Annotated in this window: 55 protein-coding genes (1 of these 55 only partly in view); 31 read left to right on the top strand and 24 right to left on the bottom strand. The window is 64.6% G+C overall.

Annotation, left to right across the window (positions count from 1 at the left end):
* The first annotated feature begins 56 nt into the window (after positions 1-56).
* Genes ACQR2C_RS19280 through ACQR2C_RS19260 form a run of 5 tightly spaced genes read left to right on the top strand, consistent with a single transcriptional unit; the run spans position 57 to position 7,712 of the window.
* Entirely contained in the window at positions 57-1,901 is a 1,845-nt protein-coding gene (locus ACQR2C_RS19280) for an extracellular solute-binding protein (RefSeq protein WP_434881889.1), read from the top strand.
* Positions 1,898-3,775 (top strand): extracellular solute-binding protein, encoded by a 1,878-nt coding sequence (locus tag ACQR2C_RS19275; RefSeq protein ID WP_434881854.1) that lies wholly within the window; start codon positions 1,898-1,900, stop codon positions 3,773-3,775. The genes ACQR2C_RS19280 and ACQR2C_RS19275 overlap by 4 nt, the downstream gene beginning before the upstream one ends.
* Positions 3,776-3,778: 3 nt before the next feature.
* The gene (locus ACQR2C_RS19270; protein ID WP_315805766.1) at positions 3,779-4,891 is read left to right on the top strand and encodes a microcin C ABC transporter permease YejB; all 1,113 of its coding nucleotides are present in this window, start codon (positions 3,779-3,781) and stop codon (positions 4,889-4,891) included.
* Positions 4,891-6,069 carry an ABC transporter permease gene (locus tag ACQR2C_RS19265; protein WP_434881853.1) on the top strand — a complete coding sequence of 393 codons (1,179 nt, stop codon included), beginning with the start codon at positions 4,891-4,893 and terminating at the stop codon, positions 6,067-6,069. Before ACQR2C_RS19270 ends, ACQR2C_RS19265 begins: the two co-directional genes overlap by 1 nt.
* 5 nt (positions 6,070-6,074) lie before the next feature.
* Positions 6,075-7,712 carry an ABC transporter ATP-binding protein gene (locus ACQR2C_RS19260; RefSeq protein WP_315805768.1) on the top strand — a complete coding sequence of 546 codons (1,638 nt, stop codon included), beginning with the start codon at positions 6,075-6,077 and terminating at the stop codon, positions 7,710-7,712.
* Between the two features lie 219 nt (positions 7,713-7,931).
* Here ACQR2C_RS19260 and ACQR2C_RS19255 read toward each other — a convergent pair whose 3' ends face one another.
* From ACQR2C_RS19255 to ACQR2C_RS19245, 3 genes are all read right to left on the bottom strand, one after another.
* Entirely contained in the window at positions 7,932-8,948 is a 1,017-nt protein-coding gene (locus ACQR2C_RS19255) for a DUF4268 domain-containing protein (RefSeq protein ID WP_316238183.1), read from the bottom strand.
* A gap of 1,109 nt (positions 8,949-10,057) precedes the next feature.
* Complete coding sequence (locus ACQR2C_RS19250) at positions 10,058-10,897, bottom strand: NlpC/P60 family protein (RefSeq protein ID WP_316216458.1); 840 nt, start codon at positions 10,895-10,897, stop codon at positions 10,058-10,060.
* Positions 10,890-12,272, bottom strand: coding sequence for a leucyl aminopeptidase family protein (locus ACQR2C_RS19245; RefSeq protein WP_434881852.1), 1,383 nt, complete (start codon positions 12,270-12,272; stop codon positions 10,890-10,892). The genes ACQR2C_RS19250 and ACQR2C_RS19245 overlap by 8 nt, the downstream gene beginning before the upstream one ends.
* A 193-nt stretch (positions 12,273-12,465) precedes the next feature.
* Here ACQR2C_RS19245 and ACQR2C_RS19240 point away from each other — a divergent pair, with 193 nt between their 5' ends.
* Positions 12,466-13,272: a tetratricopeptide repeat protein gene (locus ACQR2C_RS19240; RefSeq protein ID WP_315804691.1), complete on the top strand. Its 807-nt coding sequence runs from the start codon at positions 12,466-12,468 to the stop codon at positions 13,270-13,272.
* A gap of 25 nt (positions 13,273-13,297) precedes the next feature.
* Here the strand turns inward: ACQR2C_RS19240 and ACQR2C_RS19235 are convergent, their stop codons facing one another.
* The 10 genes from ACQR2C_RS19235 to ACQR2C_RS19190 form a co-directional block, all read right to left on the bottom strand.
* Positions 13,298-14,539, bottom strand: a complete 1,242-nt coding sequence (locus ACQR2C_RS19235) for a Zn-dependent hydrolase (protein WP_434881851.1) — start codon at positions 14,537-14,539, stop codon at positions 13,298-13,300.
* Positions 14,540-14,623: 84 nt separating this feature from the next.
* Positions 14,624-15,598, bottom strand: coding sequence for a type II secretion system F family protein (locus ACQR2C_RS19230; RefSeq protein WP_315753445.1), 975 nt, complete (start codon positions 15,596-15,598; stop codon positions 14,624-14,626).
* An 8-nt stretch (positions 15,599-15,606) separates the two neighbouring features.
* On the bottom strand, positions 15,607-16,581 hold the full coding sequence (locus ACQR2C_RS19225; RefSeq protein ID WP_316238179.1) for a type II secretion system F family protein: 975 nt from the start codon (positions 16,579-16,581) through the stop codon (positions 15,607-15,609).
* Positions 16,582-16,592: 11 nt separating this feature from the next.
* A complete protein-coding gene (locus tag ACQR2C_RS19220) occupies positions 16,593-18,056 on the bottom strand; it encodes a CpaF family protein (protein ID WP_316177231.1) in 1,464 nt (487 codons plus the stop codon).
* A gap of 21 nt (positions 18,057-18,077) precedes the next feature.
* Complete coding sequence (locus tag ACQR2C_RS19215; RefSeq protein WP_434881850.1) at positions 18,078-19,346, bottom strand: AAA family ATPase; 1,269 nt, start codon at positions 19,344-19,346, stop codon at positions 18,078-18,080.
* Complete coding sequence (locus tag ACQR2C_RS19210) at positions 19,343-20,083, bottom strand: CpaD family pilus assembly protein (protein WP_316177233.1); 741 nt, start codon at positions 20,081-20,083, stop codon at positions 19,343-19,345. The genes ACQR2C_RS19215 and ACQR2C_RS19210 overlap by 4 nt, the downstream gene beginning before the upstream one ends.
* A 22-nt stretch (positions 20,084-20,105) precedes the next feature.
* Entirely contained in the window at positions 20,106-21,581 is a 1,476-nt protein-coding gene (locus tag ACQR2C_RS19205; protein ID WP_434881849.1) for a type II and III secretion system protein family protein, read from the bottom strand.
* A 17-nt stretch (positions 21,582-21,598) separates the two neighbouring features.
* Positions 21,599-22,399 carry a Flp pilus assembly protein CpaB gene (gene cpaB, locus ACQR2C_RS19200; protein WP_315713815.1) on the bottom strand — a complete coding sequence of 267 codons (801 nt, stop codon included), beginning with the start codon at positions 22,397-22,399 and terminating at the stop codon, positions 21,599-21,601.
* 126 nt (positions 22,400-22,525) lie between these two features.
* A complete protein-coding gene (locus ACQR2C_RS19195; protein WP_315734617.1) occupies positions 22,526-23,050 on the bottom strand; it encodes an A24 family peptidase in 525 nt (174 codons plus the stop codon).
* A gap of 326 nt (positions 23,051-23,376) precedes the next feature.
* Positions 23,377-23,541, bottom strand: a complete 165-nt coding sequence (locus ACQR2C_RS19190; RefSeq protein WP_231317342.1) for a Flp family type IVb pilin — start codon at positions 23,539-23,541, stop codon at positions 23,377-23,379.
* A 451-nt stretch (positions 23,542-23,992) separates the two neighbouring features.
* Between ACQR2C_RS19190 and ACQR2C_RS19185 the strand changes: the two genes are divergently transcribed.
* The 4 genes from ACQR2C_RS19185 (at position 23,993) to ACQR2C_RS19170 (ending at position 27,163) form a co-directional block, all read left to right on the top strand.
* Positions 23,993-24,820 (top strand): sterol desaturase family protein, encoded by an 828-nt coding sequence (locus ACQR2C_RS19185; RefSeq protein WP_315804697.1) that lies wholly within the window; start codon positions 23,993-23,995, stop codon positions 24,818-24,820.
* A 134-nt stretch (positions 24,821-24,954) separates the two neighbouring features.
* The gene (locus tag ACQR2C_RS19180) at positions 24,955-25,455 is read left to right on the top strand and encodes a pilus assembly protein N-terminal domain-containing protein (protein WP_315804698.1); all 501 of its coding nucleotides are present in this window, start codon (positions 24,955-24,957) and stop codon (positions 25,453-25,455) included.
* A gap of 533 nt (positions 25,456-25,988) precedes the next feature.
* Positions 25,989-26,534: a TadE/TadG family type IV pilus assembly protein gene (locus ACQR2C_RS19175; RefSeq protein WP_315804699.1), complete on the top strand. Its 546-nt coding sequence runs from the start codon at positions 25,989-25,991 to the stop codon at positions 26,532-26,534.
* Between the two features lie 68 nt (positions 26,535-26,602).
* Positions 26,603-27,163 (top strand): TadE/TadG family type IV pilus assembly protein, encoded by a 561-nt coding sequence (locus ACQR2C_RS19170; protein ID WP_315804700.1) that lies wholly within the window; start codon positions 26,603-26,605, stop codon positions 27,161-27,163.
* Between the two features lie 171 nt (positions 27,164-27,334).
* On the opposite strand, the gene ACQR2C_RS19165 is transcribed toward ACQR2C_RS19170, so the two are convergent.
* The 3 genes from ACQR2C_RS19165 to ACQR2C_RS19155 all read right to left on the bottom strand — a co-directional run bounded on the left by ACQR2C_RS19165 (position 27,335) and on the right by ACQR2C_RS19155 (position 29,573).
* The gene (locus ACQR2C_RS19165) at positions 27,335-27,547 is read right to left on the bottom strand and encodes a cold-shock protein (RefSeq protein WP_006612155.1); all 213 of its coding nucleotides are present in this window, start codon (positions 27,545-27,547) and stop codon (positions 27,335-27,337) included.
* Between the two features lie 301 nt (positions 27,548-27,848).
* Complete coding sequence (gene infA / locus ACQR2C_RS19160) at positions 27,849-28,139, bottom strand: translation initiation factor IF-1 (protein WP_315804701.1); 291 nt, start codon at positions 28,137-28,139, stop codon at positions 27,849-27,851.
* A gap of 24 nt (positions 28,140-28,163) precedes the next feature.
* The gene (locus ACQR2C_RS19155; RefSeq protein WP_316238217.1) at positions 28,164-29,573 is read right to left on the bottom strand and encodes a DEAD/DEAH box helicase; all 1,410 of its coding nucleotides are present in this window, start codon (positions 29,571-29,573) and stop codon (positions 28,164-28,166) included.
* 508 nt (positions 29,574-30,081) lie between these two features.
* On the opposite strand from ACQR2C_RS19155, the gene urtA reads away from it, so the two are divergent.
* From urtA to ACQR2C_RS19075, 16 genes are all read left to right on the top strand, one after another.
* Positions 30,082-31,404 carry an urea ABC transporter substrate-binding protein gene (urtA, locus tag ACQR2C_RS19150; protein ID WP_315804702.1) on the top strand — a complete coding sequence of 441 codons (1,323 nt, stop codon included), beginning with the start codon at positions 30,082-30,084 and terminating at the stop codon, positions 31,402-31,404.
* A gap of 103 nt (positions 31,405-31,507) precedes the next feature.
* Positions 31,508-33,106, top strand: coding sequence for an urea ABC transporter permease subunit UrtB (gene urtB / locus ACQR2C_RS19145; RefSeq protein ID WP_410053161.1), 1,599 nt, complete (start codon positions 31,508-31,510; stop codon positions 33,104-33,106).
* Positions 33,103-34,266, top strand: coding sequence for an urea ABC transporter permease subunit UrtC (gene urtC, locus ACQR2C_RS19140; RefSeq protein ID WP_315804703.1), 1,164 nt, complete (start codon positions 33,103-33,105; stop codon positions 34,264-34,266). The genes urtB and urtC overlap by 4 nt, the downstream gene beginning before the upstream one ends.
* A 4-nt stretch (positions 34,267-34,270) precedes the next feature.
* Complete coding sequence (urtD, locus tag ACQR2C_RS19135) at positions 34,271-35,032, top strand: urea ABC transporter ATP-binding protein UrtD (RefSeq protein ID WP_315804704.1); 762 nt, start codon at positions 34,271-34,273, stop codon at positions 35,030-35,032.
* A 3-nt stretch (positions 35,033-35,035) separates the two neighbouring features.
* Positions 35,036-35,731 carry an urea ABC transporter ATP-binding subunit UrtE gene (urtE, locus tag ACQR2C_RS19130; RefSeq protein WP_315804705.1) on the top strand — a complete coding sequence of 232 codons (696 nt, stop codon included), beginning with the start codon at positions 35,036-35,038 and terminating at the stop codon, positions 35,729-35,731.
* A gap of 58 nt (positions 35,732-35,789) precedes the next feature.
* Entirely contained in the window at positions 35,790-36,626 is an 837-nt protein-coding gene (locus ACQR2C_RS19125; protein ID WP_434881848.1) for an urease accessory protein UreD, read from the top strand.
* A gap of 48 nt (positions 36,627-36,674) precedes the next feature.
* Complete coding sequence (locus ACQR2C_RS19120; RefSeq protein ID WP_015669637.1) at positions 36,675-36,977, top strand: urease subunit gamma; 303 nt, start codon at positions 36,675-36,677, stop codon at positions 36,975-36,977.
* A gap of 124 nt (positions 36,978-37,101) precedes the next feature.
* Complete coding sequence (locus ACQR2C_RS19115; protein WP_434881847.1) at positions 37,102-37,407, top strand: urease subunit beta; 306 nt, start codon at positions 37,102-37,104, stop codon at positions 37,405-37,407.
* 3 nt (positions 37,408-37,410) lie between these two features.
* Positions 37,411-37,950, top strand: a complete 540-nt coding sequence (locus tag ACQR2C_RS19110) for an HD domain-containing protein (protein ID WP_315804708.1) — start codon at positions 37,411-37,413, stop codon at positions 37,948-37,950.
* Positions 37,947-38,471 (top strand): hypothetical protein, encoded by a 525-nt coding sequence (locus ACQR2C_RS19105; protein ID WP_434881846.1) that lies wholly within the window; start codon positions 37,947-37,949, stop codon positions 38,469-38,471. Before ACQR2C_RS19110 ends, ACQR2C_RS19105 begins: the two co-directional genes overlap by 4 nt.
* A gap of 45 nt (positions 38,472-38,516) precedes the next feature.
* Positions 38,517-40,232 (top strand): urease subunit alpha, encoded by a 1,716-nt coding sequence (gene ureC / locus ACQR2C_RS19100; RefSeq protein WP_434881845.1) that lies wholly within the window; start codon positions 38,517-38,519, stop codon positions 40,230-40,232.
* 47 nt (positions 40,233-40,279) lie between these two features.
* Positions 40,280-40,579, top strand: a complete 300-nt coding sequence (locus tag ACQR2C_RS19095) for a putative quinol monooxygenase (RefSeq protein ID WP_172243535.1) — start codon at positions 40,280-40,282, stop codon at positions 40,577-40,579.
* 42 nt (positions 40,580-40,621) lie between these two features.
* A complete protein-coding gene (locus ACQR2C_RS19090) occupies positions 40,622-41,233 on the top strand; it encodes an urease accessory protein UreE (RefSeq protein WP_316216465.1) in 612 nt (203 codons plus the stop codon).
* The gene (locus tag ACQR2C_RS19085) at positions 41,220-41,942 is read left to right on the top strand and encodes an urease accessory protein UreF (RefSeq protein ID WP_434881888.1); all 723 of its coding nucleotides are present in this window, start codon (positions 41,220-41,222) and stop codon (positions 41,940-41,942) included. Before ACQR2C_RS19090 ends, ACQR2C_RS19085 begins: the two co-directional genes overlap by 14 nt.
* A gap of 69 nt (positions 41,943-42,011) precedes the next feature.
* A complete protein-coding gene (ureG, locus tag ACQR2C_RS19080; protein ID WP_315804711.1) occupies positions 42,012-42,635 on the top strand; it encodes an urease accessory protein UreG in 624 nt (207 codons plus the stop codon).
* Between the two features lie 293 nt (positions 42,636-42,928).
* A complete protein-coding gene (locus ACQR2C_RS19075; RefSeq protein ID WP_316177247.1) occupies positions 42,929-44,584 on the top strand; it encodes a CHASE domain-containing protein in 1,656 nt (551 codons plus the stop codon).
* 126 nt (positions 44,585-44,710) lie between these two features.
* On the opposite strand, the gene ACQR2C_RS19070 is transcribed toward ACQR2C_RS19075, so the two are convergent.
* Together ACQR2C_RS19070 and ACQR2C_RS19065 are read right to left on the bottom strand one after the other, a co-directional pair.
* Positions 44,711-45,259: a sigma-70 family RNA polymerase sigma factor gene (locus tag ACQR2C_RS19070; protein WP_006612137.1), complete on the bottom strand. Its 549-nt coding sequence runs from the start codon at positions 45,257-45,259 to the stop codon at positions 44,711-44,713.
* Positions 45,260-45,496, bottom strand: a complete 237-nt coding sequence (locus ACQR2C_RS19065) for a NepR family anti-sigma factor (RefSeq protein ID WP_315713837.1) — start codon at positions 45,494-45,496, stop codon at positions 45,260-45,262.
* A 195-nt stretch (positions 45,497-45,691) separates the two neighbouring features.
* On the opposite strand from ACQR2C_RS19065, the gene ACQR2C_RS19060 reads away from it, so the two are divergent.
* On the top strand, positions 45,692-46,495 hold the full coding sequence (locus tag ACQR2C_RS19060) for a response regulator (protein ID WP_315713838.1): 804 nt from the start codon (positions 45,692-45,694) through the stop codon (positions 46,493-46,495).
* Positions 46,496-46,576: 81 nt separating this feature from the next.
* On the opposite strand, the gene ACQR2C_RS19055 is transcribed toward ACQR2C_RS19060, so the two are convergent.
* Positions 46,577-47,032 carry an energy transducer TonB family protein gene (locus ACQR2C_RS19055; RefSeq protein ID WP_315804713.1) on the bottom strand — a complete coding sequence of 152 codons (456 nt, stop codon included), beginning with the start codon at positions 47,030-47,032 and terminating at the stop codon, positions 46,577-46,579.
* A 375-nt stretch (positions 47,033-47,407) separates the two neighbouring features.
* On the opposite strand from ACQR2C_RS19055, the gene ACQR2C_RS19050 reads away from it, so the two are divergent.
* On the top strand, positions 47,408-47,848 hold the full coding sequence (locus ACQR2C_RS19050) for a hypothetical protein (RefSeq protein ID WP_316177251.1): 441 nt from the start codon (positions 47,408-47,410) through the stop codon (positions 47,846-47,848).
* 57 nt (positions 47,849-47,905) lie between these two features.
* Here ACQR2C_RS19050 and ACQR2C_RS19045 read toward each other — a convergent pair whose 3' ends face one another.
* From ACQR2C_RS19045 to ACQR2C_RS19035, 3 genes are all read right to left on the bottom strand, one after another.
* Positions 47,906-48,349 carry a hypothetical protein gene (locus ACQR2C_RS19045; RefSeq protein WP_315804715.1) on the bottom strand — a complete coding sequence of 148 codons (444 nt, stop codon included), beginning with the start codon at positions 48,347-48,349 and terminating at the stop codon, positions 47,906-47,908.
* Between the two features lie 103 nt (positions 48,350-48,452).
* The gene (locus tag ACQR2C_RS19040) at positions 48,453-48,824 is read right to left on the bottom strand and encodes a DUF883 family protein (protein ID WP_316177254.1); all 372 of its coding nucleotides are present in this window, start codon (positions 48,822-48,824) and stop codon (positions 48,453-48,455) included.
* Between the two features lie 80 nt (positions 48,825-48,904).
* Positions 48,905-50,023, bottom strand: coding sequence for an AI-2E family transporter (locus tag ACQR2C_RS19035; protein ID WP_316216468.1), 1,119 nt, complete (start codon positions 50,021-50,023; stop codon positions 48,905-48,907).
* A 222-nt stretch (positions 50,024-50,245) separates the two neighbouring features.
* Here ACQR2C_RS19035 and ACQR2C_RS19030 point away from each other — a divergent pair, with 222 nt between their 5' ends.
* Together ACQR2C_RS19030 and ACQR2C_RS19025 are read left to right on the top strand one after the other, a co-directional pair.
* Positions 50,246-50,998 carry a L,D-transpeptidase gene (locus ACQR2C_RS19030; RefSeq protein ID WP_434881844.1) on the top strand — a complete coding sequence of 251 codons (753 nt, stop codon included), beginning with the start codon at positions 50,246-50,248 and terminating at the stop codon, positions 50,996-50,998.
* A 15-nt stretch (positions 50,999-51,013) separates the two neighbouring features.
* Positions 51,014-51,673 (top strand): DUF2865 domain-containing protein, encoded by a 660-nt coding sequence (locus ACQR2C_RS19025; RefSeq protein WP_434881843.1) that lies wholly within the window; start codon positions 51,014-51,016, stop codon positions 51,671-51,673.
* 13 nt (positions 51,674-51,686) lie between these two features.
* Here ACQR2C_RS19025 and ACQR2C_RS19020 read toward each other — a convergent pair whose 3' ends face one another.
* A complete protein-coding gene (locus tag ACQR2C_RS19020; RefSeq protein ID WP_434881842.1) occupies positions 51,687-53,780 on the bottom strand; it encodes a methyl-accepting chemotaxis protein in 2,094 nt (697 codons plus the stop codon).
* 175 nt (positions 53,781-53,955) lie between these two features.
* Here ACQR2C_RS19020 and ACQR2C_RS19015 point away from each other — a divergent pair, with 175 nt between their 5' ends.
* A complete protein-coding gene (locus tag ACQR2C_RS19015; RefSeq protein WP_315804721.1) occupies positions 53,956-54,111 on the top strand; it encodes a Thivi_2564 family membrane protein in 156 nt (51 codons plus the stop codon).
* Positions 54,112-54,175: 64 nt separating this feature from the next.
* Here ACQR2C_RS19015 and ACQR2C_RS19010 read toward each other — a convergent pair whose 3' ends face one another.
* Positions 54,176-55,169 carry the 3' end of a malate synthase G gene (locus ACQR2C_RS19010; RefSeq protein ID WP_434881841.1) on the bottom strand. Its footprint extends 1,169 nt past the window's final position, so the window shows 994 of its 2,163 coding nt (coding positions 1,170-2,163); the start codon falls outside the window, past its right edge; the stop codon is at positions 54,176-54,178.

Raw genomic sequence — 55,169 nt, 5'->3', positions numbered from 1 at the left:
AGTCTCATTTGACGATTACCCGACGACAGCTCCTGCAGAGCAGCGTCTTCGCTGCGATGACCCCGGCGCTCGGCACCGCCGCCAGCCTCGCCCCGCTCGACGCCGCACAGGCGCAGGCCGGCGAGCAACTGGTCTGGCGCCACGGCCTGTCGCTGTTCGGCGAGATCAAGTACCCGGCGGACTTCAAGCGCTTCGACTACGTCAATCCCGACGCACCCAAGGGCGGCACGGCCCGGATGATCTCGCTCGGCACCTTCGACAATTTCAACATCGTCGTGATGTATGTGAAGGGCAACATCGCCGCCGCGGCGGGGCTGGTCTACGAGACCTTGATGACGCGGTCGCAGGACGAGGTGTCGACCGAATACGGCCTGCTCGCCGAGTCGGCGGCCTATCCGGACGACTATTCCTGGGTCATCTACCGCCTGCGCAAGGAAGCGCGCTGGAACGACGGCAAGCCGGTGACGCCCGAGGACGTCATCTTCTCGCTGGACGTCCTGAAGAAGAACAGCCCGCACTATTCGTCCTATTATCGCCATGTCGTGAAGGCCGAGAAGACCGGCGATCTCGAGGTCAAGTTCACCTTCGACGGCCCGGGCAATCGCGAGCTGCCGCACATCGTCGGCGAGTTGCTGGTGCTGCCGAAGCACTGGTGGGAAGGCACCGACGCGCAGGGCCGCAAGCGCGACGTCACCGCGACGACCCTGGAGCCGCCACTCGGGTCGAGCCCGTATCGCGTCAAGGAGTTCGTGCCCGGCCGCTCGATCAAGATGGAGCGCGTCAAGGACTACTGGGGCGCCAGCCTGCCGGTCCAGATCGGCCAGAACAATTTCGACGAGCTGCAGTTCGAATATTTCCGCGACAACATCGTCGCCCTCGAGGCCTTCAAGGCCGACCAGGCCGACTGGATCAACGAGAACTCCGCCAAGCAATGGGCGACGGCCTACGACTTCCCGGCCATCAACGACAAGCGCGTGGTCAAGGACGAATTCCCGATCAGCGATTCCGGCCGCATGCAGGGCTTCGCCTTCAACCTGCGGCGTCCGCAATTCCAGGACGCGCGGCTGCGGCGCGCCTTCAACTACGCCTTCGATTTCGAGGAGATGAACAAGCAGCTGTTCTACGGCCAGTACAAACGGATCAACAGCTACTTCGAAGGCACCGATCTGGCCTGTTCCGGGCTGCCGCAGGGCCAGGAGCTGCAGATCCTCGAGGAGCTGCGCGACAAGGTGCCGCCGGACGTGTTCACTACGGTCTACCAGGCCCCGGTGGGCGGCAATCCCGAGAACGTTCGCGCCAATCTGCGAGAGGCCACCAGGCTGCTGAAGGACGCAGGCTTCGAGATCAAGGACCGCAAGCTCGTCGATCCCGCCGGCAAGCCGGTCACGGTCGAACTCCTGGTCCAGGACCCGTCGTCCGAGCGCATCGTGCTGTTCTACAAGCCGTCGCTGGAGCGCCTCGGCGTCGCGGTGACGGTCCGCCAGGTCGATAACGTCCAGTATGAGAACCGGGTGCGCACCTTCGACTACGACATGATCATCGACGTCTGGGGGCAGTCGCTGTCGCCCGGCAACGAGCAGCGCGATTTCTGGGGCTCCAAGGCCGCCGACGAGCCCGGCTCGAAGAACACGATCGGCATCAAGAATCCCGCCGTCGACGCGCTGATCGAGAAGATCATCTACGCCAAGGATCGCGCCTCGCTCGAAGCCGCGACGCACGCGCTGGATCGGGTGCTGCTGTGGAATTTCTACGTCGTCCCGCAGTTCACCTATCCGTTTTCGCGCAGCGCGCGCTGGGACCGCTTCAGCCATTTCACGCCATTCCCGAAATATGCGCGGTCCGGCTGGCCGAATCTGTGGTGGTACGATGCCGACAAGGCCGCCAAGGTGAAGCGCTCTTGAGCCGGCTTTCTCATTTGTCGCGGCGCGGCGTGCTCGGGCTTGGGCTCGGCGCGCTCACGGCGCCGTTGCTCACGCCGGCCAAGGCCGCGGAGTTCGGCGCCGAGGCCCACGGCATGTCGGCGTTCGGCGATTTGAAATATCCCGCCGACTTCCGGCAGTTCGACTACGTCAATCCCGACGCGCCGAAGGGCGGGCTGTTCTCGCTGATCCCCTCGGTGCGCGCCTACAACCAGTCCTACCAGACGTTCAACTCGTTCAATGCCTATGTCCTCAAGGGCGAGGGCGCCCAGGGCATGGATATGACGTTCGCGACCTTGATGGTGCGCGCGAGCGACGAGCCGGACGCGGTGTATGGGCTGGTCGCGAAGTCCGTCGCGATATCAGCGGACAAGCTGAGCTATCGTTTCACGCTCCGTCCCGAGGCGTGCTTCCACGACGGCACGAAGATCACGGCACATGACGTCGCCTTCTCGCTGAACACCTTGAAGGAAAAGGGCCACCCGCTGATCGTCGTGCAGCTGCGCGACTTCGTGAAGGCCGAGGCGCTCGACGATGCGACCGTCGTGGTGAGCTTCGTCGAGAAGCGCGCCCGCGACGTGCCGCTCTACGTCGTGACCCTGCCGATCTTCTCGAAGGCCTGGTACGCCAACCGCGCCTTCGACGAGAACCCGCTCGACGTGCCGCTCGGCTCCGGCCCGTACAAGGTCGGCAAATACGAGATCAACCGCTACGTCGAATTCGAGCGCGTCAAGGACTGGTGGGCCGCCGATCTGCCGGTCAGCCGCGGCATGTATAATTTCGACATCGTCCGCTACGAGTTCTATCGCGACCGCGACGTCGCCTTCGAGGGCTTCACCGCCAAGAGCTATCTGTTCCGCGAGGAGTTCACCTCGCGCATCTGGGCGACGCGCTACGATTTCCCGGCGATCAAGGACGGCCGCGTCAAGCGCGAGCTGCTGCCGGACGAGACGCCGTCCGGCGGACAGGGCTGGTTCATCAACACCCGCCGCGACATGTTCAAGGACCCGCGCGTCCGCCAGGCGCTGACCTACGCGTTCGACTTCGAATGGACCAACAAGACCATCATGTACGGCGCCTATGCGCGCACCGTGTCGCCGTTCCAGAACTCCGACACGGTCGCGGTCGGGCCGCCGTCGCCGGAGGAGCTGAAGCTCCTCGAGCCGTTCCGCGGCCAGGTGCCCGACGATGTGTTTGGCGAGCCCTTTGTCCCTCCCGTCTCCGATGGCTCGGGGCAGGATCGCACGCTGCTGCGCAAGGCCACGCAACTGCTGCAGCAGGCCGGCCTGCCGGTGAAGGACGGCAAGCGGATGCTGCCGAATGGCGAGGTGTTCGCGATCGAGTTCCTGATCGACGAGGTCTCGTTCAAGCCGCACCACGGCACCCTGATCAAGAATTTGCAGACGCTCGGCATCGACGCCGACCTGCGCATCGTCGATGCGGTGCAGTACCGCGCCCGGGTCGAGGATTTCGATTTCGACATCACGGTGCAGCGGCTGTCGATGTCGCCGACCCCCGGCGACAGCCTGCGGCCGTATTTCACCTCGGACGCGGCCAAGACCAAGGGCTCCTACAATCTCGGCGGCATCAGCAATCCCGCGATCGACGCGCTGGTCAACAAGGCGATTTCGGCGGAGACCCGCATCGAGCTGACCTTGGCCTGCCGGGCGCTTGATCGCGTGTTCCGCGCCGGCCACTACTGGATACCGCAATGGTATCGCCAGACCCACCCGATCGCCTATTGGGATCAGTTCAGCCACCCGCCGAAGCCGCCGAAATACGCCTCGGGCGTCGGCGCCCCCGACATCTGGTGGTACGATGCCGCCAAAGCCGCAAAGCTGGAGCAGGCGAAGTAGTTCATGGCCGCCTATATCGCCCGTCGCATCCTGCTGATGCTCCCGACCCTGCTCGGGATCCTCTTCATCTCCTTCGTCGTGGTGCAGTTCGCGCCGGGCGGCCCGGTCGAGCGCGTCATCGCGCAACTGACCGGCGCCGACACCGGCGGCACCTCGCGCATCTCGGGCGGCAGTGGTTCGGATTTCGGCGCGCGGCCGCCGGGACAGGTGGGATCCGGCGGCGAGCTGAACTCGAAATATCGCGGTGCGCAGGGGCTCGATCCCGCCTTCATCAAGCAGCTCGAGAAGCAGTTCGGCTTCGACAAGCCGGCGCCGGAGCGCTTCGCGCTGATGGTGTGGAATTTCGCGCGCTTCGATTTCGGCAAGAGCTATTTCCGCGACACGAGCGTGCTGCAGCTCATCAAGGAGAAGCTGCCGGTGTCGATGTCGCTCGGCATCTGGATGACCCTGCTGACCTACCTGATCTCGATCCCGCTGGGGATCCGCAAGGCGGTGCAGGACGGCTCGCGCTTCGACGTCTGGACCTCGGCCGTGATCATCATCGGCTACGCCATTCCGGGCTTCCTGTTCGCGATCCTGCTCATCATCCTGTTCGCTGGCGGCTCGTTTCTCAACATCTTCCCGCTGCGCGGGCTGACGTCGGATGGCTGGTCGGACTTCCCGTGGTACTGGAAGATCATCGACTATTTCTGGCATCTCACTTTGCCGCTGGTATCGATGGCGCTCGGCGCCTTCGCGACCATGACGCTGCTGACCAAGAACTCGTTCCTCGACGAGATCCGCAAGCAATATGTCATGACCGCGCGCGCCAAGGGCTGCAGCGAGAACCAGGTTCTGTACGGCCACGTGTTCCGCAACGCCATGCTGATCGTGATCGCCGGCTTTCCAGGCACCTTCATCAACGCCTTCTTCTCCGGCTCGCTGCTGATCGAGACCATCTTCTCGCTGGATGGGCTCGGCCTGCTCTCGTTCGAGAGCATTCTCAATCGTGATTATCCCGTTGTGTTCGGCAATCTCTTCATCTTTTCGCTGCTCGGCCTCGCGATCAACCTGATCTCGGATCTGACCTACATGTGGATCGATCCGCGGATCGACTTCGAGGCGCGGGAGGTCTGATGACGATCACAGCCACCCCTCCGGTCGAGACCAAGGCGCAGGCCCCGCTCGGCGAGGCCGTGCCGCCGACGCGGCACTGCTTCCGGCCGTCGCCGCTCAATCAGCGCCGCTGGCAGAACTTCAAGGCCAACCGCCGCGGCTACTGGTCGCTGTGGATCTTCCTGTTCCTGTTCGTGGTGTCGCTGTTCGCCGAGCTGATCGCCAATGATCGGCCGTTCCTGATCAAGTTCGACGGCCACCTGTACTTCCCGGCGTTCGTCACCTATCCGGAAACGGCATTCGGTGGCGACTTCGAGACCGCCGCGGACTATCGTGATCCGTATCTGCAGAAGCTGATTGCGGACAAGGGCGGCACGGTGATCTGGCCGCTGGTCCGCTACTCCTACGCCACGCACAATCTCGATCTGCCGACGCCGGCGCCATCGCCGCCGACCTGGATGCTGACGGAGGCACAGTGCAAATCCGTGGTCGAGAAGAAGGGGCTGAAGAGCTGCCGGGATCTCGAATACAACTGGCTCGGCACCGACGACCAGGGCCGCGACGTCGTCGCACGGCTGATCTACGGCTTCCGCATCTCCGTTTTGTTCGGCCTGTCGCTGACGTTCTTCTCCTCGATCATCGGCATCGCCGCCGGCGGCGTGCAGGGTTATTTCGGCGGCTGGGTCGATCTGTTGTTCCAGCGCTTCATCGAGATCTGGAACGCGATTCCCTATCTCTATCTGCTCCTGATCCTGTCGGCGGTGCTGGTGCCCGGCTTCTTCACGCTGCTCGGGATCATGCTGCTGTTCTCTTGGGTCTCGCTGGTCGGCCTGGTGCGCGCTGAATTCCTGCGCGGCCGCAATTTCGAGTACATCCAGGCGGCGCGCGCGCTCGGCGTCTCCAACGCCGTCATCATGGTCCGCCATCTCCTGCCGAACGCGATGGTCGCGACCATGACCTTCCTGCCCTTCATCGTGTCGAGCTCGGTGATGACCCTGACCGCGCTCGACTTCCTCGGCTTTGGCCTGCCGCCGGGATCGCCGTCGCTGGGCGAGATGCTGTCGCAGGCCAAGTCCAACGTGCAGGCGCCGTGGCTCGGTCTCACCGGCTTCTTCTCGGTCGCGATCATGCTGTCGCTCTTGATCTTCATCGGCGAGGCCGTGCGCGACGCATTCGATCCGCGCAAGACGTTCAGGTGACCGACATGGATGCGATCAGCCAGCCGCTGCTTTCGGTCAGCGATCTCTCGGTGGCCTTCCACCAGCAGGGCCGCCTGTCGACCGCCGTCGACCACGTCTCGTTCGACATCAAGCGCGGCGAGTGCGTCGCCCTGGTCGGCGAGTCCGGCTCGGGCAAGTCGGTCAGCGCGCTGTCGGTGCTGAAGCTGCTGCCCTATCCGGTCGCCTCGCATCCGTCGGGCAGCATCCGCTTCAAGGGCCGCGATCTGCTGCCGCTGTCGGAAGGCGAGATGCGCGGCATCCGGGGCAGCGACATCTCCATCATCTTCCAGGAGCCGATGACCTCGCTCAATCCGCTGCACACGATCGAGCGGCAGATCAGCGAGATCCTGCATCTGCACCGACCGATCTCGAACGGCGCGGCGCGGGCGCGCGTGCTCGAACTGCTGACGCAAGTCGGCATCCCCGAGCCGGAGACGCGGCTCGGCAGCTATCCGCATCAGCTCTCCGGCGGCCAGCGCCAGCGCGTGATGATCGCGATGGCGCTCGCCAACGAGCCCGATCTGCTGATCGCCGACGAGCCGACCACCGCGCTCGACGTTACCGTGCAGGCGCAGATCCTGGCGCTGCTCGCCGACATCCGCGCCCGGCTCGGCATGAGCCTGCTGTTCATCACCCATGACCTCGGCATCGTCCGCCGCATCGCCGATCGTGTCTGCGTCATGAACGGTGGCAAGATCGTCGAGCAGGGTCCGGTCGAGCAGGTGTTCACCGCGCCGTCGCATCCCTACACCAGGGCGCTCCTCGCCGCCGAGCCGAAGCCGGACCCGGCGCCGCCGCGGCCCGATGCGCCCGTGGTGATGCAGGCGAAAGACCTCAAGGTCTGGTTTCCGATCAAGCGCGGCCTGTTCCGCTCCACCGTCGGCCACATCAAGGCGGTCGACGGCGTCAGCATCGCCGTGCGCAAGGGCGAGACGCTCGGCGTGGTCGGTGAATCCGGCTCCGGCAAGACCACGCTGGGGCTGGCGCTGCTGCGGCTGATCTCCTCCGACGGTCCGATCGTGTTTCTTGGCAACGAGATCCAGGGGCTGACCTTCAAGCAGGTGCGCCCGTTCCGCCGCGACATGCAGATCGTCTTTCAGGACCCGTTCGGCGCGCTCAGTCCGCGCATGTCGGTCGGCGACATCATCGCCGAAGGCCTGAGCGTGCATCAGCCTGACCTGTCGGAGGAGCAGTCCGAGGCGAAGGTCGTCAAGGCGCTCACCGATGTCGGGCTCGATCCGGAGACGCGCTTCCGCTATCCGCACGAGTTCTCCGGCGGCCAGCGCCAGCGCATCTCAGTGGCCCGCGCGGTCGTGCTGGAGCCGAGCTTCGTCGTGCTGGACGAGCCGACCTCGGCGCTCGACATGCTGTTCCAGTCGCAGATGGTTGAGCTGCTGCGCGAGCTGCAGCGCAAGCGCGAGCTGACCTACATGTTCATCTCGCACGACCTCCGCGTCGTTGCCGCCCTCGCCAGCCATCTCATCGTGATGCGCCATGGCAAGGTGGTGGAGGAGGGGCCGGCCGCGCAATTGTTCAAGGCGCCGAAGACCGACTACACCCGCGCACTGTTCGCGGCCGCGTTCAGGAACGAGACGGCGGGGAATGGGGCGGCGGCGAGCTAGGGGATGGAGCGCGGTCGGTTCGTTCAGCGCTTTGAGACTGAGCGGCTACTGACTTACTGATGAAGCTGGGTAGGCCGTCCTCGATCGGATTCCGATCAGCGAAGCCGGGCAGAGCCTTGAGTACTGTTCTCAGTGGCGTCCCCTTTGGCCCGTTAATCACCCCCATTGGCGCCCGTGCTGGGGACGGAAATTTGACCGGGGAAGACCGAAGCCTGACGGCTAATCGTCCTCTGCTTCCTGTCCGACCGAGCCGGCCTCGCCGCTTGGCCGCATTGACTTCACGCGGGGGACGAAGACTCTCCAGAACCGATTCATCTTGTCGAGCATCCAAGCATGGAGTTCTAGATATTGCTTCTCGTCCGTAGGATTGATGTCCGAACGAAATAGCGCGATGCGCGAGGCCTTTCTCTGGGGGAGCTCCTGCCAATCGAGCTGTTCCCCAAATTCTGCGTCAATTGTCTGCTTGTCCGCGAGCAAAGTGCGAAAGACGGCCTTCTCTACGTCGTTGTAGACGTACAGCTCGACCCCGATTCTCTCTTTGTCGGTACTGAACGTGACGGTGATCGGGATTCCAGATCGTCCGGTTGGAAAATTGTAATAGTGTCTACTATTGGGGCGTTTGAGCTGAAATGCCGAGCCATTTTTCTTGAGATACTCAGAAAATGAAGACCAGTAGCCCAGACGAACAGCATCACTCTGCGCTCGAACGGCCCCTGCGACTTGGCGGGTTGCTGTCCGCGCCGATCGAGTCCAGTCGTTCGGACTAGCGATTACGTTGAAGCGAGGAGCCGGCGGCGAATTGCCAATACGCCAGAGTTCAACCTCGACCGCAAAGAATGAAAAGTCCTCGGCGGTGTTCGTGTTGAGCCAATCTATTGCAGCGCGATGATCGGGCTGAATCACCTCGGCAATCCAAATTATGGTCTTTGCTCCTTCAATGCCGGCAAGATAGGTCAGGATTTGTCCTAGATGCTTGTGATCTGTTCGCTCGAATTGGTTCTCGATGATCACGCGATGGTCGTCTTGCTCATCTGCGATGCGCGCAAGAATATCCGCCTTGAAGGCGCCAACCCAGTGTTCAACCGCCTCAACCTCCAGTTCGAGGTTTAAGGCTTTGCCAAGGATCGTAATGGCGTCCGGCTGTGCAAGCCACGGCGTGAAGTTATCGTCCTCAGCTGGCCAAGCCTCTCTAACGGGTACATTCTCAAATTTTCCAAGGGGGATGATGGAATTCATCGTCAGTACTCGCCGTTGCGGTGGTGGTCATCAAATGAGCAGAACGGGAATCAGAATGTCGAATACGTATATCGTACTAATTATCCTGCGGGAATACGAGGGGCTGACGGCAGCTTGCTTCAGTGCGAATTTGGGATTCTTTGGAACAGCCGACCGGGTAGGGGAGTTTTTTAAGCCGAGCCGAGCAGCGCGGATGGAAAAACCAGCAAGGTAGAACCTGCTCTTTAGCTCTTTCATGTGTCGCATGATTGCGAATTGATTTGCCCGACGGGCAGCGTCTGCAAATATCTGTCCAGCCCTCGCGGTTAAAATATTCTGGTTTCTTATTTTCGGAATTCGTGCATACTCCGCCCCGTCCTGCCCCACGAGAGGGACGTACGCGTCGTCACGGGCGTCGGGTGCGGGATGCGATGGCCGCTTTGATGCTGCGTGTGCATGTGCGCACGGACGAACGGCATCAGGCGGGCGACGAAGTCGTGTGGTCCTGGCGCCCCGATGCTGGCGTCAAGGTTGCGGGTCGATGAGCCCGTGGCCGACAGGGGCAAGAACGCCGGTCCCTGGGGAGAGCACGTATAAGACGCAGCCCATCGCGCAGGGGAGGCCGGATGTTCGGCCCGTACCTGTGGTGACTACCGCGTGCTTTCTTGCACGCAACCACGGGTGCGCTCGGCACCCGGCCTTCCCTGCGCCCTCTCATTTTTCGAGGGCGGATGAATGTCGCAGAGCTCGGGCCAGTGAGGCCGCGAGAGTGCTGACGCTTGTCGCCATGCTGTTTGAGATGTGAATCCGACGCAACGCTCGCATCGGCGGGCAACGCGCCATTGCACGCGCAGATGCAGCAATACTGGTGCTCTCGGCACGCTGCTCATGACTGCGCCATCGCCCCTTGTGGGAGAGGGCATGTTCGGCGGATCTACGTACTCGGTCGGGTGAGGGGTATCTCTCCGCGATCGCACTCGTAGATACAGACCCCTCACCCGACCGAGCTTGCTGCTCTGTCCTACATGCCCTCTCCCACAAGGGGAGAGGGCCCATTCACGAGCAGCCCAGCAAGACTCATACCTTGAAGCTGATGTGTCGATGTCATCACGTGTGGTGCTTCGGCCTTCTCAAACGAGCCGTTTAATGGCGAGTACGTCACTCCCGCTCGCCTTGATCCGTGCAATCGCGGCGCTGACCGACTCGATCGCCGTCGCCATATGAAACGCGTTGGCATGGACCATCGTATCGGCATCGCGGGCGATCGCAACATGGCCCTTCCAGAAGATCAGATCGCCGCGGCGAAGCGGCTCGCCGCCGTCGAGCACGCGGCCCAGCGCCGCGAGCTGCATGTCGCTGTCGCGCGGGCACGGCACGCCGGCGGCATTCAGCGACACCTGCACCAGCCCCGAGCAGTCGATGCCGAGGCTGCTCTTGCCGCCCCAGAGATAGGGCGTGCCGACGAAGCGCTCGGCAACGGCGACGTAATCGGGCTCGCGCTGATCGCGCGCCACGACGTGCTGCTTCGGCACGAACCAGCCTTCATGCGTGACGACGAAGCTCGCTTCCTCACGCGTCACCGCGATGGTCGCTCCCATGAGCAGCGTCTCGAGCGGCGGCAGCTTGATCGACGGTCCGGGAAACGCGAAGCTGCGCAGTGCGCTGATCTTGTGCGTCGGCGCAGCACTGGGCGCCGCCAGCGCCGCCTCCGGCAGCCAGCCGACATAGCCGTCGCTTTCGAGCTGGCCCCAGGCCCAGCCCTCGCCATTGCGGTCGTAGACCGTGACGCGCTCGCCCTTCAGCGCCTGCGTCGCCTGCTCGGCGCCGGAATGCGGCTGCAGCCGCAGTGGCGCGATCGGATCGACGACGACGAGGGTCTCGCCGTCGACGAAGCGCGCAGCCGTCACCTGTCCCTGGAGATGCCTGGCCGCGATATCGCCGCGTGCCGGCGTGAGCCTCGGATCAGCCATAGCGCTCGCTCAAGAGCTTGTAGAGCGCGCGCGCGGCCTGGCACTCGCCGCCCTCGGGGCGGCCGGGCTTGGCCGACGGCGTCCAGGCGAAGATGTCGAGATGCAGCCAGCTCCTGGCGTGCTCGACGAAGCGTTGCAGGAACAGCGCGCAGGTGATCGACCCGGCGAAGCCGCCCGAAGGCGCATTGTTGATGGTCGCGACCTTGGAGTCGAGCCACGAGTCATACGGCGCCCACAGCGGCATCCGCCACAGCGGATCGTTCTCGGCGGCAGCGCAGCGCGCGACATCGGCGGCGAGCGCCTCGTCCTGGGTGTAGAACGGCGGCAGATCGGGACCGAGCGCGACCCGGGCCGCGCCCGTCAGCGTGCCCATGTCGATCAGCAGATCGGGCTTGTCTTCGTCAGCGAGCGCCAGCGCATCGGCCAGGACCAGCCGGCCCTCGGCATCGGTGTTGCCGATCTCGACCGTGATGCCCTTGCGCGACGGAAACACGTCCATCGGACGGAAGGCGTTGCCGGCGACCGCGTTCTCGACCGCCGGAATCAGCACGCGCAGATGCAGCTTGAGCCCGGCGTCCATCACCATCTGCGCCAGCGCCAGCACATTGGCGGCGCCGCCCATGTCCTTCTTCATCAGCAGCATGCTGCTCGACGGCTTCAGGTCGAGCCCGCCGGTGTCGAAGCAGACGCCCTTGCCGACCAGCGTGACCTTGGGATGCGATGCGTCGCCCCAAACCAGCTCGATCAGCCGCGGCGCGCGCGTCGAGGCGCGGCCGACGGCGTGGATCAGCGGATGGTTCTGCTCCAGCAGATCGTCGCCGACGATGCTGGTGAAGCGTGCGCCGAAGCGGTCGGCGACCTGCTTCGCGGCGGCCTCGAGCTCCTCGGGTCCCATGTCGTTCGACGGCGTGTTGACGAGGTCGCGCGCCAATGTCGCCGCGTCGGCCAGGCGGCTCAGCTCGGCGGCGTCGACGCCGTCCGGCGGAACGAGGCGGACCTCCGGCGTCTCGGCCTTGCGGTAGCGGCCGAAGCGGTAGCTGCCGAGCGCAAACGCCAGCGCGGCGAGCCGTGCATCATGCGGCGCATTGGCGAAGCGGTAGGTGCCGGCGGGCAGCAGGCCGGGCAGGGCGCCCGGCCGGAACAGGTCAAGGTGCTTGGCGTCGTCGTCCTCGATGCCGAACAGCACCTGAGCGATGCGCCCGTCCGCGCCGGGCAGCGCCAGATAGCTGCCGGGCTTGGCGGTGTAGACGTTGGCCTCGGCGAAGTTGCGCGCTTCAGCCGACAGGCTCTCCTTGATCCCCGGCCAGCTCGCCTTCGTCACGAAGGTGATCGGGATGGCGGACGTTGTGGAGGCGGTCTCGAACATCGACGGCATGCCTAATGGTTCCCTAACTGGCGCGCTTGAGCCAGACTTCGCAGAGTTTGAAGGCCGCCGCAATCGCGCCGGGCCCCTCGCCCGCAAGCCGACGCAAATGTGACGTCTGCGCCGGGATCGCGCCATTAACCGGCTGTTAGCGTTAACAGTTTATTGCTGGCGCGTTCAATTCGCCCGGTCGAGTCCAAGTGACATGCGTCAACCGCCTTCCATTCCCCGGCTCCTCGCGTCCGTCGCCTTCGCCGCGCTCGTCGCTGCGGGACTCGGCGGCTGCCAGACCATGTCCGACGTCACGGGCTCGCTAGGCAGTCGCGCCGAGCCGCCGCCCGCGACCCCGCAGCGCGCGGTCGAGGTCTATGGCGAGCGCTACCGCGCCAATCCCAAGGATGCGGCCATTGCCGTCGCCTATGGCCAGGCACTGCGCAACAACGGCCAGCGTGAGCAGGCGGTTGCGGTGCTGGAGCAGGCCACGCTCGCCAACGCGGGCAACAAGACCGTGCTCGCGGCCTATGGCCGAGCGCTGGCCGACAACGGCAATTTCAAGCTCGCATTCGACGTGCTGTCGCGCGCGCATTCGCCCGACAATCCCGATTGGAAGCTGCTGTCGGTGCAGGGCACCGCGCTGGACCAGATGGGCCGCCACGAGGAGGCGCGGCGCTATTACGACAGCGCGCTGAAGATCGTGCCCGGCGAGCCCTCGGTGCTCTCCAATCTCGGCCTGTCCTACATGCTGACGCGGGAGCTGCCGAAGGCCGAGGAGGTGCTGCGCCAGGCCTACGGCTCGCAGCGGGCGGACGCACGGGTGCGTCAGAACCTCGCGCTCGTCGTCGGCCTGCAGGGACGCTTCGCGGAGGCCGAGCAGATCGCGCGGGCCGATCTGCCGCCGGACGAGGCCGCCGCCAACGTCGCCTACCTGAAGCAGATGATCCAGGGGCAGAGCCAAAGCAAGGGCAAGGCGCGCAACGCGGCGCCGATGGCCGCGCTCAATCCGCCGGACTGACGACGTGCCTCGCTGATGGCGGGCCTTATCGTGTGGCGCCCGCCAGCAGGCGGCGGCAGGTATCGACGAACACGTCGGCGCCGGTGACGATGTCGGCATCGGCGGTGTTCTCGGTCCAGTGATGGCTGATGCCGCCGATCGACGGCACGAACAGCATGCCGGCCGGCATGATGGTCGCGAGCACCTGCGCGTCGTGTCCGGCGCCGCTCGGCATCCGCAGCGACCTGCCGGCGGCGAGATCGCGGCTGGCGGCCTCGACCGCATCCTGGAACGTGCCGTCCATCATGGCTGGCGCGCCGGTACGGATGCGCTCGACGGCGACATGGCAGGGACCTGCGTCTGACGCCTGCGCAGCCATCTCGCGCAGCAGCTCTTCGAGCCGGTCGACCACGGCGGCATTGTCGTCGCGGATCTGGAACAGCATCTCGGCCCGGCCGGGGATGATGCTCGGTGCGCCCGGATCGAGCGTGATGCGTCCCGTGGTCCACACCGTGCGCGGGCCGCAGGCGGCCGGAAAGCGCGCGTCGATCGCGACGCAGAACTTGGCGAGCGCGAGCCCGGCATCCTTGCGCACCGCCATCCGCGTCGTGCCGGCATGGTTCTGCTCGCCGGTGAAGGTGATGCGGTATTGCCAGATGCCGACGATCGAGGTGACGACGCCGATCTTGAGCTCGCCCGCCTCGAGCGTGTCGCCCTGCTCGATATGAGCTTCGAGATAGCCGATATGCCGGCCGGGCTCGGCCTGCAGGCGCGGCCGTCCGGCAAGGCCCATCTCGGCAAGCGCCTCCCGCAGCGTGCGCGGGCTGCTGCGGTCGCGGGCAGCATCGATTTCGGCCTCGCTGACGTCGCCGACATAGGAGCGGCTGCCGAGCATGCTGCCGAAATGGCCCTCCTCGTCGCACCAGGAGGCGACCTCCACCGCACCGACAATAGACGGATCGGGATTGAGCACGCGCGCCGCCTCCAGCGCGTAGACGACGCCGAGCGGGCCGTCGAGCCAGCCAGCCTGATTCTGGCTCTCCAGATGCGATCCGGCCAGCAGCTTGGGGCCGGGCTTGGCGCTGGTGCCCAGCACGTTGCCGATGCCGTCGATATCAGGCGTCAGCTGCGCATCGGGCAGGCGCTCGGCGAGCCAAGCGAGCGATTGACGATGGGCGTCGGAGAAGGTCGGCCGGTGCACGCCGGTCTTGTAGGTGCCGAAGGCGCGCAGTGCGTTCAGATCGGCCAGGACGCGGGCGCCGTCGGCGCGGCGGAGCTTGTCGGACATCAGGCGGAGACCTCGATCATGCTCCGCCTAGCTTCCAGGGTAGAGCCCTGACCGCAAGCGAAATTTCTCGCGAGCGGTCTACGTCTACTGCATGGCCGCGACCTTGATGCCGGTCGGTCCCAGAATGACCACGAACAGCACCGGCAGGAAGAACAGGATCATCGGCACCGTCAGCTTCGGCGGCAGCGCCGCGGCCTTCTTCTCGGCCTCGTTCATGCGCATGTCGCGATTTTCCTGCGCCATCACGCGCAGCGATTGCCCGAGCGGGGTGCCGTAGCGCTCCGATTGCTGGAGCGCGAGGCAGACCGACTTCACGCCCTCGAGGCCGGTGCGGCGGGCGAGGTTCTCATAGGCGACCTTGCGGTCCTGCAGATAGGAGAGCTCCGCGGTGGTCAGCGTGAACTCCTCCGACAATGCGATCGACTGGCTCGAGATTTCGATGGCAACCCTGCGGAAGGCGGCTTCGATGGACATGCCGGATTCGATGCAGATCAGCAGCAGGTCGAGCGCGTCGGGAAACGCGCGCTTGATCGACAGCTGGCGCTTGGAGATCGCATTGCTGAGGAACAGCATCGGCGCCTGCAGGCCGAGATAGGCCATGCCGACGCAGATGCCGATCTTGACCGGCATCGACTTCTGCAGATGCGCAATCACGAAGACGTACAGCACGGACCCGACGAACAGCACCAGTGGCGTTACCAGGCGCGCGAACAGGAAGGTGATGTAGGGCGCCTGGCCGCGATAGCCCGCCATGATGAGCTTCTCGCGGGCCGCCTCCTGGGCGAGCCATTTGGTGAGGTTGAAATCCTCCACCACGCGAGAGATGAGCTGCTTCGGCGTCTGCCGCAGCGAGACCTTCTCGCCGGCGTTCAACCGCTCGCGCTCGCGCTGCTTGATCCGCTCGCGTTCGCTGGCGACCGCCTTCATGCGCTTGTTCAGGTTCTCGCCTGCGAACAGCGGCATGATCAGCGTATAGACGGTGGCCGTCGCCGCGATGGCGGCGAAGAACATCGTCATGAAGTGCGGGTCGTGCAGCTTGGAGACCAGAATGTCGACCATGGTCCACCTCAGAAATCGAAATTGATCATCTTCTTCATGACCAGGATGCCCATCGACATCCAGATCACGCAGCCGACCAGCATCAGCTGGCCGGTCGGATGGGTCCAGAGCAACGAGATGTACTCGGGCGTGCTCAGATAGACCAGCAGCATCACGATCGGCGGCAGCGATCCGATGATGCCCGCGGACGCCTTGGCCTCCATCGACATCGCCTGGATCTTCTCGCTCATCTTCTTGCGGTCGCGCAGCACCTTCGAGAGGTTGCCGAGCGCCTCGGAGAGATTGCCGCCCGACTTCTGCTGGATCGCGATGACGATGCCGAAGAAGTTGGCTTCGGGAAGCGGCATCCGTTCGTAGAGCCGCGCACAAGCCTCGCCGAGCGGCATGCCGATCGCCTGGGTCTCGATGATCCCGAGGAACTCGCTGCGCAAAGGCTCTGGCGCGTCGGCGGCGACGACCTTGATGGATTCGAACAGCGGCAGCCCCGCCTTGATGCCGCGCACGATCACGTCGACGGCGTCCGGCAATGCCGCCAGGAATTTCTTCTCGCGCCGCTTCTTGAGGTAGCCGAGGATCCAACGCGGCAGACCGAGACCGGCGGCGAAGCCGAGCCCGAGCGCGCCGAGCGGGCCGCCACCGGCGAAGAAGGCAACGGCGCAGACGACGAAGCCGAGGATCCCGGAAACGATCCAGAATTTCTGCACGGTCCAGTCAAGCCCAGCCTGCGAGATCCGCATGTTCAGCGGGACTTTGCTCTGCTTCTGGGCCTTCGCCTCGAGATCCTTCAGCGAAGATTCGACCTGCTCGCGGCGCGAGCGCTGACTGCGTTCGGCCTGGCGGACCACCGGCTCGGACTTGGCGACGGTGCTGCGCCGTTGCTCGGCCTTCCGCTCGCCAGACAGCAGGGGGTAGAGGAACACCCAGGCGATGCCGCCGATCGCGGTGGCGGCGAGGAAGGCAAGGGCGAGAGCCTGCAGCTTCATGGGATATCTCCTCAGTCCTTGCTCGCGACTTCGGCGGCGTCGAGCGCAGCCGCAAGCCGCTTCTCTTCGCCGTAGTAGCGCGCCCGCTCCCAGAACCGCGGCCGGCCGATTCCGGTCGAGCGGTGGCGCCCGATGATCTTGCCGTTCGCGTCCTCGCCGATCATGTCGTAGAGGAAGATGTCCTGGGTGATGATGGTGTCGCCTTCCATGCCCATCACCTCGGTGATGTGCGTGATGCGGCGGGAGCCGTCGCGCAGGCGCGCCGCCTGGACGATGACGTCGATCGAGGCGCAGATCATCTCACGGATGGTCCGCGACGGCAGCGAGAAGCCGCCCATCGTGATCATGGATTCGCAGCGGGACAACGCTTCGCGCGGGTTGTTGGCGTGCAGCGTGCCCATCGATCCGTCGTGACCGGTGTTCATGGCCTGCAGCAGGTCGAATGCTTCAGGGCCGCGGACCTCGCCGACGATGATGCGCTCGGGCCGCATACGCAGGCAGTTTCTCACCAGCTCACGCATGGTCACCTGGCCTTCGCCTTCGATGTTGGGCGGGCGGGTTTCGAGGCGAACCACGTGCGGCTGCTGCAGTTGGAGTTCGGCGGCGTCCTCGCAGGTGATGACGCGCTCGTCGTGATCGATGTAGTTGGTCAGACAGTTCAACAACGTGGTCTTGCCCGAACCGGTACCGCCGGAGATCAGCACGTTGCAGCGGACGCGACCGATGATCTGCAGGATCTCCGCGCCCTCCGGCGAAATCGCGCCGAACTTGACCAGCTGATCGAGGGTCAGCTTGTCCTTCTTGAACTTACGAATGGTGAGCGCGGGGCCGTCGATCGCCAGCGGCGGAACGATGGCGTTGACGCGCGAGCCGTCGGCGAGACGCGCGTCGCAGATCGGCGAGGATTCGTCGACGCGGCGGCCGACCTGGCTGACGATGCGCTGGCAGATGTTCAGGAGCTGCTGGTTGTCGCGGAACCGGATGCCCGTGCGCTGGATCTTGCCGTTGACTTCGATGAAGACCGTGCCGGCGCCGTTGACCATGATGTCGGCGATGTCGTCGCGCGACAGCAGCGGCTCCAGCGGGCCATAGCCGAGCACGTCGTTGCAGATATCGTCGAGCAGCTCTTCCTGCTCGGCGATCGACATCACGATATTCTTGATCGCGATGATCTCGTTGACGATGTCGCGGATTTCCTCGCGCGCGGATTCGCCGTCGAGCTTGGCCAGCTGAGCGAGATCGATCGCTTCGATCAGCGCTCCGAAGATCGTCGCCTTGACCTGATAGTAACTGTCCGAGCGCCGGGCCTCGACAACCGGTGGCGGCGGCGGCGGAGCCTGCCGGGTCGGAGCCAGAGGTGGCGACGGCACGGCCGGAGCCGCCGCGCGTGGCGCAGCCGGCGCCGGCTCGGGCGCCGGCGCGGCCGGCCTGAGGGCCCTGGTATCGTTGTCCAATCCGCTACGCTTACCAAACACGACTTAGAACTCCACGCGTGCTTACTTCGTCCTCAGCTTGTCCAGCAGAGGCGACAGGAAGGAGCCTTTCGGCTTCTTTGTCTCGCTGCGGCCGGTGAGCCGCTGCGCGATCTGGAGAAACATCTCCGTCGTCCGATGGCTGGGAGACATTTCCGCAATCATCTGGCCGTTGTTGGCGGCCGCGCCGAAGATCTGCGGCTCGAACGGGATCGTTGCGATCGGCGGGCTTTCGATCGCCTTGGCGAACTCGCTCGCATTGATCTCGGGTCGCTTGGGAACGCCGACCTGGTTCAAGCAGTAGAGCGGCATGCGATCGTTCGGCCGGGCGGCCTTGAGGAGATCGAACATGTTCTTGGTGTTGCGCAGCGAGGCGAGATCCGGCGCCGCGACGATCAGGATGTCGTCCGCGGAGATCAGCGCCCGCTTGGTCCAGCCTGCCCATTGATGCGGAACATCGAGCACGATGCAGGGCATCGAGGCGCGCAGCGTGTCGAACACCGCATCGAATGCCTCAGCGCCGAAATCATAGACCCGGTCGAGCGTCGCAGGCGCGGCCAGCAGGCTCAGATGATCTGTGCATTTCGACAACAGCCGGTCCATGAAGGCGATGTCGATCCGGTCCGGTGAGAACACGGCGTCCGCGATGCCCTGCGCAGGATCCTGGTTGTAGTCGAGGCCGGCGGTGCCGAACGCCAAATCAAGATCTGCCACCACGGAGTCCATCGCCAGGTCGCGCGCGATCGCCCAGGCGATGTTATGGGCCAGGGTCGAGGCTCCGACGCCGCCCTTGGCGCCGACGACGGCAATGATCCGCCCGACAGCCTTGGCTTCCGGCGCCGAGAACAGGTTGCAGATCGAGCGGACGACGTCGATCGGCGTCACTGGCGACAGCACATAGTCGCTGACGCCGCGCCGAACCAGCTCGCGATACAGCGTGACGTCGTTGACGCGGCCGATCACGACGACGCGCGTGCCGGGGTCGCAAACCGTAGCGAGCTGATCCAGGCCGGCCAGGATGTCGGTGCGCGCATCCGTCTCCAGGATGATGACGTTCGGGGTCGGGGCAGACCGGTAGGCCTCGATCGCCGCCGCCATGCCGCCCATCTGAACCTTCAGATGGGCCTTGCCGAGGCGCCGGTCCTCACCGGCGGACTGAACCGTCGCGGCGGTTTCCACCGTCTCACAGAACGCCTGCACGGACACGCGCGGCGCGGGCGCGATGTGATCGTCGGCCGGCGGCGGCACGACGTCAGGCTGCTCCTCTTGGGTCTGTCGGGCGTAGCTGATCATTTGCCTGTGTCGCTGAGTTTGGCCTTGTCGGCCTCTGGATACGTGATCGCGGTTGATTGTCCCTTGCGATATTTGTCGAACAACGCCGTGCGCCGGGTGGTATAGGACGGCGTTTCGGATCGCGGCTGCACGAGATCCGACGGGTTTGCGACCATTGCCGCCATGTTGCGCTGGTAGGCGCAGCCGTAGTTCCAGTCAGGCTTGTTGTCGAACCAGTTCTTGTTCTTGATCGACGGCCCGAGGTCGTCCGGCCAGAGCCCGCAGGGCCCCGCCGTGGCCGACAGTTTTGGATAGCTCAGCCGGATCGCGGCCATCTGGCGCGGGTCCTTCGGCTGATAGTTGCGTACGGTGATGCCGTGCGGCGGGACGCCGGCGGCGGCCAGCAGGGAGTGGATCTCCCGCATCGAGTCGGCGGCCGCCCGTGCGTTGGGGGTGCCGCTCGGCACGTCGGCGCTGATCGCGCCCGTGCCTTGGCGAATCCAGCTCTGGGCCAGTCCCATCACGTCGGCGCGCTGCTCGGCCGTCAGGCCGCCACGGCCCTGGCCGACGAAGACCACCAGGGAGTCCGGGGCCTCCTGGATCGCGATCGGGTGGCGTAGCCGGTAGTCGTCGGGGATGCTGGCCGTGACGGCCGGATCTCTGCGGAAGTTGCAAGCGCCGAGCAGGACCGCTGCGCCGGCCAGGGCCACGGCAAGTTGCAGTCGGCGGTGTCGAGCGGGGCTGGGTTTCGTGGTCATCGTTGCAGGTCCTTGTCCCGGCTCAGTCCGTGATGAAGCCATAGGTGCCGCGATAGTTGCGTCCGGGTTCGACCCGGCCGGGTACGCCGTAGATGCGGTTGATGCTGCCCAGGAGATCTGCCTGGGGATCGGAGGCGGCCGCAAAGCCGTCGTCTGGGCGGGAGAGATCCTTCTGTGCCACGGCGCGGACGACGAACGGCGTCACCAGAACCATCAGCTCGGTCTGGTTGTTGACGTAGTCGCGGCTGCGGAACAGCGCGCCGAGGACCGGCAGCTGCATCAGGCCCGGCATGCCGCTGATCGCCTGCTTGGTCTGCTGCTGAATCAGGCCGGCCATCGCCATGGCGCCGCCGGAAGGAATCTCCAGCGTGGTCTCGGCGCGGCGGGTCTTGATCGAGGGAACCGTCAACGAGTTGACCGTCGACGCGCTGACGGCTTGCGACAGCGTGATCGAATTCTCGTTTGAGAGCTCGGAGACCTCGGTCATCACCCGCATCGAGATCCGGCCCTCGCTGAGCACGACGGGCGTGAAGTTGAGCGAGATGCCGAACTTCTTGAAGCTGATCTGCGTCGTACAGACATGGGTCGTCGGATCGCAGGAGTAACCGGCGGGAACCGGAAACTCGCCACCGGCGATGAAGGTCGCGGACTCGCCCGAGATGGCGGTCAGATTGGGTTCCGCGAGCGTACGGATCACGCCCGCGTTCTCCATCGCGCGCAGTGTCGCCTGCACCGTCGGGGCTCCTCCGAACGCTGCGCTCACGGCATTGTTCGAGACCAGATTGCTGCCGTAGGCCGTGAACGGATTGGAGTTGGCGAATTTGACGACGGCCGTTCCATAGTTGAGCTGGCCGGAGAGGTCGATGCCGAGCTGCTTGACGATCGAGCGCTGCACCTCGGCGACCGTCACCTTCAGCATGACCTGGTCGCGGCCGCGCACGGTGATCGAGTTGACGACCTTGTCGGCGCCGCCGGCGAGCCGGGCGGCGAGTTCGCCGGCCTGCTGGGCTTCGATCTGGCTCGATGCCGATCCGGTCAGCACGATGCTGTCGGCAAGGCCTTCGATCTGGATATCGGCATTCGGCAGCAACTGCTTCAGCGCCGCCCGCGCGCCGTTCAGGTCGCGCTTGACCGCGATGTCGTAGGCCGCGATCTGCTGGCCCTGCGCGTCGAAGAAGACGATATTCGTTTGACCGATCGCCGCGCCGATGATGTAGGCGCGCTGGGACGAGCGCACGACGGCATTCGCGATCTTCGGATCGGCGACAAGAACGTCCTTGATGTCGCGCGGCAGATCGATGACGACGGACTTGCCGATGCCGAGCGCAAGGAAACGTGCATTGATCTGACCGTCGGCGGCGGCGGCAGCCGCCGGGCGATAGTCTGCCGCGATCACCGGCGCAATCGCCGGATTGAGGGTCAGCGCAGCGGCGGCCGAAAACGACAGCGCACGGACCAATAGGGTCCGCATCTTCCGCTGATTTTCGCTGCAGGTCATCTGGGTGGTCCTCTTGCTCACTTCTGCGTCGTCATCGTGCTGGGAATGCCGAAGCGGACGACGGCAACGCTGTCGCTGCGCTTGCGGCTGGTCTCGTCCGTGCGGCGCTCGGCCACGTTGACGTCGGCGATGCTGCGGAGCGCCAGGGACAGCGTTCCGGTTTGACGGGCACGCGCGAGCGTCTCGGCCTGTTCCGGCTTCAGCTCCAGCGTGACGGTCTTGCCGACCACCGTGGTCTGGCCGTCCTTTTCCTTGGGGGCCTGATCGATCGCCAGCACACGGATGTTCGACAGGATGATATCGGAGCTGACGACGTCGCCCGCGTTGGGCTGATCCGGATTGCGTTCGCGCTTGGACAGGATCACGTCGACGCGATCGTTCGGCAGGATGAAGCCGCCGGCGCCTGTTTCCGGCGAAATCTCGGTGGACACGGCGCGCATGCCGGCCGGCAGGATCGCGGCCATGAAGCCCGAGCCGTCGGCCTTGACGAGCTTCTGTTCGCGGATGGGCTCGCCGGCAATGAACGGCGCCCGCGCGATCGTGCCGGTGATCTGCGTCTGTCCTTCGGGCCGCTCGTTGCGGCGGATGAAGCTGGCGCTGGCCGTGGCCGCCGGCCAGCTCTGCCACTGCAGATCTTCGGGCTTGAGGGATTGGCCGAGGGCGATGTCGCCCTTGGCGACGAGAACGTCGACGGTCGGCATCTGCGGCGCGGGCGCGGCGACTTGAGCCGGCCGGTCGTCGGACCCGCTCGCGAGATATGCGGCCACGCCGCCAGCGCCTACAGCGATGGTCAGAACCACAATGCGTGCGGTATTCATACGCTTCACTTTCCACATGACGCCGCGACGTTTCCGCCGCCGTGATGGGAGTTGAGCAGTTATTCGTCAAAGCATGGTTAATGAGGCGTATCTAAATCGCCTTAACACCGCGTTGACACGGTGTGTTCAGAGCAATGCAAGACGCGCAGCGTCGATCGCCTTCACCCAATCGGTCTCCGGATAGACCATCAGAGCGCCCAGGGCGAGCGCGATGCCATAGGGCACGCCGCTCTCCTTGGCGTGCAGGCGTGCAAGCCAGGGTTGCCCCGCCAGCATGTAGGGCAACGGCCATTGCCGGAACTGCATGAGAGCGAGGGTGAGCACGCCGCCGAAGATCGAGGCGTACAACAGGTAGTTCATCAGGTGGGCGAAGCCGAACCACAGGGCGGCGGCGGATGCAACCTTGGCGTCACCGCCGCCGATCCAGCCGAATGCAAAGCACGTGAACGCAATCACCAGCAAGGTCGCGCCGGCACCGAGATGCATCAGCATGTCTGCCATGCTCATCCCGCTCAGCGGCGCCAGAACCAGGAAGCCGGCGACGAGCGCCAGGGAGACCCGGTTCGAAATGGTCATCGTGAACAGGTCGCTCGCCGCGGCAAAGGCCATCAGGGCCGGAAACAGCAGGAGGCGCGCGAGATCGAGGGTCATGGGCTCTCAATGGCATCGACGCGGGGCATGGGTGCGCCGCTGCGCCAGAGTCTAGCTGCAAGAAATAAATGATCGGGAAACGGCCGGAATGGCCGGCCGGTTGTCGATCTCACCAGACGCTGACGATGCGGGCCGCCAGAGCGAGGATGGACAGGCCGAGGCCGCCGCAGATCCAACGCAAGGCGACGTCGGTCCCGCTGGGCGGAGGCCGGGACGCGGCTGCGGACAAAACGTGGTTACGCATCACTGAACGCCGCGGAGCTGAAGGTGGAAATGATAAAGGCCCCGGATGTCCGGGGCCTTCTTTGCTCGGCCGTGACGACCGCTTACTTCAGCGAGGTGTTGATCGCGCCGAACTTGGAGCTCAGGCTGGAGCCGAGACCGTTCACTGCGGCAATGATCGCGAGCGAGATGCCGGCGGCGATCAGACCGTATTCGATCGCGGTCGCGCCGGATTCATCCTTCACGAAGCGAGCAAGAAGATTCTTCATAGGTAACTCCATGTACACGTGGCTGGTCGAACAAACTCTGGTCGTTGCGGCGTTCTCAGCACCGTGACCATGCGGCCACCCTAGGGGGCAGGAATTTCGGCGTAGTTAATTCGGTCGCCGAAACCCGGCGACAAATGGCTGTTATTGTGCAGAGTAAACGTAGGATGAAGCGGACCGTGATCATTCTAAATGATCCACGGCACGCGCCGTGCCAATCTCGCTGAAAAGATGAGCGCGAGCTTCCACTGCCGCGCCCAATGTTTCCATCGCAGGAGCCTGCGCCGCATTCCGCACCATAGGCATATGGTCCCGTCGACCTGGCCGGCGAGCCCTTGGCTCCGCGTCGATCGTGCTGGACCGATCGGCAGCCCAGCTCGGCCGGCCACGAGGTTCACGGCTCCTTAAGCGCCAAGGAGTACCCCTCGGAACAGTTCATGAGATGAGGAATGTGATGTCCGGTCTGCCATGGGAAGTCGCGCTGATGCTCGGCCAGACCATCGAGAAGGTGCTGCCGATCACCTTGGTGCTGGCAGTGGTGTTCTCGGTGCTCAGCCACTTCTGGGCCTGCAATCCCGGCAAGCCGTGGTGGCAGAAGCGCGAGCTCGTCACCGACGTGGTCTACTGGTTCTTCGTGCCGGTTTTCGCGCGGGTGCTCCGCATCGGCTTTCTCGTGCTCGGCGCCAGCGTTCTCTTCAAGATCCGCGACGCCGACGAGTTGATCGCCTTCTATGAGAACGGGCACGGCCCGCTGGCGCAGCTTCCGGAATGGCTGCAGGGGCTGCTCTTTCTCGTGCTCTCCGACTTCATGCTGTACTGGACGCATCGTCTGTTCCATGGCGGCGAGTTCTGGAAATACCACGCGGTCCACCACTCCTCGGAAGATCTGGAGTGGATTTCGGCGGCCCGCTTCCATCCCATCAACCTGATCCTCGGCACGATCGCGGTCGACGTCATCCTCCTGATGGCCGGCATCTCGCCCAATGTCATGATCTGGGTTGGACCGTTCACGACGTTCCATTCGGCCTTCGTCCACGCCAATCTCAACTGGACGCTGGGCCCGCTGAAATATGTCCTCGCCACGCCCGTCTTCCATCGCTGGCACCACACGTCGATGGAGCAGGGCGGCAACACCAATTTCGCCGGCACGTTCCCGATCTGGGACATCCTGTTCGGCACGTTCCGGATGCCGGAGGGGCAGTTGCCCATGGCCTACGGCAAGGACGAGGCGACGATGCCCGGTGAGTTCGGCGGTCAGCTCGCGTTTCCGTTCCGAAGATGACGTGTTCTGCAACCGCCCGAGCTGAGATGGCGGCGTTTGCAGAACGTTCACCAATTGAGCGCAGATTTGCCGCGTCGGGCGCCGTCACCGCTGCGTATCGCTTGAGACGGCTCGTCAAGGTCCCGGGGTTGAGTATGTCGTTCTGTGTATCGCGTCGTCCTTCTGTTTCCTTCGCATTGCGGGCGGCTGTCGCCGCCGTGCTGCTGTGGCCGGCTGCCGCCTCGGCGGAACCCGATCCTGCCATCGCCGTGAATGTCGACCAGGCCAAGCTGGTCAAGTTGCCCGACCGGGTCGCGACCCTCGTCGTCGGCAATCCGATGATCGCCGATGTGACCTTGCAGAGCGGCGGCATCATCGTCGTCACCGGCAAGAGCTACGGTGCCACCAACTTCATTGCGATGGATCGCGGCGGACAGGTGCTGATCGATCGCCAGATCCAGGTCGCCGGACCCACCGACCAGCTCGTCACGGTGTATCGCGGCGTCGATCGTGAGACCTATAGCTGCATGCCGATCTGCCAGCGCCGGGTGACCTTGGGCGACGGCGACAACTACTTCAAATCGGTGCTCGACCAGGCTGGAACGATGTCCAGCACGGCGAGCGGCAACGCGGCAGCGGCGTCGAAGACCAACTGAGCGGCTGGCTTGGCCGTGCCTGGCCGGGTCGATGGCGACGTCTGACCGCATCTCCACGCGCGTCGGCACCGACGATGCGGTGAGCCTTGCCGCTGGCGCTGCGGCTCGATAGCCCGATTCGTTTGGTTTCGATGGTCGGATCGGACAGGTGGCGCTGCCTCAAAGGGCTGACTGCGAGCGACCCCCCAAGCATGCAGGGCGATCGCATATGGTTTTCCCGGGCGGAACTTTCATGGCCTCGTGGTTCGAGACGCGTCGTAAGAGCGACGCTCCTCACCATGAGGATCAACAGCTTTGCGGCGGAGAAAGGCCCTCATCCTGAGGAGCCCGCCGAAGGCGGGCGTCTCGAAGGATGGTCGCGAAAAGACTGCGCGCCCAGCTTTTTCACCATATGCGATCGCCCTGCCCAAGCATGGTTAGCGGGACGTTGATGCGGCGGGCCATACTGTCCGTATCGTAGGAAACTCTTTCCCAAGGAGTTTCCGCTATTCGTTTCACTCAGGTTGATGTGCCTTTCCAGTCCGGATGACCCCATGCAAGCCTCCGTCTCCTCGACCGCTTCGATGCGCCGGCTGCTGCGCCGCTTCCGGCGCAACAGGCGGGCATCGGCCGCGCTCGAATTCGCGCTGGTCGCGCCGGTCTTCTTTGCGCTGCTGTTCGCGATCATCGAAACGGCGCTGATGTTCTTTGCCGGCCAGGTGCTCGAGACCATCACGCAGGACTCGGCGCGCATGATCCTGACCGGACAGGCGCAACAGGGCTCCTATACGCAGTCGCAGTTCGCGAGCTACGTCTGCACCCAGGTTCCCGCGCTGTTCGACTGCAACAAGATCTATATCGACGTGAAGAGCTACTCCTCGTTCGGGAGCGTCTCGATCAGCAACCAGATCGACAACAGCGGCAACTTCGTCAACAACATGACCTACAGTCCGGGCGCCGCCGGAGACATTGTCGTCGTCAGGCTGTTCTATCAGTGGCCGATCTTCGTGACCGGCCTCGGCTACAACATCGCCAACCTGAGCGGCAGCAAGCGGCTGCTGGTGGGTACGGCCGCATTCAAGAACGAGCCGTATTCATAACACGGACCTCGCGAGCTGCTTCTGAGGGACACCAGGAATTCATCATGCCGTTGGGAAGAATGCCGGGTATGTCTTCGCGCCTGCGCCTGTGGCGTCGCATCGACGCCTTCGCTGCCGATTGTCGCGGTGTCGCGGCCACCGAGTTCGCATTCATCGTGCCGCTGATGCTGGTGATGTTCTTCGGCACGGTCGAATTCTGCTCGGCCATCGCCGTCGACCGCAAGGTCACTTTGATGGCGCGCACCCTGTCCGATCTGACGTCGCAGTCGACCACGGTCGGCGACAGCGACATGTCGAACTTCTTCGCCGCCTCGACCGGCATCATGTATCCGTACTCGACCACGCCGGTGAATGCGACGATCACCGAACTCTATGTCGATCCCACCACCATGCAGGCGACGGTGAAGTGGAGTAAGGGGTCGACGCCGCGGACCGTGGGCATGACGGTCGGCGTGCCGGCTGAATTGCTGGTGTCCGGCACCTATCTGATCTTCAGCGAGGTGAACTACCAATACGTTCCGACGATCGGCTACGTCATGGGCAAGACGGGCGTCAATCTCAGCGACGTCGCCTATACCCGGCCGCGGCAGTCGACCTGTGTGATGTATAGCCCGGCGACCTCCTGCTGAGCTGAGCGCCGGACTAATCCTGCGCGGCGCCGGGTCCGCTTGCGCGCGGGCAACAGACCGCGTTCCAGGCGATCACAATCCGACGGCGAACAGCCGGCAAATAAAAAAGGCCGCACAAGGCGGCCTTTCGTTGTCCAGGTGGGCAATCGTAGGCGATTGCCCTGGCGTCGCTCAATTGGCGGCGCGGAGATTGTCGGCCGACGACTTGCCCGAACGGCGGTCCGCCACGATCTCGTAGGAGATCTTCTGGCCTTCGCGCAGCGTGCCGAGACCAGCGCGCTCGACGGCGCTGATGTGCACGAACACGTCGTTGCCGCCGTCGTCCGGCTGAATGAAGCCATAGCCCTTGGTTGCGTTAAACCACTTCACGGTTCCCATGCTCACGGGGGTAGTTCCCTTCTCAGATACCAAATGCGTAACCCAGTCTCCTGGGCTGGTTAGATCGAATTTTTGGAAGGGTCGTCAGCGTCTGAACCGGCTGTACCGGTAATAGCTAATCTCGTCCGGCCGAAAATCGATTGCGGGATATATTATTGGAAATGCCCGCGCAAAACAATCCTGAGCTGCGCGAGAGTGCATGATTTTTTGACGCGCCGGCTCGATGCCGACGCGCTGAATTGTCGCTGATTGCGCAAGGCTTGATCAATCCGCCGGGCCGGGCGGAACATTGCTCCGCCCAATCCCCCTAGCGCCGACGGAACTGGCCGCCGCGCTGCGCTGCGCCACGCGGAGGACCGCCGGGCGAGCTGGGACGCTCGTCCTTGTGGCGGAAGATCAGCCGGCCCTTTTCGAGGTCGTAGGGCGACATCTCGACGGTCACGCGGTCTCCCGCGAGCGTCTTGATGCGATTCTTTTTCATCTTGCCGGCGGTGTAGGCAACGATCTCGTGCCCCGCGTCGAGTTGTACCCGATAGCGTGCATCGGGAAGGATTTCGGTGACCAGCCCTTCGAACTGGATCAGCTCTTCCTTAGCCATGTCTTTCTCCAGATCGATAGACGTCTAGTTTGGCCGTTGGTTGCGGTTGTGAGCGTGGTTTTTGGGTCTGCCCTCGCGATGCAGGAAAGCAACGCCTTGAATCGACCCGGCCTTGCCGCCGCCTTGCGACGGCCGCTGGGGCTCCTGACGATTGCCTGGCAGAGGCGCCATCTTAGCATTGGAACGACGGCGACGGCGAGGGCCTTTTGCGGCGGTGCCACCCTCGTTGGTCCGCGCATTCTGCATGCCAGGACGGCCACCGCGCTGAGGCGGTTTGGCCGGTGCTGCAGCTTCGCGGAGGCCGGGCGTGCGGCGATCGTCGCGCGGCAGCGAGATCTTGATCAGCCGTTCGATGTCGCGAAGATAGGACAGCTCGTCCGATCCCGCCACGAGCGAAATCGCAACGCCCTCGGCACCGGCGCGCGCCGTGCGGCCGATCCGGTGGACGTAGGTTTCGGGCACGTTCGGCAGGTCGAAATTGACGACATGGCTGACGCCGTCGACGTCGATGCCGCGCGCCGCGATGTCGGTCGCGACGAGGGTGCGGATCTCGCCGGAGCGGAAGGCGGCCAGAGTGCGCTCGCGGTGATTTTGCGACTTGTTGCCGTGGATCGCCTGGGACGGGATGCCGGCCTTTTCCAGGCTCTTCACGACCTTGTCGGCGCCGTGCTTGGTCCGGGTGAACACCAGCGCGCGGTTGACTGGCTCCTGCTTGAGCAACTGAGCCAGAAGGTTCGGCTTGGCCGAGTGGTCGACGTGGATCACGCGCTGGGCAATGCGCTCGACCGTCGAGGAGACGGGGGTCACCGCGACCCGCGCGGGGTCGCGCAGCATGGCGTCCGCGAGCTCGGCGATGTCCTTAGGCATGGTGGCCGAGAAGAACAGCGTCTGGCGCTTGATCGGCAGCTTGGCCACGATCTTCCGGATGTCGTTGATGAAGCCCATGTCGAGCATGCGGTCGGCTTCGTCGAGCACAAGGAACTCGACATGGGTCAGCTTCAAAGCGTTGCTCTGGACCAGATCGAGCAGCCGGCCAGGGGTGGCAACCAGCACTTCGAGGCCGGGCATCACAGCGCGGACCTGGCGTCCCATCGGCACGCCGCCGATCGCGAGCGCCGAGCTCAGGCGGATGTGCCGGCCGTAGGTGTTGAAGCTGTCGAGGATCTGACCCGACAATTCGCGGGTCGGGCTCAGCACCAGCACGCGTGCCGTCTTCGGCTGCGGCTTGATCCGGTTCTGCAGCAGGCGGTGCAGGATCGGCAGCGCAAACGAGGCCGTCTTGCCGGTTCCCGTCTGGGCGATGCCGATCACGTCGCGGCCTTCGAGCGCGAGCGGGATGGTTTGGGCCTGAATGGGGGTGGGGGTGGTGTAGTTCTCTTCCTTCAGCGCGCGCGTCAGCGCGTCGGCGAGGTTAAAATCCTGGAAGGATGTCAAAAGATTGGGCTTTCCATAAGAGGATAAGGCCCGTGTCGGCAGGCAGCCGGACGCGGGTGGGTGGTTGAGAGACACCCGCGTGTTTGGAGCGCCTAGATTGGATGGGTGAGAATGCAAAGCCAGAAGCTCGGGTCGAGCTAAAGAACACGCGGCTTGCAAAGATCCGGCCGATTCGCCTCGATCTACCAGATATATGGAACAGGTGGACGGCACATGCAAGGCCGCTGCGCAACGGATTGGCTTTCCGGGTGGTACCCGGCTGCTTTAAATTTAGCCATTCAAAACAAAGTGCACAAATCCTGCGCTACATGCTATCTGATTAATCATCGAGCTTGCTCAATTCGACGGCAGAAGGCTGCGACCTCGTGCCACGAGAACGCGAAGTTCCACTTCTGTGTCAATGCCTTACCAGATGTGCACGGCATGGCACACTTCTTGCGATTCTTCCGCCGCAGACCGCCGGCCGCCTTGGCTGCGAAGCACGTCTGCGTCAGGGAGATATTACCTCATGCTTACTCGACTCACTCAGGAATTAACGGCGCCGTTCAGCCGCCGTCGCTGGCTGGCTGCTGCTGCCGGCCTGGCGCTCGGCGCAGCCGGCTTTGGCCCGGCCAAGGCCGCTGACGACACCATCAAGATTGGCGTTCTGCATTCTCTGTCCGGCACCATGGCCATCAGCGAGACCACGCTGAAGGATACGATCTTGTTCCTGATCGACGAACAGAACAAGAAGGGCGGTGTGCTCGGCAAGAAGCTCGAGGCCGTCGTGGTCGACCCCGCCTCGAACTGGCCGCTGTTCGCCGAGAAGGCGCGCGAGCTGATCACCAAGGACAAGGTCGCGGTCGTGTTCGGCTGCTGGACCTCGGTGTCGCGCAAGTCGGTGCTGCCGGTGTTCAAGGAGCTCAACAGCATCCTGTTCTACCCGGTCCAGTACGAGGGCGAGGAGAGCGAGCGCAACGTGTTCTACACCGGTGCGGCGCCGAACCAGCAGGCGATCCCGGCGGTCGACTACCTGATGAAGGAAGAGAAGGTGAAGCGCTGGGTGCTGGCCGGCACCGACTACGTCTATCCGCGCACCACCAACAAGATCCTCGAAGCCTACCTGAAGTCGAAGGGCGTGGCTCAGGACGACATCATGATCAACTACACGCCGTTCGGTCACTCCGACTGGCAGACGATCGTGGCCGACATCAAGAAGTTCGGCTCGGCCGGCAAGAAGACCGCCGTGGTCTCGACCATCAACGGCGACGCCAACGTTCCGTTCTACAAGGAGCTCGGCAACCAGGGCATCAAGGCCAAGGACATCCCGGTGGTCGCGTTCTCGGTGGGTGAGGAAGAGCTCGCCGGCATCGACACCAAGCCGCTGGTCGGCCATCTCGCTGCCTGGAACTATTTCGAGTCGATCAAGACCCCGGCGAACGAGAAGTTCATCAAGGAGTGGCAGGCCTACACCAAGAACCCGAAGCGCGTGACCAACGACCCGATGGAGGCCCACTATATCGGCTTCAACATGTGGGTGAAGGCGGTCGAGAAGGCGAAGTCGACCGATCCGGACAAGGTCATCGACGCGCTCCCGGGCATCGAGGCGCCGAACCTGACCGGCGGCGTGTCGAAGATGCTGCCGAACCACCACATCACCAAGCCGGTGTTCATCGGCGAGATCAAGGGCGATGGCCAGTTCAGCGTCGTCTACAAGACCAAGGATCTCGTCCCGGGCGACGCCTGGTCGAAGGAGCTCGAGGGCTCGAAGGACCTGATCGGCGATTGGGTCGGCAAGAAGTGCGGCAACTTCAACGTCAAGACCAACAAGTGCCTGGGCTCGGGCTCCTGATCCCGACCTGACGCGACCATGACGACAGGAGAAGGCGGCGATGTTGCCGCCTTCTCTTGACCTCCTGAACTCCTGCCGGGGTTGTCCAGTGCCTGCTGTTTTTCTGGCGATCATTCGCCGTCTGCTTGTTTTGCTCGCCCTGATCGCCGTTTCCGTTCCCGCCTTCGCAGCCAGTTTCGAAGAGTCGGTCGCGAAGCTCGCGAACGATGATTTCTCGGACACGGACGAGGCCGTCGGCGAGATCGCGGTGTCGGGCAACCCGCTGGCTTTTCCGATCATCAGCGCGCTCCAGGACGAGCGGCTGATGTTCGATGCCGAAACGAAGAAGGTCTATGTCAAGCAGACCGACGGCAAGATCATCGATGCCGCGACCGGCGCTGCCGTCGACAAGCTTCCGGACAATGCCGCGGCGGTCAGCCTCAACAACCGGCTCCGGCGCAGCGTGGATGCTGCGCTGGGTGGCCTGACGCTGTTGTCGCCGGATACCAACACACGCCTGACCGCCGCCAAATCGGTGTTCAAGTCGCATGAGGAGGCGACGCTGCCGACGGTGGAATCGGCGCTCGCCAAGGAAACCAATCGCGCGGTCAAGCAGGCGTTGACCGAGGCGCGGGCTGCCATCCTCCTGTTCAAGTCCGACGCGAGCGAGGTGGACAAGCTTGAGGCGGTCGCCACCATCAGGTCGCGCGGCGACCAGGAGGCGCTTGCGCTGCTGACCGAGATCAGCGGCGGCGACCAGCCGGCCACCGTCACCAAGGCTGCTGCCAGCGCGATCTCATCGATCCAGAGCTCGCTCGCAATCTGGTCCGGCGTGCAGAACGCCTGGTACGGCCTGTCGCTCGGCTCGGTGCTGCTGCTCGCCGCCATCGGCCTCGCCATCACCTTCGGGGTGATGGGCGTCATCAACATGGCCCATGGCGAGATGGTGATGCTCGGCGCCTACACCACCTTTGTCGTGCAGGAGGTCATCCGCACGCGGTACCCGGCGCTGTTCGACTATTCGCTGCTGATTGCCGTCCCGCTCGCCTTCCTGGTCGCCGGCGCGATCGGCGTGCTGATCGAGCGCACCATCATTCGCTTCCTCTACGGGCGTCCGTTGGAAACCTTGCTCGCGACTTGGGGCCTGTCGCTGATCCTGCAGCAGGCGGTGCGCACGGCGTTCGGTCCGACCAACCGCGAGGTCGGCAATCCCTCCTGGATGAGCGGTGCGTTCGAGCTCGGCCAGATCACCATCACCTACAACCGGCTCTGGATCCTCTGCTTCACGATGGCCGTGTTCGCCATCCTGCTGGCGATGCTGCGCTACACTGCGCTTGGTCTGGAGATGCGCGCGGTGACACAGAACCGGCGCATGGCGGCCTCGATGGGCATCGCGACCTCGCGGGTCGATGCGCTCACCTTCGGGCTCGGCTCAGGCATTGCCGGCATCGCCGGCGTGGCGCTGTCGCAGATCGACAATGTCAGCCCGAACCTCGGCCAGAGCTACATCATCGATTCCTTCATGGTCGTGGTGTTCGGCGGCGTCGGCAATCTCTGGGGCACGCTGGTCGGCGCCTTCACGCTGGGCATCGCCAACAAGTTCCTGGAGCCGGTCGCCGGCGCCGTGCTCGGCAAGATCGCGATCCTGGTGCTGATCATCCTGTTCATTCAGAAGCGCCCGCGCGGCTTGTTCGCGCTCAAGGGCCGGGCGGTGGAAGCATGATGCCGCACGTCCTCACCCGGTCGCTCGATCGCGCCGCAACCATCTTCGTGCTCGTGGTCGCCGCCTGCGGCGTGCTGATCCCGCTGTCCAACCTGCTGCTGCCGGCCGGCTCGGCCTTGCAGGTGCCGACCTATCTGGTCGCGCTGTGGGGCAAATATGTCTGCTACGCGATCCTGGCGCTCTCGATCGACCTGATCTGGGGCTATTGCGGCATTCTCTCGCTTGGCCATGGCGCGTTCTTCGCGCTCGGCGGCTACGCGATGGGCATGTATCTGATGCGCCAGATCGGCACCCGGGGCGTCTATGGCAACCCGATCCTGCCGGACTTCATGGTGTTCCTGAACTATTCCAAGCTGCCCTGGTACTGGCACGGCTTCGACATGTTCTGGTTTGCAGCTTTGATGGTGCTCGTGGTGCCCGGCCTGCTCGCCTTCTGCTTCGGCTGGCTCGCCTTCCGCTCGCGCGTCACCGGCGTGTATCTGTCGATCATCACCCAGGCGATGACCTACGCGCTGCTGCTCGCCTTCTTCCGCAATGATTTCGGCTTCGGCGGCAACAACGGCCTGACCGACTTCAAGGACATTCTCGGCTTCAACGTCCAGGCGGAAGGCACCCGCGCCGCGCTGTTCGCGCTGAGCTGCCTTGCGCTCATTCTGGCGTTCCTGATCTGCCGGGCGGTCGTGTCATCGAAGCTCGGCAAGGTGCTGATAGCGATCCGCGACGCCGAGTCGCGGACGCGCTTCCTTGGCTACCGCGTCGAGTCCTACAAGCTGTTCGTGTTCACGCTGTCGGCCTGCATGGCCGGCGTCGCCGGCGCGCTCTACGTCCCGCAGGTCGGCATCATCAACCCCTCCGAGTTCGCGCCCGGCAATTCGATCGAGGCCGTGATCTGGGTCGCGGTCGGCGGCCGCGGCACGCTGGTCGGGGCTGCGCTTGGCGCCGTCGTCGTGAACTACGCCAAGACCTTCTTCACTTCGGGCGTGCTGGCGCCCTACTGGCTGTTCATGCTCGGCGCATTGTTCGTGCTCGTCACTCTGCTGTTGCCCAAAGGCATTATCGGCACCTTCAATTCCTGGTGGGATCAGCTCGGCAGCAGGAGGCTGAACGCCGAGAGCGCCGCCCGCGAGGACGGCGTCACCGAACCCAAGATGGCGGAGTGAGCGCATGAACGTGATGGACACCCGCGCGACGTCGTCGCTACTCTATCTCGACGGCGTGCACGTCTCGTTCGACGGCTTCCACGCCATCAACAACCTTTCGCTGACGCTCGAGCCCGGCGAGATGCGCGCCATCATCGGCCCGAACGGTGCCGGCAAGACCACGATGATGGACATCATCACCGGCAAGACCAAGCCCGACGAGGGCACGGTGCTGTTCGACGGCAAGACCGACCTGACCCGGCTCGACGAAACGCGGATCGCCGAGCTCGGCATCGGCCGCAAGTTCCAGAAGCCGACGGTGTTCGAGAGCCAGTCGGTCGAGGACAATTTGCTGCTTGCGCTCAATGTCGACCACAGCGTCAAGGGCACGCTGTTCTGGCGCGGCTCGAGGGGCGAGGCCGAGCAGATCGACCGGGTGCTCGAGACGGTGCGGCTCAAGGATGCCCGACGCAAGCTCGCCGGCAGCCTCTCGCACGGCCAGAAGCAGTGGCTGGAGATCGGCATGCTCCTGGCACAGGACCCGAAGCTGCTGCTGGTCGACGAGCCGGTCGCCGGCATGACCGACGTCGAGACGCATCAGACGGCTGAGCTGCTCAAAGAGATCAACAAGGATCATACCGTCATGGTCGTCGAGCATGACATGACTTTCGTTCGCGAGCTCGGCGTCAAGGTCACTTGCCTGCACGAAGGCACGGTGCTGGCCGAGGGCACCATCGATCAGGTGTCGTCGAACGATCGGGTGATCGAAGTGTATCTGGGACGCTAGGCGATGTTGGACGTCAAGGACATCAACCTCTATTACGGCGCCGCCCAGGCGCTGCGCGGCGTCTCGATCGCGGCGGAGCCGGGCAAGGTCACCTGCGTGCTCGGCCGCAACGGCGTGGGCAAGACCTCGCTGCTGAGGGCGCTGGTCGGGCAATATCCGCTGGCGTCGGGCAGCATCACCTTCGATGGCGCCGACATCACCCGCCTGAAGCCGTATGAGCGGGCGCGCAAGGGCATCGGCTTCGTGCCGCAGGGCCGCGAGATCTTCCCGCTGCTCACGGTCGAGGAGAATCTCAAGACCGGCTTCGGGCCGCTGAAGCGGGCCGATCGCAGCATCCCGGACGACGTATTCTCGCTGTTTCCGGTGCTGGAATCGATGCTCGGCCGCCGCGGCGGCGATCTTTCCGGCGGCCAGCAGCAGCAGCTTGCGATCGGCCGCGCCATGGTGATGCGGCCGAAGCTCTTGCTGCTGGACGAGCCGACCGAGGGCATCCAGCCGTCGATCATCAAGGACATCGGCCGGGCGATTTCGTACCTCCGCAATCTCGGCAACATCGCCATCGTCCTGGTCGAGCAATATCTCGACTTTGCCTGCGAACTCGGCGACAACTTCGCCGTCATGGATCGCGGCGCGGTGAAGTTCACCTGCACCCGCGCCAATCTCGACCAGGCCGAGATCAGCCGCCAGATGGCGCTGTGATCATCACGTAGCTTCTCGACGCGGTCTCGCCCGCGTCTGGTCCCAGGGGAGGGGATCGATGCGGGCTGATCCCGCCAACGCCGCTGCCGACATCTTCGAGGCCAACCGCGCCCGCGGCGCGGTGCGCTTCGACGTGCGGCTGCAGGACGACGTGACGCGGCGCCATCACCTGCATGAATCCGGCTCGCTGCGCGTCCGCTTTCCCTCGCCCGAGGACGACGGTCTGTCGGCGATGTTCGTCAACACCGCAGGCGGAATCGCCGGCGGCGACCATTTCGCGATCGAGGTCGCGGCGGGCGAAGGCAGCCGCGTCACGCTGTCGAGCGCCGCGGCCGAGAAGGTCTATCGCGCGCCGGGCAAGCCAGCCGAGCTCGATATCGCGCTGACGGCTCATGCCGGCGCGCACATCTCGTGGCTGCCGCAGGAGACCATCCTGTTCGACCGCGCCCGCATTCATCGCCGCATCGACATCGACCTCGCCGACACCGCCTCTCTCCTGTTGTGCGAGATCGTCGTGTTCGGCCGCACGGCCATGGGCGAGCGCATGCGCGAGGGCGAGTTCGTCGATCGCTGGCGGCTCAAGCGCGGCGGCAAGCTGGTGTTCGCCGAGACGGTCCGCCTCGACGGCGACATCGGCGACAAGCTGGCGCAGCCCGCGATGGCCAAGGGCGCCGCGGCCATCGGGACTGCGCTGATCGTGCCCGGCGACGCCGCGCTGGTGGAGCGCATCAGGGAGAGCCTGCCGGCGTTTCGGGGCGAGGCCGGACTGTCCGCCTGGAATGGATTTGCAATGGCGCGCTTCTGTGCCCAAGATGCCGCGAGCCTGCGCGCCGACATGATGGCGGTGCTCGGCTGCGCATCGGCCGGACCGCTGCCGCGGCTGTGGCTCAACTAGACGTTTACCAACTGACGATCATTAGAAGACGATCACCAGAGAGTCCGCATGAACCTGTCTCCCCGCGAAAAGGACAAGCTCCTGATCTCGATGGCCGCCATCGTGGCCCGCCGCAGGCTCGAGCGCGGCGTCAAGCTGAACCATCCCGAAGCGGTCGCGATCATCTCCGACTTCATTCTGGAAGGCGCGCGTGACGGCCGCACCGTGGCCGAGCTGATGCAGGCCGGCGCCCAGGTCCTGACCCGCGATCAGGTGATGCCGGGCATCCCCGAGATGATCCACGACATCCAGGTCGAGGCGACGTTTCCGGACGGCACCAAGCTGGTCACGGTGCACGAGCCGATCCGCTAAGTTCTTGCACGTCATTCCGGGGCAGCCCGCAGGGCTGAATCCGGAATCCAGAGATTGTCTGCAATCGATTTTGAGATTCCGGGTTCGGTCCTGCGGACCGCCCCGGAATGACGGAGAAAGACACATGATCCCCGGCGAATTTTTCATCCAGGACGGCGAGATCGAGCTCAATGCCGGCCGCAAGACCGTGACGCTGTCGGTCGCCAACACCGGCGACCGGCCGATCCAGGTCGGCTCGCATTACCATTTCTTCGAGACCAATCCGACGCTGAAGTTCGACCGCAGGAAAGCCAGGGGCATGCGGCTGGATATCGCCGCCGGCACGGCGGTGCGCTTCGAGCCCGGCCAGACCCGCGAGGTGCAGCTGGTCGCGCTCGGCGGCAAGCGCACGGTCTACGGCTTCCGCGGCGACGTGATGGGCAAGCTGTAGACGATGCTGACCGGATTGCGCCTCGTCTCCGAAGCGGCCGAGCTGGCGGCGCGCCGTCATGCCGGCCAGCAGCGCAAGGGCCGCGACGAGGAGCCGTACATCAATCATCTCGCTGAGGTCGCCAACATCCTCGCGGTCGCCTGCAACGGCGAGGACGCCGAGCTCGTCGCGGCCGGCTGGCTCCACGACAGCATCGAGGACACCGACACCAGCCACGACGAGCTGATGCAGCGTTTCGGCTCGCGCGTCGCCGGGCTGGTCGAGGAGGTCACCGACGACATGACCCTGCCGAAGAGCGAGCGGCGCGCGGTCCAGGTCATCGCGGCTCCCGGCAAGTCTGATGGCGCCAAGCAGATCAAGATCGCCGACAAGATCAGCAACATCCGCGCCCGCATTGTGTTCGAGCCGGATCTCGAGCAGCAGCTCGAGCTGATGGAGTATCTTGGCTGGGCCGAGCAGGTCGTCGCAGGCTGCCGCGGTGTGAATGTGGCGCTGGACGCGCTGTTCGACGAGACCGTTGCGAACGCGCGGGGGACGCTGTGAGCGGCTTGGCGCGCGTGTCCTCGGCGGCCATCTATGGCCTATGCGCGGCATCGGCCGCTGCGTGGTTTCCTGCCTCGGCCGCGGACGATCGACGCTGGCGTGTGTTCGAGCAGGACGATGGCGCGCTACTGTCGCCCAGTCGAACCGATGAGGCGACCGACGATATCGGGTCGCCGTCGTTCCGCTGCAAGGCCAGGTCCGGCACCATCGCTGTCACCGGAAATGCCGGCCAGGAACTGCGGAACGTAGTTGCGGACCTGCTGCGCTCGAACGGATATCCTCAGGTCGAGATGGTGCCGGCGGGCCGCTACGGTCAAACGCTGCTGAGCGTGTCCTATAGCGAGGCCGGATCGGTCCGGGAGTACAGCTTCGAGATGCAGGCCGATGCGCCCGCTTTCGATGCTTTCAAGCGCACCGGCCGCCTGACGTTCAAGATCGGCAACACCACCATCCGCGAAGAGTTCAAGCCGGGTCTCGAGACCATCGCCAAGTTTCAATCGATCTGCGCGCACCCGAAATGACCCGCGCGCTGGGGAATAGTTGAGAGCTAGAGGCTGGAGCACGACATGCCCGTCAAGATCAAGCGTTCCGTCTATGCCGACATGTTCGGCCCGACCGTTGGCGACAAGGTGCGGCTTGCCGACACTGATCTGATCATCGAAGTGGAGAAGGACTTCACCGTCTATGGCGAGGAGGTGAAGTTCGGCGGCGGCAAGGTGATCCGCGACGGCATGGGCCAGTCGCAGGCGACCAACAAGCAGGGCGCCGCCGACACCGTCATCACCAATGCGCTGATCGTCGATCATTGGGGGGTCGTGAAGGCCGACGTCGCGATCAAGGACGGCATGATCTCAGCGATCGGCAAGGCCGGCAATCCCGACATCCAGCCTGGCGTGACCATCGTGATCGGCCCGGGCACCGACGTGATCGCGGGCGAGGGCAAGATCCTCACCGCCGGTGGCTTCGACAGCCACATCCACTTCATCTGCCCGCAGCAGATCGAGCACGCGCTGATGAGCGGTGTCACCTCGCTGCTCGGCGGCGGCACCGGTCCGTCGCACGGCACCTTCGCGACGACCTGCACGCCCGGCCCATGGCACATCGGGCGGATGATGCAGTCGTTCGACGCCTTTCCGGTGAACCTCGGCATTTCCGGCAAGGGCAACGCCTCGCGCCCGGCCGCGCTGGTCGAGATGATCAAGGCCGGCGCCTGCGCGCTCAAGCTGCACGAGGATTGGGGCACGACGCCGGCTGCGATCGACAACTGCTTGTCGGTTGCCGATGATTACGACGTGCAGGTGATGCTGCACTCCGACACGCTCAACGAGTCCGGCTTCGTCGAGGACACCATCAAGGCGTTCAAGGGCCGCACCATCCACGCCTTCCACACCGAAGGCGCCGGCGGTGGCCACGCGCCTGATATCATCAAGGTCGCGGGCCTGAAGAACGTGCTGCCGTCGTCGACCAATCCGACGCGGCCGTTCACGCGCAACACGATCGATGAGCATCTGGACATGCTGATGGTGTGTCACCATCTCGATCCGTCGATCGCCGAGGATCTCGCCTTTGCCGAAAGCCGCATCCGCAAGGAGACGATCGCGGCCGAGGACATCCTGCACGATCTCGGCGCGCTCTCGATGATGTCATCGGATTCGCAGGCGATGGGCCGGCTCGGCGAGGTCATCATCCGCACATGGCAGACCGCCGACAAGATGAAGAAGCAGCGCGGCGCGCTGCCGCAGGACAAGGGCCAGGACAACGACAATTTTCGCGTCAAGCGCTACATCGCCAAATACACGATCAACCCGGCGATTGCGCATGGCGTGTCGAAGCTGATCGGCTCGGTCGAGAAGGGCAAGCTCGCCGATCTCGTGCTGTGGTCGCCCGCCTTCTTCGGCGTCAAGCCCGACTGCGTCATCAAGGGCGGCACCATCGTCGCAGCTCCGATGGGCGATCCCAACGCCTCGATCCCGACGCCGCAGCCGGTGCATTACCAGCCGATGTTCGGCGCGTTCGGCAAGTCGCTGACGGCCTCCTCGGTGATCTTCACCTCGAAGGCTGCCGTCACCGGCGGGCTCGCGCGCAAGCTCGGCCTGTCCAAGAAGCTCTACGCCGTGCAGAACACCCGCGGCAGGATCTCGAAGAAGAGCATGATCCACAACGACGCGACGCCGAAGATCGAGGTCGATCCGGAGACCTATGAGGTCCGCGCCGATGGCGAGCTCCTGACCTGCGAGCCGGCCGAGGTGCTGCCCATGGCGCAGCGCTACTTCATGTTCTAAGCTCCGCCCGGTACCCAGAACCAGAAACGTACCGGGAGGACTGCTGCGTGATCTATGTCGTTGCCACCTTGACCATCAAGCCCGAAACCCGTGCGGAATTCATTGCCGCAGCGACTGCCTGCATTGCGGGGACCCGCAAAGAACCCGGCAATATCGCTTATGATTTGCATGAGAGCGTCACCGACCCGAGCAGGATGGTCTTCGTCGAGCAGTGGGAGAACGCCGAGGCCTTGGTGCCGCACCGCGCGACCGAGCACATGAAGACGTTCGGGCGCGTCGCGGTCAAATGCATGGCGGCCCCGCCGAAGATCGAGATCATTACGCCTGAGAAGGTCGATGTCCGCTGAGCGGAATAAGAGTGAGCGGAATAAGAGAATGAGAGTTTCAGCATGATCCGCGCGACACGCGTGCTCGGGCAGCATCGTTGGAAAGAGGCCGCCGCCGATTCCGTCCTGCTCGATTTCGATGACCGGCACCGGCGGCGGCTGGTGATGACCGGAACGCGCGGGCTGGAGTTTCTGTTGGACCTCGAGCACGCCACCGCATTGCGCGGTGGCGACGCCCTGGTGCTGGAGGACGGCCGGCTGATCGAGGTCGTGGCGGCGGCCGAGCCGCTGCTCGAGATCCGGGCTTCCGATCCGCATCATCTGGTGCGGCTCGCCTGGCATCTCGGCAACCGGCACCTGCCGACGCAGCTCATGCCCAAGAGCCTGCGCATTCGCCGCGACCACGTGATCGAGGCCATGGTCAAGGGCCTCGGCGCCCGCGTGATCGAGATCGAGGCGCCGTTCGATCCGGAGGGCGGTGCGTACGCCGAGCCCAGCCATGCGCATGGCCATGATGATCATGATCACCACGGCCACGATCATCATCACGATCATGACGGGCACGATCACGCGCATCACGACCACGGCCATGCACATGATCATCACGTGCATGACGAGCACTGCGGCCATGACCATCACGATCACGGTCATTCCCATGCTCATGAGCACAAGTGAGGAGGGGGCTCGGCCGGATGCGATCAGCGCCACGGATCCGGCTGCGCTGTATCGGCTGCTGACGTGGCTGTCGCCGGCGTTTCCGATCGGCGGCTTCTCCTATTCGAGCGGCATCGAATGGGCGGTCGAGGCGGGCGACATCGGCGATGCGGCGGCGCTGCGCGGCTGGCTCGCGACGATGCTGACGAACGGTTCCGGCTTCTGCGACGCGGCTTTCCTCGCGCACGCCTATCGCGCGGTTGAGCTCGACGATATGGCCAGCCTCCGCGAGGTGGCCGAGCTTGCGGCTGCTTTCGTACCGTCGCGCGAGCGTCAGCTCGAAACCACGGCGCAGGGCCGTGCCTTCATCGAGATCGCGCGGTCCGCCTGGAACTGCGCAGGCCTCGACGAGGCGGTGGCACGATGTGCGAGCATCGTCTATCCGGTCGCCGTGGGGCTGGTCGGCGCTGTTCACGGCGTTCCTCCGGGACCCCTGCTGCACGGCTTCCTGCACGCCCTGACGTCGAACTGGATTTCCGCCGGCAGTCGTCTCGTACCGTTGGGGCAGACCGACAGCCAGCGCGTGCTCGCCGCGTTGGAGCCTGTCGTCGCTGCGACGGCGGACCGCGCCCTGCTCGCCTCGCTCGACGACATCGGCGGCGCAACATTCCGCGCCGATCTCGCAAGCCTTCATCACGAGACGCAATATACAAGGCTGTTTCGGTCGTGATGAAGCGGGGCAACGGCTGCCCCGATCACGGCCCCGCGCGGTTACGCGTACGACAGAAGGGTAAATGACATGGCATCGTCTCACGGTCCGCTCCGCGTTGGAGTCGGTGGCCCGGTCGGGTCCGGCAAGACTGCGCTGATGGATCTCTTGTGCAAATCGATGCGGGAGCGCTACGACATCGCCGCGATCACCAACGACATCTACACCAAATGGGACGCGGAGTTTCTCGTTCGCTCGGGATCGCTCACCCCGGATCGTATCGCCGGCGTGGAGACCGGCGGCTGCCCGCACACTGCGATCCGCGAGGACGCGTCCATGAACCTCGCCGCAGTGGCCGACATGCGGGCCAAGTTTCCCGGACTCGACCTGGTGTTGATCGAGTCGGGCGGCGACAACCTCGCGGCAACGTTCTCGCCGGAACTCGCCGATATCACGATCTACGTCATCGACGTCGCGGCGGGCGACAAGATCCCGTCGAAGGGCGGACCGGGTATCACCCGCTCCGACCTTCTGGTGATCAACAAGATTGACTTGGCACCCCATGTGGGCGCTTCTCTGGAGAAGATGGAGACGGATGCCAAGCGCATGCGCGGCGCACGGCCCTTCGTCATGACCAATCTGAAGAAGAGCCAGGGGCTTGACCGGATCATCGGCTTCATCGAAGCCAAGGGCGGTCTGAAGCCGTCGGCCTGAGCGCCGGGACTGATCTGCGTCGCAGCGTTCTTCGTTGCCCGATGCGTCTGCTGCAATAACAGACGCAAAAAAGCCTCATCCGGCCGGAACAACTTGAGCCCTCGGGTGTTTCCTCGACCCGGGGTGCGCCTTGCCCAAGGCGTCTCGGCGCCGATGCACCGGTATCCTGGGATCGCTATCCACTGATCGCTCCGATCACTTCCGATCGCCCCGAGGTGCGTCCTTGAGTTGCAGGCCCGGTTATTGGATGACTCGTCTCCTCCTTCGCCAACCCTTTACTTCAGAGTAAACGAGTGCTCCGGCTGGGTGTCATCATCGGTTTGATCGCGCTGGTCGGGACGGCGCTGTCCGGCTTGGCCGCCTATCGCGTCCACGACCAGGAGCTGGCCCTCGATCGCATTGCGCTGGCCCGAGCCATCGACGTCCATGCCAGCCTCGTCCAGGACCGGCTGACCGAACGTGAGCTGCTGGCCCGGGTGGCCTCCGGGCTGTTCCGCGCTCCCTCGGTGATCAAGGCCAATATGCTGGAGCCGCTGCGATCGTCGATCTACGCGTTCAAGACCGACTTCGTGGTGGCATCGTGGATCGCGCGGCTGCGGCCGGATGAGCTCTCCATCGCGCAAACCGAGCTGCGCCAGGCTGGCTTCCCGAATCCAACCATTCGCAATTTCGACGACACGCCGCTGGGGCCGAACGTCGATCGTCCGTTGGACGTTCTGATGGATCTCGAGCCACGCAATGCCGAGACCTCGAAGCTTCCCGGCATCGCACTCGACCGGCAGCCGATCGTCGGACCGATGCTTGCGCGCGCCATGGCCGAGGGCAAGCCGGTCGCTTCCGACCCCACCCCGCTGGTGCGGAGCGACGGTCCGATCGGGATCGTGCTGGCAGCCCCGGTCGTCCCGCAAGGTGCCACTGCGCCGGCGGGCTTCGTGACGTTTTCCTACGAGATCGGGCCGCTGCTGCTCACCAATGACGATCTGTCGTTGTTCTCGGTGGCGTTGAAGGATCCGCGCAACGCCTCGGACGAGCTGGTTGCCAATGATCAGGGCGCGGTGACGAGCCGGACCCGGGGGCCGGACGATCCTGCTCCGTCGTCGACCCGCACCGTAGCCTTCGGCAATCACGACTGGTCGCTGGTCTATTACGCCAAGAGCAATGCGGTCCGGCGTGCGCAACAGACCGCGGCGATCGTCGGCGTCATCGGGATGGCGCTGACCGGTATCATCTGCGGCCTGTTCGGCTACGTCGCCTACAATAATCTGCGCCTGAGTCGCGAAATCCAGGTGCGGATCGGCTTCGAGCGCCGACTGACGGCGGTCATCGACGAGCTGAACCACCGGGTCAAGAACATCCTGGCGGTGATCCAGTCCATCGTGACGCGCACGCTGCGTCATGGCAGCGACATCGATGTCGCGCGCGAGCTGCTGATCGGGCGGATCCATGCGATGTCGAACGTCGTCACGCTGCTCAGCGAGAGTCAATGGCAGGGCGTGCAATTGCGCGGACTGTTCGAAGCTCGCGCCATCCCGCATGCCGACAGGATTGCGGTCAACGGACCCGACATCACCGTGAGCGCGCGTGCCGCGCAGAGCCTGTCGCTGCTGTTCTTCGAACTCGCCTCGCACTCGGACGAAGGCCTCTCGCTGGTGGGAAAGCACCCGCACATCACCGCCAAATGGGAGGTGACTGGCGAGGAGCCGAATGCCGTCTTCCACTTCCGTTGGGAGGAATTGAACACCAGTGAAGCAACGCGGCGGCCGGACAGCGATTTCGGACTGATCCTGCTCGATCGCGTTGCGCCGGAGGCGCTCGGCGGCACGTCAAAGCGCTTCTTCACCGAGGCGAGCTATGTCTATGAGCTGAGCGCGCCGATGGAGACGGTCATCGACATGACCGAGCGCGATCGGACCGAGCAGTTCTCCGCACCACTGCATCCGGCGCGATAGCCGCAGCGCTGGTCGGCGAACAGGCTGCCGGGGCGTACGATCCCGGGCACAAGAGATCAACAACAAGAAGAGGCGGCTCGCTGAGGAGCCGCCTCTTTGCTGGTTCGTTTGCGACGGCTTGGCTTATCAGCCGCCGCTGCCGCCGATCACCGCCCGCACGGTCTCGTCCGGGCCGAAATCCTCGGCGCCTTCGACGTAGAGCAGCGCTGCCAGCTTCGAGCGCGCTCGGTTCACGCGGCTCTTGATGGTGCCCACCGCGCAGCCGCAGATCGCTGCCGCATCCTCGTAAGAGAAGCCCGATGCACCGACCAGGATCAGTGCCTCGCGCTGGTCCTGAGGCAGCTTCTCGAGCGCCGCGCGGAACTCCTCGAACTCGAGATGCGCGCCCTGCGAGGGATGTGTCTTGAGCGTCTTGGCGTAGTTGCCTTCGGCATCTTCCACTTCGCGCCGGCGTTTGCGGTAGTCGGATCGGAACAGGTTGCGCAGGATCGTGAACAGCCAGGCAGGCAGATTCGATCCCGGTTGAAACGAGTCGATGTTGGCCAGCGCCCGGAGCAGGGTTTCCTGCACGAGGTCGTCGGCACGATCGCTGTTACCACTCAAGGAAATCGCAAATGCGCGAAGGCTGGGGACGGCCGCGAGGATATCGTCCCGCAAGGAATCAGTGAGAGGCATTCACTCCCTCCCGTCGGTTTGGTCGTTGGATCCCCCGCCGTTCTCCACGTGGGACTGTGCTGCCGGCGCATCAAGCTTCCGCACCAGATCCGCGAAGCGGTCCGGCACTCCCTGACGGACGACGTCGTCGTACATCGCGCGGAGTTGATGACCGATTCTGGATTGAATTTCCGCGTTCAGTCCGCCGGGCTTGCGCGGTGCCGCATTCTTGCTGGCTTGAGACTTTACATCTTTCATGACCTTTTCCACGTTTCCCCGAGAGTTAAGTCCCTGAAGCTTCAAGAATTATTCTCGCCACCGAGAGGGTCTGTCGGGAACTAATGCGACGGGGCGATAAAAGTTCCACGCGTTTGGGGAACTTTTCGTCGGTTCAGGCGTAATCAGCGCATTATGGAACCCGGGCGGAAGCCCAGATGACCGAATGGAGTGGGGATGAGCCGATCACAGCTTGTTGCTGAACATTTGCCGCTGTTGCGCCGGTATGCGAGGGCTCTCACCGGCAGCCAGGGTTCCGGAGACGCCTATGTCGGAGCGATGCTCGAGGCCCTGATCCAGGATCCGGCGCTGCTGGACGAGCGCTATGGCCCGCGGGCTGCGCTATTCCGGCTGTTCACGCAGATCTGGAACTCGGTGGCGCTCAACGACGACGCCGAAGTGGCGACCCTTCCAATGCCGCCGGAGCGGCGTCTCTCCAACATCACCCCCTTGCCCCGCCAGGCCTTCCTGCTGCTCTCGCTCGAGGGGTTTCCCGAGGAGGAAGTGGCCTTCATCCTCGACATCGACGTCGCTGAAACCCGCCGGCTGGCGGATGCTGCCGGACGGGAGCTCGCCGCCGAAATCGCTACCGATGTGCTGATCATCGAGGACGAGACCTTCATCGCGATGGACCTCGAGAGCCTCGTCAAGAATCTCGGCCACAACGTCATCGGCGTGGCCCGCACTCATGCCGATGCGGTGGCTCTCGCAAAGAACAAGAAGCCCGGTCTGATCCTGGCTGATATTCAGCTCGCCGATGGTTCGTCCGGCCTGGACGCTGTCAACGAGCTGCTGCGCACCTTCGAGGTACCGGTGGTCTTCATCACCGCCTATCCGGAGCGCTTCCTCACCGGTGAGCGGCCCGAGCCGGCGTTCCTGATCTCCAAGCCGTTCCAGCCGGCCATGGTGTCGGCGGTGGCGAGCCAGGCGCTGTTCTTTCAGCGCAATTCGCGCAACCGGATGCCGAAGCCGGCAGCCTGATCAGGCCACGCGTGCACGATCCTGTTCCGGCGCGTTCCTCGCGGAGCGCGCCGGCTTCTTTTGCAGCATCGAATTGCGAGATCAGCAGCCGCGGCACACCCCGCCGAGTCGTGCCTTCAGGACCGCGTCACTCGGATCGATGTCCGTCTGCAAGATTTGCGACGTCCGCCGGGGCGCGAAAACGATCGGCACGAGAAACGTCAGATCCCCATCCGCCAGCTCCGGCGGAGGTGGGGCAAATGGCTGGGCGCGCCGGACCATGGCGAGCGCCTCCTGGTCAAGCGCGGGATCGCCGGTCGTTTCCGCCAGCACCGCCGAGATGAGATGACCCTCGCGGTCGATGTGGAACAGGACCTTGGCCGTCCCGCCCTCATCCGAAGCCCGCAGTGGATAACGGCGCTGAATCTTCAATTGTGCGACGAGATTCTTGATCCAGGTCTCCTTGGCGCTCTCAGCCGCTCCCATCGCGGGAAACAGGCACAGGAGAGCCAGCGCCAGCCCAAGCCCCTTCCGCACGCCATCCAACGAGCTCAGCATCTCCGCCCCCATGCGCGGACGATGAACGTGGCCGCGCCACTGCCACATATACCTCAGGGGAAAAGCGGATAAAGCGCCGGGAATGTCGGGCTGGGATCCGATCGAGCAGATGGATCAGAAAAGAATGCGGGGCACCGCCGGCATCACCACGGCGGTGCCCCGCGTCGCCGGTCAATGGGGCAGGGGGAATAACCGGCTGCCGAGATGACGCGCGACCCGAAAAGTCGTTCCGCGTGAGATCGAATTTTTTGACGCCACGAATTTGAAGAATGTCGCCGCAGTTTACACACGGTTAAGTGATTTGCCCGACCGAGAACCCAGTTCCTGCGACTTACGTTGGTATGCCGATCGCCTTGCGGCGAGGGGAGCAGAGACATGTCGCAGACCAGGAAGGTTATCGTTTTGGGTTCGCTTGCGGCTTCCACAATGCTCGTGGGTGCAATGCAACTGGCCTCCGGCCATGATCTTGGCGCCAACCTGCCGCTCCAGAACTCCGCCCGCGAGACGATCGTCGCGACCGCGAACGACGTGAACCGGGCCGCCAAGTCTGACCGCGCGCAACAAAGCGGTACTGTGGCGCCGTCACAAACTGTGTCGATCAAGCTGGCAGCCTTCGCGGAGACGTCCTTCCTGGTGCGGCTTCCCGTCAACCCCGCCGCTGTGAGCGCGGGCTCGTTGCCGTCGCCGCAGGGATCGCAGCTCATCACCACCGGCAACGAGCGGCAGGCCGTCAAGCATCCGGTGGCGTGCGAGCCGTCGGTGTCGGTGCTGACGGAGATCGCCAAGCGCCTGCAACCGGGACGGTGTGTGACTTAGTTGATAGCAGCTTGCACCCGATCCGCCGCCTAAGCACTCGATCAACGCCTTGGATCCTCACTCTGCGGGCGTTTGCTCCTCCGCCGCTGGGCGGCTGACCATGAATCCGAGCGCCAGACCGCCGACGGCCAGAATGGGAATCAGCCGCTTGATGCCGATCATGCGGACGATCTGCAAGCCGCTGGCCAGCAGCATCGGGTCTGCAAAAGCCGATTGGACTGCCGACCGCGCCGTTTCCGCGCTTCGCGCGGCACGGCTCTCGATCGCGCGCTTGCGCGCCATGTAGCTGATCGCGGCGATCAACGTCACCACGAAGAAGATGGCGGCACCGGTGAGGCACGCGGCCACGAGCCCGTATCGATCCAGGACGGCGACGAAAGCGGCGGCGCACAGAAAGCTCGTGGTTACGAACAGTCCGACCGCTGCAGCGATTGCGAGCGACGTGAGCCTAACGGCATGCCCGGTCGATTCCTGGAAGTCCGCAATCAGGCGCTGCAGCATGTCATTCCCTCCCGATCTCATTCATCTGCGCAACAGACTCAAATCGGCGCCGAAGACGCGGCGCCGAAACGAGACAAGCCTCTGGATTTCAGGGGCCAAATCCTCAGCGTCTCCAGGCGGCGCCGATGAGAAATCCAAGTCCGAGCGCGAGACCCACGGTGGCGAGCGGACGCTGCGAGATCACGTCCTCGAGGCGCTCCTCCAGCGAGTTCGCGGCCTCCTGGGCCGCACCAAACATGGCCGTGCCGCGCTCGGACATGTCGTCGAACGTCTGGTCCGCGTTCTCGCGCGCCTGTCGATAGCCGCTGCGGGCCTGCTTGCTCGCCTGCCCGGCGAAAGCATTCAGCGCGTCGGTGATCTGTTCGGTGAGAGCTGCGATATCGTTTTTCACGGCGTGGACATCCTTCTGCAGGCGTTCGTAGTTCGCTTTGTCGACGAGATCTTTCAGGGCGGTCTCACCGTCAGTCGGTGGCATGGCAAGCTCCCGGAGCAAGGTGATTGCGTCTGCTCGACAAACGCGGGGTCTCAGCCGAAGTTCCGACGCTGGAAACCGAATTAGTCCGCCGGCAGTTGCGGCGTATCGTCCGGCAGCAGATGCTCTTTGACGATGAGGGCGACGATCAGCAGCGGCGAGGCGAGGAAGGCTCCCATCGGGCCCCACAGCCAGGTCCAGAATGCCAGCGCAATGAACACCGCGAGTGCGTTGAGCGCGAGCCGCCTGCCGATGATGGTCGGCGTGACGAAATGGCCTTCCATGAAGGTGATCACGGCGAAGATGGCGGGCGCGACCATGCCGGCGCTCAGGGTCGGGAATGCGACCGCGCCGACCAGGACGAGCACCGCAAACATTGCGATCGGGCCGATGATGGGGATGAAGTTCAGCGTCGCTGCGAGCGCGCCGAGCCCGGCGGGGTTTGGCATGCCGGCGATGGCGCAGGCGAGGCCTGCGGCGATGCCGACCCCGGTGTTGATGAGCGTGACCGTCAGCAGATAGTTGCCGAGGTGCAGTTCGAGCTCGTTCAGGATGCGCAGCGTCCGAAGCCGGGCCTCATGATCACCGAAGGTCATGATCAAGGTGCGCCGCAGGTCCCGCCAGCTCGCGATGAACAGCACCAGCGTGGCGAAGAACAGCAGGAATTCCGTGAAGGTCGGCGACAGGAATTCGATCGTCGGCTGAACCCAATCGAACTTGGGCAGCTCCAGGCTGGTCGAGGCCTGCCCGCTTCCACCGCCGATCGCCGCCTGCATTTCGTGCCACAGCGCCAGCGGCCGATCGAAGACGTGCAGCTTGGCCTTGAGCGTCGTGGCGAGCTCGGGAAGGCGATTGGTCCAGTCGAGGACCGGCGCCGAGATCAGGCCGATGATGAAGGCCAGTCCCGCGGCAACGGCGATCACGATCAGCACGGCGCCGACGCCGCGCGGCACGTGGTGGCGTTCGAGAAAGTTGGCGGCCGGCGACAGCATGGTGCCGACCACGAACGCCATCACGATCGGCAGAAAGAACCCGCGGGCGACGTAGAGAACGCCGGTGACGCAGATCGCGGTGAGAATCACGAGCGCGATGGCGACGACTTCGGCCCGCCTGATCACAGGAGGAAGCTCGTGGCGGCTTTCGTTCAGCGCCGCGCCTTCGCTCCCGCTCGCGAGCAGCCGCTCGGTGGGAAGTACACGCACCATAGGTCCCCCCGATCGGGTCGTTCGCGCACAGTTCGCGTGATGACGTTCTTCTTTCCCCTAACTGGCGAGACGGCGCCGGGTTCCGTCGCGAGAACGTGACAGCCTCTACGCTTGACTGACGCAGGGCGACCACAGCGGAGCCGGAACTGCGGCGAGCCGTTCGGCGTTTGGAAGGCAATCACGCATCGCACCGCGATGCTCGTCTGACAGGGGCACTCCATGACACAGCTCGTTTCCGGCCATCGCAACCTTTCGCGGCGGACCGCTTCGCTGATCGTCGGCGTCGCGGTTCTTCTCGTCGCGGGTCCCGCCGCGTCTCACGCGCAGAGCCTCGGCTATGCGCCGGTCGAGCAGCAGCAGGCCTTCCCGCCCGACCAGGCGACTGCACCCGCCGTGGAGCAGGACGAGGACAGCCAGCTTCCGGACCGGCTGCGTCGCACGATCGTCAATCTGGATACGCGGGAAGCGCCGGGGACGATCATCATCGATACCGCCAATACCTACCTGTACTACGTGCTCGGCGGCGGTCGCGCGCTGCGCTATGGCGTTGGCGTCGGGCGCGAGGGCTTCACCTGGTCGGGTGTGCAGACGGTGACCCGCAAGGCGGAATGGCCGGACTGGCATCCGCCGGCGCAGATGATCGCGCGCCAGCCCTATCTGCCGCGTTTCATGGCTGGCGGTCCCGGCAATCCGCTCGGCGCGCGGGCCATGTATCTCGGCTCCAGCGAGTATCGCATCCACGGCACCAACGATCCGACCACGATCGGCAAGTTCGTGTCCTCGGGCTGCATCCGCCTGACCAATGAGGACGTGAGCGACCTGTTCAGCCGCGTGCGGGTGGGGACGAAGGTCGTCGTGCTGCCGAAGGCCGCATCGCTGCAGGCGCGCGCGAATTCCGACCGGGCGCCGCGCGTGACCTCGCTGCCGTCGGGGCGTCAGGCGATGTCGCTGCCGGTCTCGGCCATCAACTGATCTGGGAGTGGGACGATGAAGGGTCGACGTGCACTCGCCGCCATCGCAGTGGCAACCATGGCAACCGCGGGTGCGTTGGCGGAGCCGACCTCGGCGGGGGCGCAGGATTTCTTCTCCGCGCTGTTCGGCGGCTTCAACGCGCCGCAGCGCCAGGCGCCCTACATCCGGATGCCGTTCGCCGACGAGGCGCCACCGGCGCCACGGCCGGCCCCGCGGGGCGATGTCAGCTATCGCGGCGGCAGCAGCAGCGTCGCCTGGTGCGTGCGCACCTGCGACGGCCGCTACTTCCCGCTCGGAGCCACCGGCGACCAGAGCAAGGAAGCTGCTTGCAACAGCTTCTGCCCGGCGTCCAAGACTGAGGTGGTCTACGGCAGCTCGATCGACGCCGCCGAGACGGATGGCGGCAAGCCATATTCGGCGCTGCCCAACGCCTTCAAGTATCGCACCGAGATCGTCGACGGCTGCACCTGCAACGGCAAGGACCAATTCGGCCTTGCCAAGGTGTCGATCGACCATGATCCGACCCTGCGCAAGGGCGACGTCGTCGCCAGCGACGACGGCCTCAAGGTCGCCAACCGGACCGGCAGCGGCAAGCGCGCCGAGCTGAACTTCTCGCCGGCGCCCGCGGCGTTGCGCGCGAAATACGAGCGCGCGCCGGTGACGGCGTCCGACTGATCCTGCGAGGTCGTCAGGCGGCGCGGATCTTGCCGAGGAAGTCCGTGACCTGATGACCGAGATTCCTGCTCTGGCTCTCCAGCGTCTCTGAGGCGGTGCGCACGTTGTCGGCCGCCGCCGCAGCGACATCGGCGTCCGACTTGACGCCGGTGATGTTGTCGGAGACGTTCTTGGTGCCGTCGGCCGCGAACTGGGTGCTGCGCGAGATTTCCTGCGTCGCCGCTCCTTGCTGCTGCACCGCCGCGGCGATCGCGGTCGCCACCTCGTTGACCTCGCCGATGATGCCGCCGATGCGCTTGATCGCGTCGATCGCGTCGTTGGCGACGCGCTGGATGTCGGCGATCTGCTCGGAAATCTCGTCGGTCGCCTTCGCGGTCTGGCTCGCCAGCGTCTTCACCTCGGAGGCGACGACGGCAAAGCCCTTGCCGGCCTCGCCGGCGCGCGCTGCCTCGATGGTCGCGTTCAGCGCCAGCAGGTTGGTCTGCGAGGCGATGCTGTTGATCAGTCCGACCACCTCGCCGATCCGGTTCGCCGATTGCGCCAGCCCCTGCACGGTGCCGTCGGTCATCCGGGCCTGCTCCACCGCACGGCTGGCAATCCCGGCCGCATGAGACGCCTGCTTGCTGATGTCGGCGATCGAGGCGTTCAATTCCTCCGCGGCGGAGGCGACCGTCTGCACGCTCATCGACGCATCGCTCGAGGCCTTCGAGGCCTCCTCGGCGCGGGCATTGGTCTGCCGCGAGACGTTGGTCAGTCCGGCGGACGTGGCCTGCATGTCGGTGGAGGCGCGGCCGAGCTGCTCGAGCGAGTCGCGGACCAGCCCCTCGAACTCGCTCACATAGCTTTCGATCGCCCGCTGGCGCGCGACCGTGGTTTCGTTGCGTTGGCGCTCCTGCGCCTCGATCGCGAGCTTGTCCTTGGCCTGCTGCTTGAACGTTTCGAGCGCGCCCGCCAGCGCACCGATCTCGTCCTGGCGCTGCATGTAGCCCGTCTCGACGCTGAGGTCGCCGCCCGCAACCGCCAGCATGGCGTCGCGCATCCTGTTGAGGGGCTGGATCACCCGGCGGCTCACCAGCATCAGTGCGGCGCCGCCGATCACGGTCGCCGCGATCAGGAGGCAGAGTTCGACCCCAAGGGTCCGCATGGCCGCCGCATGCTGCTCCTCGATATAGGTCCTCGCGGTTTCAAGCGCGGTCTCGGCGACCGCAACCGCGGCATTGAGGCGCCCGACCGTGAACGGGCTCCATTTGTTGGCGACCATCTCCGGCGTCTCGCCGCTCGCGACCGCGTTGACGAGGCGATCCCTCAACGCGGTGTATTCCGCGTCGAAATAGGCCTTGCGCGTGGCCTCCAGCGCCGCCGTCATCGCGGCCGGCCATTTCGCGCCGGTGGTCGCCAGTTCGAGCGCCTTCCATGCGGCCTCGGCGCCGCCGACCGCCTTGGTATAGTTCAGCCGTGCCTCGGGCGTGATCTTGCCTGCGGCGAGCCCGTTCGAAACCAGGAAGGAGGCGTCGCCGGCGGTGTTGCGCAGCAGCCATGCGATCTGCTTGATCTGCAGCAGTTGATCGATGGTCGGGTCCGCATGGTTGACCTCGGCTGCGAGAATGGCCTGGATCTTTTCCAGCGTCTCCAGCAGCCTGTCCTCGGTCTGCATGTATTCCTTGCCGAGCGCCAATCGGCGCGACGCCTTCGGCTTGGCGACCTCCAGCCAGAATTCCTTCTGCTGATCGCTCAGCGTCGCCAGCAATTGCTGGAATTGCGAGAGCAGCGCCGCCTTGTCGGCAAACGCGATGCCCGGAAGGATGCCGAGCGCGCGTCCCATGGACGGCATGGCAACGTCACGCAGGCCGCGGACGTATCGCTCAGTCTCCGGTTCGACCTTCTCGTCCACGGTCACCATGCGGTTCGAGGTGGAGCGGTCGGCCCGCAGCTTGTCCATCGCCTTGAACATGCTTTCGGAGGCATCGACGATCGAGGTGATGCGCGCAGTGAGCTTGAGCTGCTGCCACGAAAAATAGGCCCGCGAGGCGAACAGGCCGACAAACAGGCATGCCGTCACAAGGATGATGGCCTTCAACGTCGTGGAAATGGTCAGTCGGTTCAGCATGTTGATCTCCGATTCACCGCATTCGACCGCAAACCGGTAAAAATCTGGATGAGGGGTGGCTCCGTGGAACTACGGAGGCGGCCCAGGGCGCCCACGGTTCCGGGTGCGGAACTACCAGCCCGCGAGCGGGTTAGCTGACCAACGCCAGCGCATCTTTCTCGCCAAGGGGCTCGTCATGCTGATCAGTGCACTCGTCACCTTTCTCGTCGTCATCCTCATTCTCTATTTGATCAACCTGCTGCCGATCGATGGCCGCGCCAAGCAGATCTGCCGCGTGATCGTCATCGTGCTCGGCGTGATCTCGCTGCTCCGCTTCATTGCGGTGATATGATCCGGCATCATGTTACCTCCGACTGATCAAAAAAAGCCCCGGCGGATGGCCGGGGCTTTTCGCATCAGGCGTTTGCCTTCGCTTCGCGGCGCCGCGCCGTGAGAATGTATTCGGTGTAGCCGTTCGGCTGGGTGCGGCCTTCGAACACGAGGTCGCAGGCCGCCTTGAACGCCACGCCGTCGAACGACGGCGCCATCGGCTGATAGAGCGCATCGCCGGCATTCTGCTTGTCGACCACGACGGCCATGCGCTTCAGCGAGTCCATCACCTGGTCCTTGCTGACCACGCCATGGTGCAGCCAGTTGGCGAGATGCTGGCTGGAGATGCGCAACGTCGCACGGTCCTCCATCAGGCCGACGTCATGGATATCCGGAACCTTGGAGCAGCCGACGCCCTGGTCGATCCAGCGCACGACGTAGCCGAGAATGCCCTGGCAGTTGTTGTCGATCTCCTGGCGGACGTCGTCCGGCGCCCAGTTCGAGTTCGACACAGGGATGGTGAGGATGTCGCCGAGCTTGGCGCGCGGGCCGCCCTTGGCGAGCTCGGCCTGGCGGGCGTGCACGTTGACCTGGTGATAATGCAGGGCGTGCAGGGTCGCTGCGGTCGGCGACGGCACCCAGGCGGTGGTGGCGCCGGCCTGCGGGTGGCCGATCTTCTGCGCCAGCATGTCCGCCATCTTGTCCGGCGCGGCCCACATGCCCTTGCCGATCTGGGCGTGGCCGGGGAGACCGTCGATCAGGCCCATGTCGACGTTCCAGTCCTCATAGGCCTTGATCCAGGGCTGCGCCTTCATCTCGTTCTTGCGGATCATCGGACCCGCTTCCATCGAGGTGTGGATCTCGTCGCCGGTGCGGTCGAGGAAGCCGGTGTTGATGAAGACGATGCGCTTCGACGCCTGCTGGATGCAGGCCTTGAGGTTGACCGTGGTCCGGCGCTCCTCGTCCATGATGCCGACCTTCATGCTGTTCTCCGGCAGGCCGAGCATTGTCTCGACGCGCGCGAACAGCTCGACCGTGAGCGCGACCTCGTCCGGGCCGTGCATCTTCGGCTTGACGATA

Source organism: Bradyrhizobium sp. HKCCYLRH3061 (assembly GCF_051168015.1).
Taxonomy (GTDB): domain Bacteria; phylum Pseudomonadota; class Alphaproteobacteria; order Rhizobiales; family Xanthobacteraceae; genus Bradyrhizobium.
The sequence above is the reverse complement of the archived record's forward strand: the minus strand, read 5'-3'. Positions and strand labels throughout refer to the sequence as shown.

What these genes read in the sequence shown, in the direction of transcription:
- ACQR2C_RS19280 (WP_434881889.1), top strand. Translation starts at nt 57, where the DNA reads ATGACCCCGGCGCTCGGCACCGCCGCCAGCCTCGCCCCGCTCGACGCC.
- ACQR2C_RS19270 (WP_315805766.1), top strand. Translation starts at nt 3,779, where the DNA reads ATGGCCGCCTATATCGCCCGTCGCATCCTGCTGATGCTCCCGACCCTG.
- ACQR2C_RS19265 (WP_434881853.1), top strand. Translation starts at nt 4,891, where the DNA reads ATGACGATCACAGCCACCCCTCCGGTCGAGACCAAGGCGCAGGCCCCG.
- ACQR2C_RS19260 (WP_315805768.1), top strand. Translation starts at nt 6,075, where the DNA reads ATGGATGCGATCAGCCAGCCGCTGCTTTCGGTCAGCGATCTCTCGGTG.
- ACQR2C_RS19255 (WP_316238183.1), bottom strand. Translation starts at nt 8,948, where the DNA reads ATGAATTCCATCATCCCCCTTGGAAAATTTGAGAATGTACCCGTTAGA.
- ACQR2C_RS19250 (WP_316216458.1), bottom strand. Translation starts at nt 10,897, where the DNA reads ATGGCTGATCCGAGGCTCACGCCGGCACGCGGCGATATCGCGGCCAGG.
- ACQR2C_RS19245 (WP_434881852.1), bottom strand. Translation starts at nt 12,272, where the DNA reads ATGCCGTCGATGTTCGAGACCGCCTCCACAACGTCCGCCATCCCGATC.
- ACQR2C_RS19240 (WP_315804691.1), top strand. Translation starts at nt 12,466, where the DNA reads ATGCGTCAACCGCCTTCCATTCCCCGGCTCCTCGCGTCCGTCGCCTTC.
- ACQR2C_RS19235 (WP_434881851.1), bottom strand. Translation starts at nt 14,539, where the DNA reads ATGTCCGACAAGCTCCGCCGCGCCGACGGCGCCCGCGTCCTGGCCGAT.
- ACQR2C_RS19230 (WP_315753445.1), bottom strand. Translation starts at nt 15,598, where the DNA reads ATGGTCGACATTCTGGTCTCCAAGCTGCACGACCCGCACTTCATGACG.
- ACQR2C_RS19225 (WP_316238179.1), bottom strand. Translation starts at nt 16,581, where the DNA reads ATGAAGCTGCAGGCTCTCGCCCTTGCCTTCCTCGCCGCCACCGCGATC.
- ACQR2C_RS19215 (WP_434881850.1), bottom strand. Translation starts at nt 19,346, where the DNA reads ATGATCAGCTACGCCCGACAGACCCAAGAGGAGCAGCCTGACGTCGTG.
- ACQR2C_RS19210 (WP_316177233.1), bottom strand. Translation starts at nt 20,083, where the DNA reads ATGACCACGAAACCCAGCCCCGCTCGACACCGCCGACTGCAACTTGCC.
- ACQR2C_RS19205 (WP_434881849.1), bottom strand. Translation starts at nt 21,581, where the DNA reads ATGACCTGCAGCGAAAATCAGCGGAAGATGCGGACCCTATTGGTCCGT.
- cpaB (WP_315713815.1), bottom strand. Translation starts at nt 22,399, where the DNA reads ATGAATACCGCACGCATTGTGGTTCTGACCATCGCTGTAGGCGCTGGC.
- ACQR2C_RS19195 (WP_315734617.1), bottom strand. Translation starts at nt 23,050, where the DNA reads ATGACCCTCGATCTCGCGCGCCTCCTGCTGTTTCCGGCCCTGATGGCC.
- ACQR2C_RS19190 (WP_231317342.1), bottom strand. Translation starts at nt 23,541, where the DNA reads ATGAAGAATCTTCTTGCTCGCTTCGTGAAGGATGAATCCGGCGCGACC.
- ACQR2C_RS19185 (WP_315804697.1), top strand. Translation starts at nt 23,993, where the DNA reads ATGTCCGGTCTGCCATGGGAAGTCGCGCTGATGCTCGGCCAGACCATC.
- ACQR2C_RS19180 (WP_315804698.1), top strand. Translation starts at nt 24,955, where the DNA reads ATGTCGTTCTGTGTATCGCGTCGTCCTTCTGTTTCCTTCGCATTGCGG.
- ACQR2C_RS19175 (WP_315804699.1), top strand. Translation starts at nt 25,989, where the DNA reads ATGCAAGCCTCCGTCTCCTCGACCGCTTCGATGCGCCGGCTGCTGCGC.
- ACQR2C_RS19170 (WP_315804700.1), top strand. Translation starts at nt 26,603, where the DNA reads ATGTCTTCGCGCCTGCGCCTGTGGCGTCGCATCGACGCCTTCGCTGCC.
- infA (WP_315804701.1), bottom strand. Translation starts at nt 28,139, where the DNA reads ATGGCTAAGGAAGAGCTGATCCAGTTCGAAGGGCTGGTCACCGAAATC.
- urtA (WP_315804702.1), top strand. Translation starts at nt 30,082, where the DNA reads ATGCTTACTCGACTCACTCAGGAATTAACGGCGCCGTTCAGCCGCCGT.
- urtC (WP_315804703.1), top strand. Translation starts at nt 33,103, where the DNA reads ATGATGCCGCACGTCCTCACCCGGTCGCTCGATCGCGCCGCAACCATC.
- urtD (WP_315804704.1), top strand. Translation starts at nt 34,271, where the DNA reads ATGAACGTGATGGACACCCGCGCGACGTCGTCGCTACTCTATCTCGAC.
- urtE (WP_315804705.1), top strand. Translation starts at nt 35,036, where the DNA reads ATGTTGGACGTCAAGGACATCAACCTCTATTACGGCGCCGCCCAGGCG.
- ACQR2C_RS19125 (WP_434881848.1), top strand. Translation starts at nt 35,790, where the DNA reads ATGCGGGCTGATCCCGCCAACGCCGCTGCCGACATCTTCGAGGCCAAC.
- ACQR2C_RS19120 (WP_015669637.1), top strand. Translation starts at nt 36,675, where the DNA reads ATGAACCTGTCTCCCCGCGAAAAGGACAAGCTCCTGATCTCGATGGCC.
- ACQR2C_RS19115 (WP_434881847.1), top strand. Translation starts at nt 37,102, where the DNA reads ATGATCCCCGGCGAATTTTTCATCCAGGACGGCGAGATCGAGCTCAAT.
- ACQR2C_RS19110 (WP_315804708.1), top strand. Translation starts at nt 37,411, where the DNA reads ATGCTGACCGGATTGCGCCTCGTCTCCGAAGCGGCCGAGCTGGCGGCG.
- ureC (WP_434881845.1), top strand. Translation starts at nt 38,517, where the DNA reads ATGCCCGTCAAGATCAAGCGTTCCGTCTATGCCGACATGTTCGGCCCG.
- ACQR2C_RS19090 (WP_316216465.1), top strand. Translation starts at nt 40,622, where the DNA reads ATGATCCGCGCGACACGCGTGCTCGGGCAGCATCGTTGGAAAGAGGCC.
- ACQR2C_RS19085 (WP_434881888.1), top strand. Translation starts at nt 41,220, where the DNA reads ATGAGCACAAGTGAGGAGGGGGCTCGGCCGGATGCGATCAGCGCCACG.
- ureG (WP_315804711.1), top strand. Translation starts at nt 42,012, where the DNA reads ATGGCATCGTCTCACGGTCCGCTCCGCGTTGGAGTCGGTGGCCCGGTC.
- ACQR2C_RS19070 (WP_006612137.1), bottom strand. Translation starts at nt 45,259, where the DNA reads ATGCCTCTCACTGATTCCTTGCGGGACGATATCCTCGCGGCCGTCCCC.
- ACQR2C_RS19065 (WP_315713837.1), bottom strand. Translation starts at nt 45,496, where the DNA reads ATGAAAGATGTAAAGTCTCAAGCCAGCAAGAATGCGGCACCGCGCAAG.
- ACQR2C_RS19060 (WP_315713838.1), top strand. Translation starts at nt 45,692, where the DNA reads ATGAGCCGATCACAGCTTGTTGCTGAACATTTGCCGCTGTTGCGCCGG.
- ACQR2C_RS19055 (WP_315804713.1), bottom strand. Translation starts at nt 47,032, where the DNA reads ATGCTGAGCTCGTTGGATGGCGTGCGGAAGGGGCTTGGGCTGGCGCTG.
- ACQR2C_RS19050 (WP_316177251.1), top strand. Translation starts at nt 47,408, where the DNA reads ATGTCGCAGACCAGGAAGGTTATCGTTTTGGGTTCGCTTGCGGCTTCC.
- ACQR2C_RS19045 (WP_315804715.1), bottom strand. Translation starts at nt 48,349, where the DNA reads ATGCTGCAGCGCCTGATTGCGGACTTCCAGGAATCGACCGGGCATGCC.
- ACQR2C_RS19040 (WP_316177254.1), bottom strand. Translation starts at nt 48,824, where the DNA reads ATGCCACCGACTGACGGTGAGACCGCCCTGAAAGATCTCGTCGACAAA.
- ACQR2C_RS19030 (WP_434881844.1), top strand. Translation starts at nt 50,246, where the DNA reads ATGACACAGCTCGTTTCCGGCCATCGCAACCTTTCGCGGCGGACCGCT.
- ACQR2C_RS19025 (WP_434881843.1), top strand. Translation starts at nt 51,014, where the DNA reads ATGAAGGGTCGACGTGCACTCGCCGCCATCGCAGTGGCAACCATGGCA.
- ACQR2C_RS19020 (WP_434881842.1), bottom strand. Translation starts at nt 53,780, where the DNA reads ATGCTGAACCGACTGACCATTTCCACGACGTTGAAGGCCATCATCCTT.
- ACQR2C_RS19015 (WP_315804721.1), top strand. Translation starts at nt 53,956, where the DNA reads ATGCTGATCAGTGCACTCGTCACCTTTCTCGTCGTCATCCTCATTCTC.